The following is a 57,445-nucleotide window of genomic DNA, read 5'->3' as shown; positions in this document are numbered from 1 at the left end:
TTGCGGATGGATCTCACCGCGCTGATCCATCCGCCGGTCCTGCTCACCGGGCTCGTGGTGCTCGCGCTGGCCATCATCGGCAAGTTCGTCGGCGCGTACGCCGGCGCCCGGCTCAGCGGCTTGAACAAATGGGAAGGGCTCGCGCTCGGCGCGGGGCTGAACGCGCGGGGTGTCATCGAGATCGTGGTCGCCATGGTGGGGCTGCGGCTGGGCATTCTCAGCGTCGAGATCTACACGATCATCATCCTCGTCGCGATCGTCACTTCGCTGATGACACCGCCGATCCTGCGGTTCGCGATGAAGAGGGTGGAACAGACCGCCGAAGAGGAGGTGCGGGAGACCGAGCACCGGGCTTGGGCCGCGCAACCGGCGAAGAACGAGCAGGAACAGTCGCTCTAGTGTCCTGTCGGCCGGTTTTATCGAGCCGAAGGTCGAACGTGTCGTGGCGGGCGGAGTGTTCTGAAGGCCGCCTTTGGGACGTTGGATGTCTCAAGGGTGGCCTTCAGGACGTCGCTTCTGTCCAGGACCGGCCGGAGCATGGGTCTGACCAACGCCACGTCGCATGCGGTGAAAGTCCCCTGCGGCCACCCCGAGACCGAACTCAAGACGCGAACTGACGGCGCGGGACACCCTGCCCCGAAAGGGATTGGACGATCTGGACCGTTCCGCCGGACCGAAGTTACCTTTCCGTCAGGGCGCGGGGCGTAGGAAGCGAGATCATCGTTGGCACGCAAAGGGGATAGACGGCCATGACAAGGAGTCCTTCGACACTGCCGCGCCTCGCCGCGCCGGGTGCGGTGCGCCCCCGTGACGGCCAGGATCACGCGGACCGCGTCGCCTTGTCCGCCGCGACCACCGAGGGCGCGCACATGCGGACCGACGACGTCCGCGCGTGGATCGCCGAACGCCGTGAGGCCAATGTCTTCCACGTCGAACGCATCCCCTTCGCCGCGCTGGACGAGTGGGGATTCGAGGACGTGACCGGCAACATCGTGCACCGGAGCGGACGGTTCTTCACCATCGAAGGGCTGCACGTGGTCGAGGCCGACGGCCCGCACGGGGACGGCCCCTACCGCGAGTGGCAGCAGCCGGTCATCAAACAGGCCGAAGTCGGCATCCTCGGCATCCTGGGCAAGGAGTTCGACGGCGTCCTGCATTTTCTGATGCAGGCCAAGATGGAGCCGGGGAACCCCAACATGGTCCAGCTGTCGCCGACCGTGCAGGCCACCCGCAGCAACTACACCAAGGCGCATGGCGGCACGAACGTCAAGCTGATCGAGTACTTCGCCCCGCCGGACCCCGAGCGGGTCATCGTCGACGTGCTCCAGGCGGAGCAGGGATCGTGGTTCCTCCAGAAGTCCAATCGCAACATGATCGTCGAGACCACCGACGAAGTGCGGATGTGGGACGACTTCTGCTGGCTCACCCTCGGGCAGATCGCGGAGCTGATGCACGAGGACGAGACGATCAACATGAACGCCAGGAGCGTGCTCTCGTGCCTGCCGTACCACGACAAGGCTCCCGGCGCGCTGTTCTCCGACGTCCAGCTCCTGTCGTGGTTCACGAACGAGCGTTCGCGCCACGACGTGCGCGCCGCCCGCATCCCGCTCAAGGACGTGCGCGACTGGAAGCAGGGCGTCGAGGCGATCGAGCACGTGGACGGCCGCTACTTCAAGGTCCTCGCGGTCGCGGTGAAAGGGAGCAACCGAGAGAAGGTCACCTGGACCCAGCCGTTGATCGAATCCGTCGGGATGGGCCTCATCGCGTTCCTCATGCGTGACTTCGGCGGCGTTCCGCACGTTCTGGCGCACGCCCGCGCCGACGGCGGGTTCCTGGACACGGTCGAGCTGGCGCCGACCGTCCAGTGCACGCCCCAGAACTATCTGCATCTGCCCGCCGAGAAGTGGCCGCCCTTCCTCGACATGGTCCTCGGCGCCCCGCGATCGCGGATCCGGTACGAGGCGATCCATTCCGAAGAAGGCGGCCGTTTTCTCAGCGTCCGGGCGCGCTATCTCGCCATCGAGGCGGACGAGACGGTCGAGCCACCGCCCGGCTATGCCTGGGTCACTCCGGGGCAGCTCACCGCGCTCACCCGGCACGGACACTACGTCAACGTCGAGGCCCGTACGCTTCTCGCCTGCCTCAACGCCGCGGCGGCGCAGCCACGGGGCGGTGCCTGAGATGAAGACGATCACCGTCCTCGGCGCGTCGGGTTTCGTCGGCTCGGCCGTCGCGCGCGCGCTGGCGCGGCGGCCGATCCGGTTGCGTGCGGTGGCGCGCAGGCGGTTCACGCCCCCGGCCGGCCGGGCCGAGATCACCGCCGTCGCCGCCGATCTCACCGACCGCGCCTCGCTCGCCAGCGCGGTCGCGGGCTCGGACGCGGTCGTCCACCTGCTGCTGGGTGACGGCGGCTGGCGTGGCGCCGAGGGCGCCGAACGCGTGAACGTGGGCGTCCTCCGGGACTTCGTCGAGATCGTCGGCGGTGGCGACGGGCCGCCTCCGGTGGTGGTGTTCGCCGGGTCCACCTCGCAGGTCGGGGTGCCACCCCGGGAACCGCTCGACGGGACCGAACCGGACCACCCGGCGACTCCTTACGACGTGCAAAAACTCGAAGCGGAACAACTCCTCAAGAAGGCCACCGCCGACGGCCTGGTGCGCGGGATCAGCCTGCGGCTGCCGACGATCTTCGGCGAGACCGCGGCCGAGGGCGCGAACCACGACCGCGGTGTGGTGTCCACCATGGCGCGGCGGGCGCTCGAAGGCCTGCCGCTCACCATCTGGGGCGACGGCACGGTGCGACGCGACCTGGTTCACGTCGACGACGTCGCGTCGGCGTTCACGGCGGCACTGGACCATCCGGATTCCCTGGCGGGCGGGCACTGGCTGATCGGTGCAGGCCGGGGGGATCAGCTGGGCGAGGTCTTCCGGCTCGTCGCGAAGGAAATGTCCGAGCACACGGGGAAGAGTCCGGTCGAAGTGTCCTGTGTGGAGCCTCCGTCGCACGCGCCCGAGACGGACTTCCGGAGTATCACCATCGATTCCACGCCGTTTCGGGCGGTCACCGGCTGGCACCCGGAGATCTCACTGCCCGAGGGAGTGCGCCGCACCGTCGCCGCTTTGACGTCATCAGTTCAGGGAAGGGTTCACACATGACCACGCGCGTATGGGACTACCTCGCCGAATACGGTGCCGAGCGGACCGATCTGCTCGACGCGGTCGAGACGGTCTTCAACTCCGGGCAGCTCGTGCTCGGCGCGAGCCTGCGCGGCTTCGAGTCGGAATTCGCCGCGTACCACGGCGTCGGGCACTGTGTCGGTCTCGACAACGGGACGAACGCGATCAAGCTCGCCCTGCAGGCACTGGGCGTCGGGCCGGGCGACGAGGTGATCACCGTGTCCAACACCGCGGCCCCGACCGTGGTCGCCATCGACGGCACCGGGGCCACCCCGGTCTTCGTCGACGTCCGCGAGGAAGACTTCCTGATGGACACCGGCCTGGTCGAGGCCGCGATCACCGAACGCACCAAATGCCTGCTGCCCGTGCACCTGTACGGCCAGTGCGTGGACATGGCCCCGCTGAAGGCACTCGCCGCGAAGCACGGACTGTCCCTTTTGGAGGATTGTGCCCAGGCGCACGGGGCCCGGCAGAACGGGACGATCGCGGGGACGACCGGCGACGCGGCCGCGTTCTCCTTCTATCCCACCAAGGTGCTCGGCGCGTACGGCGACGGCGGCGCGGCCATCACCTCCGACGAAGCCGTGGAGCGGCGGCTGCGGCGGTTGCGCTACTACGGTATGGAGGAGCGTTACTACACGGTGGAAACGCCTGCCCACAACAGCCGCCTGGACGAGGTCCAGGCGGAGATCCTGCGGCGCAAGCTCAAGCGACTCGACGCGTACACGGCGGGCCGCCGGGCCGTCGCCGAGCGCTACGTCGAGGGCCTCGGCGACACCGGCCTGAAGCTTCCGAAGACCACTCCCGGCAACGAGCACGTGTACTACGTATACGTGGTGCGGCACCCGCGACGTGACGAGATCATCGAGCGCCTCAAGGCGTACGACATCCACCTGAACATCAGCTACCCGTGGCCGGTGCACACGATGACCGGGTTCGCCCACCTCGGCTACGAGAAGGGTTCCCTGCCGGTCACCGAGAAGCTGGCCACCGAGATCTTCTCGCTGCCGATGTATCCCGCGCTTTCCCCCGATCTGCAGGACAAGGTCGTCCACGCGGTCCGCGAAGTGCTGTCCAGCCTCTGATCACGCCGACCACGGGAGCACCTGTGCAAGCACGCAAACTCGCCGTCGAAGGCGCGATCGAGTTCACCCCCCGGGTCTTCCCCGACGATCGTGGCCTGTTCGTCTCGCCACTCCAGGAAGAGGCCTTCGCCGACGCGCACGGCGGCCCGCTCTTCCGGGTGGTGCAGACGAATCACAGCAGGTCCAAGCGCGGCGTGGTGCGGGGCGTCCACTACACCACGACGCCGCCGGGTACCGCGAAGTACGTCTACTGCGCGAGCGGTCAGGCGCTGGACATCGTGGTCGACCTCCGGGTCGGCTCGCCGACGTTCGGGAAGTGGGACGCGGTTCTGCTGGACCAGCGGGACCACCGCGCGATGTATTTCCCCGTGGGCGTCGGTCACGCGTTCGTGGCGCTCGAAGACGACACCGTCATGTGGTACCTGCTCTCCACGGCCTACGAACCGCGGAACGAACTCGCTCTCTCGGTCCTGGATCCCGCGCTCGGCCTGCCCGTCGACCCCGGCGTCGAACCGATTCTGTCCGAACGGGACCAGGTGGCGATCACGCTCGCCGAGGCGGAACGACGGGGACTGCTGCCGGAGTACGCCACCTGCGTGGAGATCGAACGGCGACTGTCCGAAGTCCCCCAGACCGCCTGAAGCCCACTGTCCGACTCCAGATCAGAGAAAGGTGAGATCGATGCCCGCTGCGCGTTTCAAGCAGCTGCTCCGGAGCAAATTGAGAACATGGGGATGGATGTATCGATGACTGCTCTAGCCGAAACCACCGCGGATCTTTCCGTCCACAATGGATTTACCGAGATCACTCGATTCGCCGGCGTGGGGACCGCGGTCTCCTCGGTGTCCTACTCGCAATCCGAACTCCTCGAAATCCTCGACATCGAGGATCCGAAGATCCGCTCTGTCTTCCTGAACAGCGCCATCGACCGGCGTTTCCTCACCCTGCCGCCGGAGGGGCCCGGCGGCGCACGCGCGGCCGAACCGCAGGGCGACCTCCTCGACAAGCACAAGAAGATCGCCGTCGACATGGGCTGCCGGGCGCTGGAAGCCTGCCTGAAGTCGGCGGGGGCGACGCTTTCGGATCTGCGTCACCTGTGCTGCGTCACCTCGACCGGTTTCCTGACGCCCGGTCTGAGCGCGCTGATCATCCGAGAGCTGGGCATCGACCCGCACTGCAGCCGTTCCGACATCGTGGGCATGGGCTGCAACGCCGGTCTCAACGCGCTCAACGTGGTCGCGGGCTGGTCCGCGGCGCACCCCGGCGAACTCGGCGTCGTCCTGTGCAGCGAGGCGTGTTCCGCCGCCTACGCGCTGGACGGCACGATGCGGACCGCGGTGGTCAACAGTCTTTTCGGCGACGGATCCGCGGCGCTCGCGCTCGTTTCCGGTGACGGGCGCGTGCCGGGTCCGCGCGTCCTGAAATTCGCCAGCTACATCATCACCGACGCCGTCGAAGCGATGCGCTACGACTGGGACCGTGAGCAGGACCGGTTCAGTTTCTTCCTCGATCCGCAGATCCCCTATGTGGTCGGCGCGCACGCCGAAATCGTCATCGACCGGCTCCTGTCCGGGACGGGTCTGCGCCGCAGCGACATCGGCCACTGGCTGGTGCATTCCGGCGGGAAGAAGGTGATCGACGCGGTCGTCGTCAACCTCGGCCTGAGCCGGTACGACGTCCGCCACACCACCGGTGTGCTCCGCGACTACGGGAACCTCTCCAGCGGCTCCTTTCTCTTCTCCTACGAGCGGCTCGCCGACGAAGACGTCGCCCGCCCGGGGGACTACGGCGTGCTCATGACCATGGGGCCTGGCTCCACAATCGAAATGGCGCTTATTCAATGGTGACGCGTAACGAAATCAAGGGTGAGCTCGTGCTGCGTTTCGACGGCTCCCGTCCGCTGTCCGCCGCGGCCGTCGAGGAGATCGACGCGCTCTGCGATCGTGCCGAGGACCACCGTGGACCGGGACCGGTCACCATCCACGTCACGGGCGCTCCGCCCGCCGACTGGGCGAAGGGGCTGGCGGTCGGTCTGGTGTCCAAATGGGAGCGGGTCGTGCGCCGGTTCGAGCGCCTCGGCAGGCTCACGGCCGTGGTGGCGTCGGGTGAATGCGCCGGTATGGCACTGGATCTCCTCCTCGCCGCCGACGTCCGGATCGCCGGGCCGGGGACCACGTTGCGGCTCGCCTGGGCGGGCGGCGGCACCTGGCCGGGGATGACCGTGTATCGGCTCACCAAGCAGGCAGGCGCGGCGGGCATCCGGCGTGCCGTGCTGCTCGGGACCCCGCTCGACACGGATCGCGCGCTCGCCCTCGACCTGATCGACGAGGTCTCCGAGGATCCGGCGAAGACACTGGCCGAACTCGACGCTGTCACGGACGGCGCCGAGACGGCGATCCGGCGTCAGCTGATCTTCGAAGCGGGCTCGACCACTTTCGAGGAGGCGCTCGGTTCCCACCTGGCCGCGGCCGACCGGGCCCTGCGGCGGGAAGCCAAGTCGTGACGAAGGACAGCGCGGCTCTCGCGCCAGGACTCGATCTCCGGGCCCTGGCGGGGGAGGCCCACCGGGTCGACGACGAGATCCGGGCGATGCGCGCGGCCTTCGTCGAGGCGCACGCGGAAGAGATCTACGCCGAACTCACCGACGGCCGGACGAGGTATCTGCGGATCGACGAACTCGTCCGGGCCGCCGCGCTCGCCTTTCCCGGCCTGGTGCCCTCGGAGGAGCAGATGGCGGCCGAGCGTTCGCGGCCGCAGGCGGAGAAGGAAGGGCGCGAGATCGACCAGGGCATCTTCCTGCGCGGGATCCTGCGCGCGCCGAAGGCCGGTCCGCATCTGCTCGACGCCATGCTCCGGCCCACCGCCAGGGCACAGCGGCTACTGCCCGAATTCCTCGAGACCGGTGTCGTGCGGATGGAGGCCGTCCGGCTGGAACGCCGTGACGGTGTCGCGCACCTGACCCTGTGCCGCGACGACTGCCTGAACGCCGAGGACGCCCAGCAGGTCGACGACATGGAGACCGCGGTCGACCTGGTGCTGCTCGACCCGTCCGTCCGGGTGGGACTGCTGCGGGGCGGGGTGATGAGCCATCCCCGCTATCTGGGGCGCCGGGTGTTCTGCGCGGGGATCAACCTCAAGAAGCTCAGCTCCGGCGACATCCCGCTGGTGGATTTCCTGCTGCGGCGGGAAACGGGCTACATCCAGAAGATCTTCCGAGGTCTGCTGACGGACGATTCCTGGCACTCCCGGTTCACGGACAAGCCCTGGATGGCGGCGGTGGACTCCTTCGCCATCGGTGGTGGGACACAGCTGCTGCTGGTCTTCGACCATGTGCTGGCGGCGTCCGACGCGTACCTCAGCCTGCCCGCGGCCAAGGAGGGGATCATCCCCGGGGTGTCCAACTTCCGGCTTTCCCGGATCGCCGGGCCGCGCGTGGCCCGGCAGGTGATCCTCGGCGGCCGCAAGCTCAAGGCGGACGAGCCGGACGCCCGGGCGATCGTCGACGAGGTCGTCCCGCCGGAGGAGATGGACGCGGCCATCGACAGCGCGCTCGCCCGGCTCGACGGGGAAGCCGTGGCGGCCAACCGGCGCATGGTGAACCTGGCCGAGGAACCACCGGAGGAGTTCCGGCGGTACCTGGCCGAATTCGCGCTGCAGCAGGCTTTGCGCATCTACGGCGCGGACGTGATCGGCAAGGTGGGCCGGTTCGCGGTGGGGTCGCGATGAGCGGGACCGGGGTCCGGTACGAGAAGAAGGACCACGTCGCCTACGTGACGATGGACCGGCCCGAAGTGCTGAACGCGATGGACCGGCGGATGCACGCGGAACTCGCCGAGATCTGGGACGACGTCGAAGCCGACGACGACGTCAGGGCGGTGGTCCTGACCGGTGCGGGGGATCGCGCGTTCTCCGTCGGGCAGGACCTCAAGGAACGCGCCCGGCTGACCGAGGAAGGCGTCGAGGCGTCGACGTTCGGCAGTAGCGGTCAGCCGGGTCATCCCCGGCTGACCGACCGGTTCACGCTGTCCAAACCGGTGGTCGCCCGCGTGCACGGCTACGCGCTGGGCGGTGGCTTCGAACTCGTGCTCGCGTGCGACATCGTCGTCGCCTCCGAGGAGGCGGTCTTCGGCTTGCCGGAGGTCCGGCTCGGGCTGATCGCCGGGGCGGGCGGGGTGTTCCGGTTGCCACGGCAGCTTCCGCAGAAAGTGGCGATGGGATATCTGCTGACCGGGCGCAGAATGGACGCGGCGACGGCGCTTCACCACGGCCTGGTCAACGAAGTCGTGCCGTTCGCCGAATTGGACCGGTGCGTCGCCGAATGGACGGACGACCTGGTGCGTGCCGCTCCGCTTTCGGTCCGTGCGATCAAGGAGGCCGCGCTGCGGTCGCTCGACCTCCCGCTCGAGGAAGCGTTCAAAACCTCGTATCCGTGGGAAGAACGGCGGCGGACGAGTGCGGACGCGAGCGAAGGCGCCCGTGCCTTCGCCGAGAAAAGGGACCCGATCTGGACCGGTCGCTGAATTCGCGGTAATCCGGTTGGACAGGGCTTTTCCCATTGTTTCGCGTGGCGGATGGTGGAAGATTCCCCGGGTAAGAGACTTCTTGCTCGAGTAAATGCCGGGCTTGCTTCTTCGTTCACCCGAGACCGTCGGCCGGGCCGGGGAATCCCGGCTTCCCGTACCCGGTGCCGGCAGAAACCCTGGATATCTGTGATGACAACCATCGCCACGGTCGAACTCGACAACCAGCGCATCGACCGCATGGTCCCGCTGGTCACGCCCGCCTTGCTGCACCACGAACTGCCGCTCAGCGCCACCGCGGCCGACACGGTGCGGCAAGGCCGGGAAAACGTCCTCCGCGTCCTCGACGGCACGGACGACAGGCTGCTCGTGATCGCCGGGCCCTGTTCCATCCACGATCCCGCCGCGGCACTCGAGTACGCCGACCGCCTCGCCGCCCTCGCCGGCCGGTTCGCCGACGATCTCCTGATCGTCATGCGCGTGTACTTCGAAAAGCCCCGTACGGTCGGCGGCTGGAAGGGGCTCATCAACGACCCGCACCTCGACGGCACCGGCGACGTCAATCACGGCCTGCGTATCGCGCGGGACCTGCTCCTCGAACTCGCCGAGGGCGGTCTGCCCGCCGCGTGCGAATGGCTGGACACCACCATCCCGGCGTACCTCGCCGACACCGTCTCGTGGGGCGCGATCGGCGCCCGCACCGTGGAAAGCCAGAACCACCGCATGCTGGCCAGCGGTCTATCCATGCCCGTCGGTTTCAAGAACCGCCGCGACGGCGATGTCACCGTCGCGGTCGACGCGATCCGTGCCGCCGAAGCACGGCACGTCGTCCCCGGCGTCGACCCCAGCGGCCTGCCCGCGATCCTGCACACCGCCGGCAATCCGGACTGTCACCTCGTCCTGCGCGGCGGCAACAGCGCGCCCAACCACAACCCGGCGTCCGTCCGCGCGGCGCTCACCACCCTGCAGAACGCCGGCCTGCCCCGCCGGGTGGTGATCGACGCCAGCCACGACAACAGCCGCAAGGACCATCTCCGGCAGGCCATCGTCGCCGAACAGATCGCCGAGCAGGTCAAGAACGGTCAGCGCGGCATCGTCGGTGTCATGCTCGAATCGAACCTCCAAGCCGGCCGTCAGGACCTCCATCCCGACCGGCCGCTCACCTACGGTCAGTCCATCACGGACGCCTGCATCGACATCGCCGCCACCCAGGAGGTCCTCCAGACCCTCGCCACGGCCACCGCCGCCCGCCGAGCCGGACTGCGGTGACTGGGACGCCCCTGCCGTACCCCGCTCACGCGTGCTTGAACACCGAACTCACGTGCTTGTACACCGATCACGTGAGTTCCGCCTCTGATCACGTGAGTTCCGGCTCTGATCACGCGAGATCGCTATCCGATCGCGTCGGCGCAGCCCATCGCCGCGTTCGGCGCGGCATCGCCCAGGGTGCGTTCGAGATGCGCTTCGCCCCAGACCCTGACTCCCTCGACCACCGGCAGAACCGTGGCACCGTAAGGAGTGAGCCGGTAGATGACCCGTGCCGGGACCGGCCCGGTCGCCACGCGTTCGACGAGTCCGTCGGCCTCGAGCTCGCGCAGCTGTTCGGCCAGCACCTTGGGCGTGATGGGGGCACCCCGGCGGCGGAGGCCGGCGAAATGGGACTCGCCGTGGGCGAGCCAGTACAGCAGAGTCAGTTTCCATTTCCCGCCGATCGCGGCGAACGCCGCGGCCATCGGACAGCCCGGCAGCGGGTTGGGACGGGGAAGGTTACCCAGAGGTGCCTTCTTGTCCATGGTCGTCCTCCGCTCGGATAGTCGGACCATGACCGTGCCATACAAACGAATCCTGACAGTGGGCCTTTCGGCCCTGATGCTGATCGCGACGGCGGCGTCGGGCGACGCGTCGACCTCGGGAACCGATCCCCAGCGGGCGTTCGACTGGGAGATCGGAACCTGGCGCTCCACGGTGCGGGTGCTCGCCGAGCCGCTTTCGGAATCCGCGGACCAGTGGCTCCAGTTCGCGGGCACCAGCACCGTCCGCCCGCTCATGGACCGGCGGGCGAACGCCCTCGAATTCGAGGTTTCGGGTCCGGACGGGCGTATCGACGCGCTCAACCTGCGGCTGTACGAACCGCAGGCGCAGCGGTGGAGCCTGACCTTCGTCAACATGCGCGACGGTCTGCTCACCCCGTCGGTCTACGGCGGGTTCCGCGACGGCGTCGGCGAGTTCCACGGCGACGACCAGCTCGGCGGCCGTCCGATCAAGGTGCGTTTCCTCGTCTTCCGCCAAGGCCCGGACGAAGCGAGGTTCGAGCAGGCGTTCTCGGCCGACGGCGGGGCGACCTGGGAAACGAACTGGGTCGCCGTGGATCGCCGAGTCCGCCGGTGAGGCGTCGGTACAGCGAGTCGTGAGTGTTGTGGGCCGTTGGAACCAACAGAGTTTCACGTACTTCCGGTGCTTACCTACTGGACCTGACCCGTCTTGGTGCCGCGGTGTGTCGGCCGCCGGGTTTGAGTGGTAGAGCCTTGATCAACGGAGGATTCGGGACGTTGAGTGTCCCGGATCCTCCGTTGATCATGGTCCGGGGACGGGGTCACCTCGCGTCATATGGTCAGCACCACTCACGACCACCGGCACCGGAGCAGGGCTTAACGTGCGAGGGGCCCGTTGCCGACAGCGTCGAGCAGAGCCAGCTCCTCCTCGCTCAACCGCAGGCCGCCCGCCGCGACGTTCTCCGCCAGATGCCCGGGATCGCCGGTCCCGGGGATGGCGAGAACGTGCGCGCCGCGGTGCAGCGTCCAGGCGAGCCGGATCTGCGCCGGGGTCGCGTCGTGCGCCGCGGCGACCTTCGCGACCTCGGCCTCGCCCGGAACGGTGCCGTGTGCGGCGGCGCCGGGAATCGAGGTCGTGACGGCGAAGAAGGGCACGAACGCGATGCCGAGCTCGCCGCACAGGTCGAGCAGCGCGTCGTCCTCGCGGTCGGTCAGGCCGTAGCGGTTCTGCACGCAGACCACGGGGGCGATCGACCTCGCTTCGGTCAGCTGGTCCGCCACGATGTTGGAGATGCCGAGGTGGCGGATCAGGCCCGCCTCGCGCAGCTCCGCCAGCGCGCCGAAATGTTCGGCCACCGAGCCGGGCTCTTTGCCCATCGCGGCGCCCCAGCGCAGATTGACGACGTCGAGGTGGTCGAGGCCGAGTTGGCGGATGTTCTCCTCGACCTGGCCGCGTAGCTGATCCGGCCGTGCGAAGGAGAACTCGCCGTCACGGGAACGGCCCGCGCCGACCTTCGTGGTGATCACGAGGTCTTCGGGGTAGGGCTGGAGCGCGGTGGCGATCAGCTCGTTCGCCGAGCGCCTGGGCGTGAAGTAGAACGAAGCCGTGTCGATGTGGTCGACGCCGAGCTCGATCGCGCGGCGCAGGACGGTGATCGCGTCCTCGCGGCTCTTGGGTTTCTCGTCCCAGGGCATCCCGGTCAGCCGCATCGCGCCGAGGCCGAGACGGTTGACGGTGAGGTCGCCGAGCCGCCAGGTGCCCGCGGCGGCGGCGTTGTCGTGAAGGTTCGTCATGGCCACCAGCGTCGTCACGAGCCTGCCCGTGGTCAGAAAATGGCAACAACCTGCCACCTGGTCGCGCGGTTGGGGCAGTATCGGTCTCATGCGGGCGAGTGATGCGGTGACGGTCGTGCGCGGCGAAGAGGAGCTGTTCCGCCGGGTCGGGCACCTGTTCTCGACCGTGACCGACATGGCGTGCGCCGCCAACGACCTCGCGACCTGGGTGGCCGAACGCAGGTCGGAGGAGCTCACCGCGGCCGCCGAGCGCCGGTCCGGCGAGGTCCGGATCCGCAAGATCTACCGGGCCGGTCTGCTGCTCGACCCGGGAGCCGCGCAGGAGCTGGCGAGGATCCGCGACCGGTTCGGCGCCCGGATCCGCGTCTCCACCGAGGACGTCAACGAGACGATCATCATGGACGGCAGGCTCGTCATCCTGGCCGGTGATCTCACCGCCGGACAACGCGGCTACAGCGTCATCACCCAGCCCGAAACCGTGCAGGGCGTGATGTCGCTGTTCGAGGCGGCCTGGCGATCGGCGACCGATCTCGCCGTCTTCGACGCGCAGGTGTCCGAGATCCGGCAGCTCGCCCCCGCGGTGCTGGACCTGCTCGGCAGCGGTGTCAAGGACGAAGCCGCCGCCCGGGCTCTCGGCCTCGGCGTGCGGACCTACCGGCGCCGGGTGGCCGAGCTGATGACCGCGCTGGGTGCCGAGTCCCGTTTCCAGGCGGGCGTCCGGGCGCGCGAGCTGGGCCTGGTCTAGCCCGGCGGTAAGCAGAGGTGGCGTGTCGCAAGCGGAAAGACGTTTTCCGCGGTCACATGTGCCCCCGCCCGGGTGAGAATCGGCTACTGAAAGTAGTGGCGGAGCCCGAAGAGCCGCCGACTTCCCGCTGTCCGTGGGTGTCAAGAGGGTAAGATCTTCCCGCCGAGGATGCCGGTGAAATCTTCCGGGTGACGTCCGGGAACCAACGCGCGCCCGGATGCGTCGGTGTACACGAACGGCGTCATCGCGTTTCGGGAAACGGTGCGCACGCGTGGGTGGGAACTCATAGGGTGCGCTGTAGAGCAATGTGGGTCAGGCAAGCACGGGCGCAGGCGCCGGGACTGGAAGGATCATTCATGACTCGCCGATTCGATCCAGAGCAGATCGCCGCATTGGCCAAGAAGGTCGGCGGGCTCAAGGACGGCTTCAGCGGGGCGGGCAAGGACCTGGGCGACGGCGATCCCGGCGGCGCGTTCGGCGATCTGAAGAACGCGGCCAGCACGGGTACCACGATGAAGGGGTTCCACCGCGGCGTGAACGCCGAACTGGCGGCCGCCGCGAAGCTGGTCGACGCCGCTTCGAACGCTCTGGCCAACGCCGCCCAGCGGATGCGGAACGACGAAGCCGCGGGTGTCCACACCCTGCGCGGCGGCGACCGCGAGCGGGATTGATCGGACTGAAGACGGGAACCAGGGGGATTTACCGATGACCACCGCGGAGCGGAATCCGAGCACGCTCGACGACCCGTCGCACGACCGTCCGAAGTCGTTGGACGCCATCGACAAACACGCCCAGCAGGCGCAGAAGCTCAATTCGAGGGCGGTCAACGACCAGGCTGCGAAGGTCGGCGGAGCGGCCACCAGGGCGAACGATCTCGGAGACGATCTCAAGCTCTTCCGTGACGACGTGCTGCGCGAATGGGAAGGCAAGGACGCCGACGCCGTCGCCGACCACCTCGAAAAGCTCGGCAAGGCCAGCTACAAGGTCAGCGACAAGGCCGAGGCGGCCAAGAACATCCTTCAGCGGGTGTCCGAGATCCTGGACGACGTCAAGAAGAAGGTCGCACAACTCGCCCAGGAAGCCAACGACAAGGACGCGGACAACCGCAAACTGATCGACGCCGCCCGGCGGCGGAAGAACAGCTCCGAAGACGACAACGAGATCGCCGCCGCCGCGTCGGACATCGAGCGGCTCCGGCAGCTCAACGAAAAAGACTCGAACGGCAAGAAGGACGAGATCGAACGCGCCCTCGACGAGGCCGAGAAGCAGATCGACGATCTCCTCAAGCCGCTCGGCCTGGAAATCGAAGGCGGTTTCCTCGAGCTGGTGCCCGCCGACGACGGCCAGACCACCGCGTCGAGCGTCAACGCCAAGCCGGTCAACTCCCACGTGAGCAGTACGCCCAGCTACGGCGGGGGAGACGGCGGCGGTGGAGGCGGAGGCGGCGGCGGTGGAGGTGTCGCCGGGGTGCCGGGCGACGGCAGGCCCGCCAAGCCGATCGACGCCCGGGGCGACAACCCGGCGAAGATCGCCGAGCAGTTCCTCGGCCGCAACGCCGGTGACCTCAAGCGCAGCGGCGAGCTGCCCGCCATGCAGTCGTGGGTGCCCAACAACGTCAACTGCGCGAACTTCGTTTCCGGCTGTCTCGAGGCGGCGGGCCTGATCGACAAGGGGCAAGCGAGCGCCTCGGTCGCCGGCCTGACGGCCAACCTCGAAGCGGACGGCTGGCGGTCTGTGCCGCTTTCCGAAGCGAAACCCGGCGACGTGGTGATCTCGAACAACGGCGGGCACGTCGTGTTGTACGCGGGCGATGGCCAGTTCATCGGCTCGAACAACATCAACCCCGACGGTTCGCAGAAGATCAGCATGGGCGGCGGTGGCGGCCTCGTGAAGATCCTCACCCCGCCGACCTGATCCGACAGAACGCCATAGCATCACCGGGCCGGCTGACGCGGTCGCTCGCGTCGCCGACCCGCCAGTGGGAGGTTGCTTGATGTACACCCCGTCCGCACGACCCTTCCCGCAGTCGCTGAACCCCGGCGACCCGGTCCGGGAAGCGGTACTCCAGGCCGCCACCGCCCGGCTCGACCAGGAGTTCGGCGATCGGGTCCAGGTGGCCGTGGAACAGCTCGACCGGCTCGGTCCCTGGGTTTTCCTGCACGGCACGATGCGCGGCACCGAAGCCGGTCGTCCGTACTACGCCGGCACCGTCTACGAGAACCGCCGGGCCGACGGCGTCATGTCCGACGTCTACGTCGCCCTGCTCAAGAAGAAGAGCGAAACGGGTGTCGACGACGACGCGCGGTCCTGGCGTGTGGCCGACTGCGCCATCGGACCGACCGATGTCGCCTGGCTGACCTGGCCGGACGAGCACGAAGTACCGCAGGAGCTTTTCGGCTTCTGAGCCGACCGGGCCTCGTGAGTGGTAAGGACGGTTCTAACCGTCCTTACCACTCACGAGGCCCGGGTTGCCTTCCCGCAACTGCTGGATCAGCTGGTCCTGACCGCACGGCAGGTTGCCGTCGCCCTCGTCGTCGATGGTGACCGATTCGCCCGGGCACAGGGTGGCCGCGCTGAACACCTCGCCGCCCTTCTGCAGCGGAAGCCGGTAGGTCGCGCCGTCGACCGGGTCGGCCTGGCCGTTGATCAGCTGGAAGCGGACCATCCGGAGATTGGCGTCGTACCCGGTGAACTGCACCCGCTGGGTGGAGTTCGGGAACTTGCGGTTCTGCTCGACGGGCGCCTTCCCCGCGCCCGAGGGCCTCGTCTCCAGCTGCAGGGAGCTGTTCGGTACGCCGCAGACCACCTCGGTGCCGGCTTCCGTCAGACGGGCGCAAGTCCACTTGCCCTGGACGTCGAGCACCCGCTCGCCGGGCCCTTCGGCCTGCGGCAGCTTGTCGTAGTACTCGGTGATCACGTTGTACGCCTCGGTGCAACCGGGCGTGGTGCCGTCGGTCGCGGCCACCGCGATCAGGTCCATCTTCGGCCGCCCGGGGGCGCCGACTTGGCCGCCGTGCTTGCTGCAGTTGACGTCGCCGTCGGACGACTCGGCGCCGGAACCTCCGGCGGCCGCTCCCTGACCGCCACCGGTCTGCGCCTGTTCTGCGGCCGCGTTCTTCACCGGGGAACCATTTCCGGCGACATTGTTCCCACTGCACGCGGAAAGAAGTGCGGTGACGGCGATCGCCCCGCCGACAATGGCGGTTTTGATCGTCTTCTTCGCGGTGAATTTCATTTCAGCGCCCCTCTCGCATCCATTGTTCGAAGCTTTGTCCGGAAGACGCCGGAAGCGGAATGGGGTTGCTTCGGAGAGCATGTGCGGCGCAGAGTTGCCCGAAGGTTCGAACCGCTGTGTCCGCGGGGGCATGACCTCGGCAGGCTTCGCAACCTCCCCGGCGTGGACCGCCGGGGAGGTCGCGAAGCGGGATTACGGGATGACGCGGTTGCGCAGGTTGTTCGGGTACGGGCCTTCGCCGTGGATGTTCAGCTCGTTGCTCACTTCGAAGCTGTAATACGGGTGCGAGCTGAAGTAGCTGTCCAGATTGGTGCCGCCGAAGCAGATCAGATCGGCGCCACCGGCCGCGTTGGGTCCGTTGCACAGGCTGAGCGTCGGGTATCGGAAGGAATCCACCGGCCGGAACCCGGCGCCGCCGGGACCGGGAACGGGCAGGTGCCCGATCAGCCCGCCGGGATCGCCCGGCCAGTTCGACTCGACGGGCTGCCGCCGCCCGTCGGCGAACAGCACGCCCTGGATGTTCCGTCCGGGCGGTTCGGTCTCCAGCACCGTGCCCGCGACGAGGGCGCCGAGGCTGAACCCGACGATGTACACCTTCGTTTCGAGGTCGCAGCCATAGGTGACATAGAGGTTGTAGAGCGCGGTCCGGAGATTGGCGACACCGGCGTCGACGTCGGCGTACAGATTGACGTCCCCGGCGCTGTTCGGATAAGGAATGCGCACCGGGTCGGCGCCGCCGGGCGCGAACGCCCGGTCCAGAAGTTTCTGTGCCCCGCCGTCCTGATATCCCGGCACGACGAACATGACCGGCCCGCACGGGCCGTCCGCGCGAGCGGGTGCCCCCTGCGCCGTTCCCGAACCGGCGATCGCGCCGGCCAGGGCGACGACGGACAGGACGGCGGTCGCGAGCAAACGCGCTCCGGCTTTTCTCATCGGTTTCTCCCCACTGTCGAATTCACCGGCTGAACGCTAATGAGGGCCGATGAAATACCGATGAAATGCGGGGGTTCACCTGGGGGATTACGGGCGCGGTACCCACTTTCGAGTGAATGCTACGACTCGGCTTTCGACTTGTGCTAACGAGCCGAAGCGGGGATTCCCGGTCAGCGGCGGCCGGCGGTCAGGATGACGAGGAATTGGCCGCCACCCGGTTCGACACCGGCGGTCACCGGCAATCCCGGAACCAGCCGGGAGAATCGGTCCACCAGCCAGTCCGCAGCCTCTTGGGCGTCCTGCCGGGTCGGGCAACGGGCCACCAATTCGCGGCCTCCCTTGCGCTCCAGGCGTCCGGCGACGGTGATCAGCGGCGCGGGTTCGACCACGTGCAGGCGGTCCGGCCAGGCGATGACCACCTTGACCGCACCCTTGCGGGTGTTGCATCCGCGGTGCGCGAGCCGCTCGGCGACCTTGGCCTTCCGGTCGGCGGTCCGGCTGTCGACACTGGGACCTCGCGGGTCGTTCACCGACATGTCCGGATCGACCGGTTCGTCGCAGACCCAGCACCGCCAGCCGTCGCGTTCGGCCACATCATCGAGAAGACTCACCCGATCAACCTAGCCTGCCACTCTGCGCGTTCGTGCAACGAGGCTTGACCGTTCGTTCACCGTATCCCCGTGAAGCCCGCGAAGTGCTGTGGCCGCAGGGCATCTTGGTCTGGTGGCGCCCTCCGCCAGGGGCGCGTGAAGGGGGAACTCGAAGGTCATGACGGGATTCAACGTCGTCACGGACGATCTCACCGCGCACGCGAGCCATCTCGACGCGCTGACCGATCGGCTGGGCACCGCGCTGTCGGCGGCGCGGACGGCCGCCATGTCGGACGATTGCTACGGTCTGCTCTGCTCGTTCATTCCTCCGGTGATCAATCCCATGGAGGAACAAGCGATCGATCTGCTCGAGTCGGCGCAGGAGGCGATGGGCGCCACGGCCGGGAACGTGCGTTCCACGACCGCCGCGTACGACGGACGCGACGACACCGCGGCCGAGCCGTTCAAAGGCCTTTTGGCCGGGGAAACCCTGAACTCGAGGGTGGGGCGGCAGCTGTGAGCGCACCCCGGACGGACGGGATCGCCGGGTTCAACGCGGATCCGGACCAGGCGCTCGCGCGGATCGAGCAGTGGGCGAGCGCCGCCTCGGCGAAAGCCGACAAGTACGAGGAATTCGCACGGCAGGCCGAAAACCTGCGGTTGAGCGCGAGCAGCCGCGGTGGCGAAGTGCGGGTGACGGTGCGTTCGGACGGCAATCTCACCGATGTGGAGTTCTCGCCGCGGGCTCGGACCGTCCCGCTGCCGGAGCTGTCGGCGATGGTCCTGTCGACCCTGCGCCAGGCCCAAGCCGGGATCGCGAACCAGGTCGGCGACGTGCTCGCCGAGCAACTCGGTGATCAGGACCCGGAGACCAGAACGCTCATGGTCGAAGAGCTGCGCTCGCGTTTTCCCGGCCAGGAAGCCGAGATCGCGCCACCGGAACCCGAAACGCCGAGTCCCGGTGAGGACGGCGAGAACTCGCCGTGGTGACTCTTCCCCTTGACCACTTTCGAGACGGAGCCTCGACGTGAGCAACCCCTTGGTCGCGACCCCGGCACCCACCAGCGCCGTCGCCGGTGCGCCGCTGCTGGAGTCCGCGACCGAACTGAATTCGGCGCTGCAGAGCGGGGATTGGGCGTCGGCCGCCATGGGCGCCGTCGGCGCCGGTCTCGACATGATCGGCGCGATCATGGACCCGTTCGGCACCATTCTCGCCAACGGCGTCGGCTGGCTGATGGAGCACATCGGGCCGCTGAAGGAAGCGCTCGACGCGCTGGCCGGCGATCCAGACCAGATCACCGCCCATGCCGAGACCTGGCAGAACGTGGCCGACGAACTGACCGCGATCAGCGGGGATCTCGACGCCGCGGTGAAAGCGGACACCACCCAGTGGGCCGGTGAAGCGGGCGACGCCTACCGGACGCGCGCCGCCGACATCGCGAATCTCCTCGGCGCCTCGCAGCAGGCCGCCGCCGGTGCCTCGTCCGGGGTCAAGGTCGGCGGCGAGGTGGTGGCCGCGGTTCGGGGATTGGTGCGCGACATCATCGCCGAACTCATCGGCAGGCTGATCAGCTGGGCGATCCAGGCGATGGCCTCACTCGGCATCGGGCTGGTCTGGGTGGTGCCGCAGGCGGTCCGCGCGATCGCGTCGACCGTCCAGAAGATCGCCACGATCACCACCAAGCTGGTCAAGGCGATGAGCAAGCTCAGCCCGCTGATCAAGCGTGCCGAGGACATCTTTTCGCAGGCGTCGAAGGCGCTGAAGAAGATCGACGGTGGCACCGTCCCCGCCGGTGGCAAGCCCGGTAAACCCGGTCCCGGCAAGGGCGGGCGGGCCGGAGGTCCCAACGGCGACCGGACCAGCGCTTCCGGAGCGGGCGGCTCGCGGGGATCCCACGGCCCTGGCTCGGGTGGTGGCCGCTCACGTGGCCTCGGCGACGACACCGGCGACGACGGCGGAGGCTGGAGCGAGGTACCGCCGAAGAAGAAACCCGGTGGCGGAAAGAAACCGGCCGGCGGGGGAGGGAACAGGCCGGGTGGCGGTGGCGGGAACAGGCCGCCGCGCCAGCCGTACCGGCCCCCGCCTGGTGGGCAGCCGGAGCCGGGCAACCGGCCCAAGATCTCCAACGACGTCCACGACCATGTGATCCACGGCAAACAGGAGAACGGGATGCCCACCGGCGGGCACGTGCACAAGGACGACGGGGGTGGGGTGCTCAACCCACGGACCGACGGCAGGAACCATCAGCCCAACGGCGTGTACACCCAGGATTCCGTGTACCTCTCCAACGACCCGGAAGGGAAGTACCGCAAGCAGCAGCCCAGTACCCTGTTCGCTCCCGGCGACAAACCGGCGGACGTGAAGGCGGGGGGCAACGCGGCGTGGAACAACGGCGCGCCGAGTCATGGCCTCAATCCCGACGGCACGTGGGCCGGGCACGCCAAGATCAACGGGAAATGGGTCAGGATCCAAGGCTTCTACGACACCGCGCCCGGCGGTGGCGTCACGTCGTACTTCCCCTCGAAGAACCAATATCTGTGAACCGGTCTTTCCCAGAGAAGTCAGGAGTGCTTGACCAGTGATGTTCGGAGTCGGTGAGGCGGTGATCTTCACCTTCGACGAGGACCGCCGCTTGCGGATCTCCGTGCCCGAGGAACACCTGCCGCTCGCGGCGTGGCTGCACACCGACGTGCAGCCGAACATCGCCGCGATCGACGGGCTCGCCGGGGTGCTCAAGCGTGCCGAGACGGAGCAGCGGACCTGGCTGGGCAACGGCTGTTCGCTCGACCTGATCAACGATCTCGTGCTGCTGGAAAGCCGTTATGGCCGGTGGCCTCGGCAGGTGGTGCCGCAGTCGTTCTTCTGGCCGGTGCTGGAAGGGCTGCGGAGCTTCCTGGTCACGACGGCGCAGGAGCCCGCGCTCCAGCGCCCGCCGGGTTATCCGGACGTGCGCCGGGCCGTCACCGAGGAGCGCGACCCGGGTTCCGGTCGGGTGTCCTATGTGGACTTCACCTATTTCCCGCCCACGTGGACCAAGGACGATGTCATCCGTGCCGCGGAAGGCGCGTGGCAGTCGCCGGAGCTGGTCCAGGACGAGAAAACCGGGGCGTGGTCGGGAAAATGGGGTGAGCTCGAACTCGCCGGATACTACGACCCGGCGACAGGAGAAGCCCTCACGTACTTCCCGGTGCTGTTCTGACGAGCGGACCCAGGCTGATGCCGAAGTCCGTGAAGGCCCCCTTGCCTACCCTGAAGGTCAATGCCAGGAACTTAAGGCCGGTGGGGCGGTCGCGTTTCAGGCATGTTCGCCCAGGTCGGGCGGTCCGACTCCAGTGGATACCGCCCGTTCAGGCGCTGATGGTTCGCCGACGAGGGTTGGTGGGGTCCGTGAAGGCCTCCTTGAGGGACTCTGAGTCCCTCAAGGAGGCCTTCACGGACTTGAGAATATTGGGCAAACGATGCCCAATCGGACAATTCAACGCAGTGGGCGTCCTTTATGGACGGTCGGAGAAACCTCAGGCACTGCCGCTTAAGTTCCTGGCATTGACTCTGAAGTTAGTGAAGGGGCCCTTCACGGCACCGCCTACTTCGTGCAGTGGGTTCCGGCTTCACCCCGGTACATCACGAAGCTGATCTTCACCGAGTAGAGGTGGATGATCACGCACTGATCGGGCGTGTACCCGTAAGCGGCCGCCCAGTCGTAGGCCTGCTGCAACGCCGTCCGCTTGGCCGACGCCGCCGTCTTCTCGACGGTCGTCCCGGTGGGCGCTGTTCTCCGGGCTTCCCTCGCTGTGGCTGGAGATCACCGACCTCGCGGCGCTGGATTTCCTGCCCCGCGCCTGCCGAACTCGCGGCGGCGCTGGTGATGCGAGAGGCCGGCCGGACCTGGCCGCACCCGCCGCCCGGGCTGGACGAGGCGCACCCCGGCATGCGGGGCGAAAGCGCCTGGCTGAGTGCTGTGTCGTCCGCGTTCACGCATTCCCCCGTAGTACGGGAGGTGCCGGCAACGCGCGGTGGCGGAAGCCGGGTGACGCGGTCAGGCCGCCTTTTCCGGCGAAGGCCGTGCCGACGGAAGACACACAGGACCGATACGGTTGGCGGGCCTGCTCGCCGAAGTCGTTGCCGTGCGCGGACTGATCTACCAGGGGGACGAATGGAAACGCTGGACGAGACCGTCGCGCGCATCATGGCGGGCGTGAACACCACGATCGCCGACGGCGACAGCATGTTCGCGGGCAACAACACCGAGCACTACTTCAGCGTGTCCAGGGACGCGTTGCGCGCGGTGCTCGCCGCGCTGCAGGTCACCGGACGGCCGGAACCCCGGCGGCTTCTGGATTTCGGGTGCGGTTATGGCCGGGTGCTGCGGTCGTTGCGCGCCGCCTTCCCGGCGACCGAGCTGATCGCTTGCGACATGGATCCGGTGGCGCTGGCCAGTTGCGCCGAGGCGTTCGGGGCGCGGGCGGTCATCGGCGCCCCGGACGTCGACGACATCGAGCAGGTCACCGATGTGGACCTGCTCTGGTGTGGTTCGGTGCTCACCCATCTCGATGCCCCGAATTGGGGTCCGCTGCTGCGTTACTTTTCGCGCGCGCTGGCTCCCGGCGGTATCGCGGTGGTCACCACGCACGGCCGCCGGATGGCGATGCGTGCCGAGGCGGGCAAGGACTACGGGCTGGACGCGCGGGCCACCGACCGCATGCTCGCCGCGTACAAGGCCTGCGGTTTCGGCTACAACGACTACGCGGGCAACGACGGGTACGGCATCTCGCTCAGCTCGCCCGGCTGGGCGGTGCAACGCGCGCTGGAGGCGCCCGACCTGCGCCTCGCCGGGTACGACGAGGCCGCGTGGGATCGCCATCAGGACGTGATGGTGCTGGTCAAGGACGCCAACGCGACGCTGAAGGCGGACCTATAGCGGAGGCTCGCGCAGCGCTGCGGGCGGCGGTGACTCCGCCGCGTAGACGGGTGAGAGCAGGCATGCCGGAGATCTCCTCGACGATATGATTGAATCGTTTATGCATCGAAATGCGAGGAGAGCTGGCTTGGAGGTGGAGTCGGTGGTCGTGCTCGCCGGACGTCTCGGGAAGGTCGACGGCGCATGAGCCGGCCTGCTCCGCTGTGGCTGTTCGGCGATCAGCTCGGGCCGCACTTCCACAGCACGCCGGAGAACCGGGACCGCGAGGTCCTGCTGATCCGCTCGGCCGCCGCCTTCGCGCGCCGCCCGTATCACCGGCAGAAGATCCATTTGGTCGAAGCCGGTATCCGCCGGCTCGCCGCGGATCTCGGCGACCGCGCCCGGATCATCGACGCCCCGACCTACTCGGAAGGCCTGCGCCGATTCCGGCGGCCTGTCGTGGTGCACGAACCCGGCTCGCACGCCGCCGAGGCCCTCGTGCGGCGCCTGCGGGGCCGAGGACTGGTCGTGGATGTGCTGCCGACCCCTGGTTTCGTGTTGTCCAAACAGGTCTTCTCGAGCTGGGCCGCGAACCGGCGGCGATTCCTGATGGAGGATTTCTACCGCGATCAGCGTCGTCGTTTCGGAGTGTTGCTCGAACCGGACGGTGGCCCGGTCGGAGGGAAGTGGAACTTCGATCACGAGAACCGCCGTCCCCCGCCGGGGCGATCGACCCTGCCGGTTCCCGCGCCCTATCTGCCCACCGAGGACGACGTCGATGAACAGGTCCGGGCGGACCTTGATCGAGCGGTACGGGACGGCGAGATCCATCCGGTCGGCGTGGACGGCCCGCGCCGGTTCGCGGTCAGTCAGGCCGAGGCCGAGCAGGCGTTGAGTCGCTTCCTGGACCATCGGCTGGCCACGTTCGGTCCGCACCAGGACGCCATGCTCAGCGCCGATTGGGCCATGTCACATGCGCTGCTTTCGGTGCCGTTGAATCTCGGGCTGCTCGACCCGGTCGACGTCATCCGCCAGGCCGAGCAACGATATCGATCCGGTGCGGCACCGTTGGCCAGTGTCGAAGGCTTCGTCAGGCAGATCCTCGGCTGGCGGGAATGGGTATGGCACCTCTACTGGCACAGGGGGCCGGACTATCTGAAGAACAACGAGCTCCGCGCCCATCAAAAGCTGCCTCGATGGTGGCGAGAGCTCGACGCCGACTCGGTCGAGGCGGCCTGCCTCCGCACTGCGCTCGCTGGAGTGCGAGACCGCGGCTACGCTCACCACATCGAGCGACTCATGGTGCTGGGAAATCACGCGCTGCAGCGCGGCTACGACCCGGCCGAGCTCACCGGGTGGTTCGCCACCGCGTTCGTTGACGGCTTTCCGTGGGTGATGCCGGCGAACGTCATCGGCATGAGCCAGTACGCCGACGGTGGTGTCGTCGCCACCAAGCCCTACGCGGCAGGCGGCGCTTACCTCAATCGCATGAGCGACCACTGCGGCGGATGCGCCTTCAACCCGAGGAAACGCGTGGGCCACGACGCCTGCCCCTTCACCGCCGGCTACTGGGCGTTCCTCGATCGCAACGCGCACCGCTTGCGAGGTAATCCACGGATGCGCCAACCGCTTGAGGGCCTGCGCAGGCTGGCCGACCTTCCTGACGTAGTGGCAAGGGAAAGCAGGCGAGACCGGTTCTGACGGCTGCAGGCGGAGCCGCCGGTGGGCGGTCGATGCGTGCTCACTCGGCGGCTCATCACGGCGCGCCGCAGGCGCCAGTCCTTGATCGCCGGTGGCGGGGACTGACAGATCGATGAACTGGGCTTGACCGCCGGGCCGGTGCGCCGGCACGACCATCCGGCGGGCCTGCTGGTCGGCCACATGCGTCCCGAGATCGCGACGGACCGCTGTGGGCGAGCGTGTCGACGAGGCGATCCCCGCCGCGTGACGCCCCTCTCAAACGCGGTGAGCTATGCCCAAGTCCGATGCAAATGCGATGCAAACACAGCTGTTGCCTGAAGTTTGCGCGATGATGCAGAGATCAGGCGATGCATTGGCGATGCAAGTGCTGGTAGCGCGAAGGCGAGCATGAGGTGTGGAAGGGGTTTCGATGAGTTCACTCACCACCCCGACGAAGGGGACGAACCCGGTCGAGAAGGCCGCGGGTGCTGGTGCGAAGTGGGCCGATGATCGGTATCACCTGGCCAAGGGTATGCGGCACCAGTTGAACAAGGTGTTCCCGACGCACTGGTCGTTCCTGCTCGGCGAGATCGCGCTGTACAGCTTCATCATCCTGCTGCTGTCGGGTGTCTATCTCACGCTGTTCTTCGACCCCTCCATGGAGGAGGTCGTTTACAACGGCAGTTACACCGGTCTGCAGGGTGTGGAGATGTCGCGGGCCTTCGCGACCACGCTGGACATCACGTTCGACGTCCGCGGTGGGTTGTTCGTGCGCCAGTTGCATCACTGGGCGGCGCTGATTTTCGTGGCGTCGATGATGGTGCACATGTTCCGGATCTTCTTCACCGGCGCGTTCCGGCGTCCGCGTGAGGCGAACTGGGTCATCGGTGCGCTGCTGCTGGTGCTGGGGATGTTCGAGGGCTTCTTCGGTTACTCGCTCCCGGATGATCTGCTCTCCGGTACCGGTATCCGCGCGACCCTGTCGGGCATCGTGCTGTCGGTGCCGGTGATGGGCACCTGGATCCACTGGGCGTTGTTCGGTGGGGAGTTCCCCGGCAACGAGATCATCCCGCGCCTGTACACGATTCACATCCTGCTGCTGCCGGGCATCATGCTCGGTCTGGTGGCCGCGCACCTCGCGCTGGTCTGGTACCAGAAGCACACGCAGTTCCCGGGTGTGCGGCGTAAGGAGACCAACGTCGTCGGTGTCCGCATCATGCCGGTGTTCGCGCTCAAGGGTGGTGCGTTCTTCGCGCTGGTCACCGGCATCATCGCGTTGATGTCGGGGCTGTTCCAGATCAACCCGATCTGGAACATCGGCCCGTACAACGCCGCGCAGGTTTCGGCGGGTTCGCAGCCGGACTGGTACATGGGCTGGGCCGACGGGCTTCTGCGGATCTGGCCGCCATGGGAGCTGTACCTCGGCGACCACACCGTGCCTCCCGTGTTTTTCGCGGGTGCTCTCGGGATCGCCATTCTGGTCACGCTCTTGGTGACCTACCCCTGGATCGAGCGGAAACTGTCCAAGGACACCGCGCACCACAACCTGCTGCAGCGTCCGCGCGACGTCCCGGTCCGGACCTCGCTGGGCGTCATGGCGATCGGCTTCTATGTCGTGTTGACGCTTTCGAGCTTCAACGACATCTTCGCCTACCAGTTCGATATTTCGCTGAACGCGTTGACCTGGGCGGGCCGGATCGGCCTGTTGCTGGTGCCTCCGGTGGCGTATGCGATCACCTACCGGATCTGCCTCGGTCTCCAGCGGGCCGACCGCGAGGTGCTGGAGCACGGCGTCGAAACCGGCATCATCAAGCGCCTGCCGCACGGTGAGTTCATCGAGATCCACCAGCCGCTCGGCCCGGTGGACGACCACGGCCACCCGATCCCGCTCGAGTACCAGGGCGCGTCGGTGCCGAAGAAGATGAACAAGCTCGGCTCGGCAGGCCGCCCCTTGGCCGGAACTCTGCTAAGGCCGGATCCCCTGGAGGAGACACGGGCTCTGGAGAACGGGCACATCGGGAGAGGCGCGGACCGATGACCGCGATTCCGCGCCCCGCACCGGGCGGGCGGGTCTTGGTCGCGGTCATCGGTACGTGCGCCGTCGGTGGGATGTTGTTGTCGGTCGCCGCGACGATGTCGACCGCGTCCTGGTTCGCGATCGACGATCCGTTCCTGCGACCGATGGTGGTCATCGTCCTGCCGATCGTGATCCACGGGATGCTTGCTCTGACCATTGTGGACAGTGGCCATCGCTCCAGAAGGCCGTCTGCCCTGGCGGTCGCATTCCTCTTCTGGGCCTATCTTGTCGCCGGCACGCTCTGGGCGGCTTCTCTGCACAGTCCGGGCAACAACGCGGTCTGGCTGATCTCGGTGCTGCAGAACTCGACCGGGCCACTTCTCCTGCACGCGTGGCGTGGATCCGCCGGCGGCCGATCGAGCGAATCCTGTCGAGAACTTCGGAGGCACGTATGGGATTGACATTCTCCAGTGTGGTGGACGCCGCACAAGACGAGGTGTTCGCCTGGCATGCCCGGCCGGGAGCGATCCAGCGGTTGACGCCACCATGGCAACCGATTCGCGTCGGCGCCGAAGCCGAGTCGCTGCGTGACGGGCGAGCCGAATTGGTCTTCCCAGGAGGCATCGTCTGGATCGCGGCCCACGACGGGTCCGAGTACACGCCTCCGTGCCAATTCGTCGACAGGCTCGACAGCCCCGTGCTGTCGGCTCTTCTTCGGTGGCGGCACACGCATCGCTTCGCCGCGGTCGGCGTGGACAGCACCCGGGTGACCGACATGGTCGACACTCCGGTGCCTGCCCCGTTCCTCCGGTCGATGTTCATCTATCGGCATCGGCAGCTCGCTGCCGACCTCGCCGCGCAGCGCCGGTATCGGTCCGATCCGCTGACCGTGGGGATGACCGGATCCGGTGGTCTGGTGGGAACCGCCCTGACCGCCTTCTTGACGACCGCGGGGCATCGCGTCGTCAAATTCGTGCGGCGCCCGATCTGTGGCCCGGGTGAACGCACCTGGGACCCGGCCGATCCCGCCGCCGATCTGCTCGATGGTGTGGACGTCGTGGTCCATCTGGCCGGAGAACCGATCGCCGGGCGGTTCACGGACCGGCACCGCCGGGCCGTCCGGGACAGCCGTGTCCACCCCACACGCGCGCTCGCCGAACTGGCCGCGCGTACCACGAACGGTCCCAGGGCGTTCATTTCCGCGTCGGCCATCGGGTTTTACGGAGCCGCGCATGCCGACGAGATCCAAACCGAGGCGAGCGCCCGCGGTGAGGGTTTCCTCGCGGACGTCGTCGCCGACTGGGAGGCGGCCGCGGCCCCCGCGTCGGCGGCCGGTATCCGTGTCGCCCATGTCCGTACCGGCTTGGTGCTCAGCCCGCGTGGTGGTGTACTGCGCCTGCAACACGCCTTGTTCGCCGCCGGTCTCGGTGGGCGGCTCGGCACGGGCAGGCAGTGGATGTCGTGGATCGGCCTCGACGATCTGACCGACATCTACACCCGCGTGATCACCGACGACACGATCGCGGGGCCGGTCAACGCGGTCGCGCCGGAGCCGGTCCGCAACGCCGACTACACGCGGGCACTCGGTCGTGTCCTGAAGCGGCCCACCCTGCTGCGGGTGCCCGAGGCCGGGCCTCGGCTGCTGCTCGGTCGTGACGGAGCTCGCGAACTCGCCTTGGCGAGTCACCACGTGCGACCCGAGCGCCTGATGGATCACGGGCATACCTTTCGTCATCCGAAAATCGCCGACGCGCTCGCCCATCTCTTCGGCACCAACACGACTACCACCGGCTCGATTGACCAGGAGGCAGTGACGTGACCACGGTTCATCGTCCTCGCGCTATTCCGGCTCCCTTGTCCTTGGCGGGCTTTCTCGTCGCCGTGGCAGCGGTGGCCGTGATCGGCGCCTTTTCCTCGGCTCAGGCCAAAACCGTCTACAGTGGATTCACCCTCCCTTCCTGGGCTCCGCCTCCGTGGTTGTTCGGTCCGGTGTGGACGGTCTTGTACCTCATGATCGCCGTGTCCGGGTGGTTGTTCTGGCGGGCGAAGAACGACGGGCGCGGGCTCGGCTGGTACGGGGCCGGCTTGCTGCTCAACGCGGCTTGGACTCCGTTGTTCTTCACCGCGGGTGCCTACACCGCCGCCTTGATCGACATCATCGCCCTCGATCTGGTCATAGTCTTGACCGTGGTGCTGTTCCGTCGCCGGTCCGCCCTCGCCGCGGCCTTGCAACTGCCCTATCTCGCCTGGACGCTGTTCGCGACCGCGCTCAACGCGGCGGTAGTCGTCCTCAACTGATCCGCAAGCGCGCCGGACCGCACCGCGACGTCGGTCCCCGGCTTCATTTCGGTCCGGACGTATCCACCGGTTTTACGAGGAAGTGATGTGTCATGGGGCAGAAGTCCCGTGCGGTGATCATCACCGCCGCCGCGCCGTCAGCGGATGAGCAGCTGGCATCACGACGCCGCAAGTACATCTTGATGATGTCCTGCCGAATCCCCTGCGTCGTCGTCGCCGGACTCACCGCCCACATCTGGTGGCTGGCGTTGGGCCTGCTGGCGCTGTCGATTCCCCTGCCCTGGATTGCCGTGCTCATCGCCAATGAAGCGCCTGTGCGGCGGCGGGACAGGTTCGCTCGTCACGTGCCGTCTGCCGAGCCGGCCCTCCTTCAGGCACCGAGGGCGTCCAGTGCGCCTGTGAACGATCCGGGCACCGGCTCGCCGACAGTGGGAAGTCCCGTCCATCCGGGGCCGGACGGACGCACTGGCATGCCGCCCGCGTGCAGGGCACGAAGCAGTGCGATATCGGCCGAGTGAGGGGTCATCGACCAGACCACGATCGAACGCGGCCGGAATCGCTCGTTGAGTACGCGCAGCACGTCGACGGAGACGAAGCCGCCGAGGTACATGGCGGACGCGCCGTCGTCCTGGAGCGCGGCACTGAGCATCTTTATCGGGAGTTCGTGCCGTTCGGCCGGACCGCTCAGGAAGAGCACGGGAGGTTTCCCGTCCGTGGCGGTCTTTCCTGGCCCTGTGTACCGGTCAAGCGCCGATGTGGCCGCGGTGGCCAGGGCCCATTCGGCCGCCATGACCTGTCCGTCACCGCGGCGATTCCAGCGATTGCCGAGGGATTTCAGCACAGGTGACACGACCTCGATCCACGTGGACGCGACACCGAGTGTGGCCAGCGAGTCGTCGAGGAGCCCGGCCAGCGTCGTCATGTCGAACATCTCGGTTGTTTCGATGAGCCGCTCGCTGCGTTCCATGGCGGTCACCTCCGCCGCGGAACGTGCGAGCACGAGTCGTGCCGCCTCCCGTGCGCTGGTTCCTTGTGCCTGGAGCGCGCGCATGCGGCGCAGGCGCCGGACGTCGTCGGGGGAATAACGGCGACGACCGTTCGCCTCGCGTTGTCCGGCGCCGATCCCGTAGCGCTGCTCCCACGTCCGGAGGGTCACCTGTGAAATGCCCAGTACCCGGGCGACCTCACTGGAACCGAGCAGCCGCGAGTCACCGTCAACGGCCAACTGGGCCTCCCCTCGTTCCGAGACCTCGTAGTTTAGCCAGCGACAGCTGTGTGGTTCACCTCGAACGGCCGGATCGTCCGAGGTGGACGGACTGACGGCCGAAGTGCCGGACCGTGTCCGGGCTGATCATGTGTTTCTCGATTCTTCGCGTGGAGGTACCGATCGATGACCGCGTCGCCCCTGGTGATCACGCTGACCGTCGACGAGGAAGCCCAGGAAGCGTGGGACGTGCTGCGCCGCACGTGGTTTCCGCGGCATCGTCTCAAAATCGGAGCGCATGTCACCCTGTTCCACGCGCTGCCGGGAGAACACCTCGACAGGGTCCTCGATGACTGCCTGAGAATCGCGTCGAGAACGCCGCGTTTCGAACTAAGTGTGCCCGGAGTTCGTTCGCTGGGGCGCGGGGTGGCGCTGGTGTTGAGTTCCCCGGAACTCCTGGCCATGCACGGAGAACTGCGGCAGCTGTGGCGGGAATGGTTGTCCCCGCAGGACGCTCAGCCGCTGAAACCGCACGTCACCATCCAGAACAAGGTCGACCACCGGACGGCTGCCGCCACGCTGGAAACCCTGCGATCCGACTTCGGACCGTCCACGGCCATGGCGACCGGACTGGCGGTGTGGCGCTACCTCGGTGGGCCTTGGGAGGCGCTCGCGCGGTGCTCCTTCGACCGAAGGGACTCGTGAGTGGTAAGGACGGTTCTAACCGTCCTTACCACTCACGAACCCGGCGAGGCGGTTCATCGATTCACTCTCCTACTTCGTTGCCGGATTTGCTTGCTGCGCACGGGACCGCGCTGGTTCGTCGGCTGTGCGGGCGGTGTTCGGCGCCATGGGAGAAGCTTGCCGACTCGCGGCCGTGCTGGGGCTTGTCCTGGCCGCGCAGGCGGGGGAGAGCCCGCTTGAGGGCGTCGATGAGGAGGTCGGCGAGGTCGTGGCTGAAGCCGTTGCGGACGACGATCCGCAGGACCGCGAGGTCTTCGCGATGCTTCGGGAAGGTGTAGGCGGGCACGAGCCAGCCTTGTTCGCGTAGCGCGGCCGAGACGTCGAAGACGGAGTAGCCGGTTTCGTCGTCGGCGAGGGTGAAGGCGAAGACCGGCAGCCGGCTGCCGTCGGTGATCAGCCGGAAGGCGCCGAGGTCGTCGATGCGGCGGGCGAGGTCGGTGGCGACGTCGCGGCAGTAATGCTGGATGCGGCGGTAGCCGTCGCGGCCCAGGCGCAGGAAGTTGTAGTACTGGGCGACGACCTGGGCGCCCGGGCGGGAGAAGTTGAGGGCGAACGTGGGCATTTCGCCGCCGAGGTAGTTGACGCGGAAGACCAGGTCGTCGGGCAGGGCGGCGGCGTCGCGCCAGACGACCCAGCCGACGCCGGGGTAGACGAGGCCGTACTTGTGGCCGGAGGTGTTGATCGAGGCGACCCGGGGGAGCCGGAAGTCCCATTCGAGGTCGGGGTCGCAGAAGGGGGCGATCATCGCACCGGAGGCGCCGTCGACGTGGACAGGGATGTCCCAGCCGTGTTCGTCGTGGAGCCGGTCGAGGGCGGCGCAGATGTCGGCGACGGGTTCGTAGCTGCCGTCGAAGGTGGAGCCCAGGATGGCGACGACGCAGATGGTGTTCTCGTCGCAGTGCCGGGCGGCTTCCTCGGCGGTGAGGTGGAACCGGTCGCCCTCCATGGGGACGAGGCGGGCTTCGACGTCCCAGTAGTTGGCGAACTTCTCCCAGCAGACCTGGACGTTGATGCCCATGACGATGTTCGGCCGGTCGGTGGGCAGGCCGGCGGCGCGGCGGCGGTGCTGCCAGCGGCGTTTGAGGGCGAGGCCGGCGAGCATGCAGGCTTCACTCGAGCCGGTGGTGGAGCAGCCGGTGGCGTTGCCGGGGTCTTCGGCGTGCCAGAGATCGGCGAGCATGTGGACGCAGCGCTGTTCGAGGTCGGCGGTGCGAGGGTACTCGTCCTTGTCGATCATGTTCTTGTCGAAGCACTCGGCCATGAGGTCGCGGGCCTTGGGCTCCATCCAGGTGGTGACGAAGGTGGCGAGGTTGAGCCGGGCGTTGCCGTCGAGCATCAGCTCGTCGTGCACGACCTGGTAGGCGGTGTCGTTGTCGAGTTCTCCGTCGGGGAGGCGGTCGCGGGGGACGGCGACGGGCTCGCGGGTGAAGACGGGGTTGACCGCGACGTCGGCGCGGCGCTGGTCTTGGGGATGGGACGGGTGGCTGAGCGGCATGGGGTCCTCCGGGGGTTACTGGCCTTGTTGAGACGCGGCCGCGTGGGCGCCGAGGTCGTCGAGGGTGAGCGGGTGCTTCGGCGGGTGGTCGAGGATGGTGCGACGGGTGACGACCTGGTCGGGGCCGGCATGCAGCAGCTGGCCGGCTTTGAGGTTGTGCCAGCCGGGGTCTTCGTCCATGCGTTCGCTGGCGACGACGACGGCGCGGTGGTGGGCCAAGGGGCCGGAGCGGGCGCGGATGCGGCCGGCGGCGCTGGCGTGTTCCAGGTGGCGATTGCCGTGCGTGCCGCCGGGAGAACGTTGCAGCACGTACAGGTCGTGGGTGTCGGGGTAGCGCAGCGCCCACAGCTCGGTCGGGGTGTTCAGGATGAGGTTGATCGCGTAGACCGGCAGGTGCTCGGCTGCCCACCGGGCGGCGGCGATGATGCCGGCGCCGACGTCGCCGTGGTGGGCGTCGGTCTCCTTCGTGACGAGGGCGAAGAACCGTTCGGAGTCGGTGTCGCCGTCGACGAGGTGCCGGTAGTCGCCGAGCCGTCGTTCCAGCGCGGGAAGGTCGCCGATGATGCCGTTGTGGGCGAAGAGGCGGTCGTGCTGCCGGAAGGGATGGGTGTTGGCCGGTTCGAGGCCGCCGGTGGAGGCGTAGCGGATGTGCGCGAGGAACGTCGCCGATTCGCACTGTTTGGCTTCATAAGCGAACTTTTTGTCTTCGTACGCCGCCAGCGGCTGCTTCCACACATGCGGTTCGCCGTCTCCGTCGAAGATGCCCAGGCCGGTTCCGTCGGGTTCGCGCCGGCTTTGCGCGGCGAGGCTGTCCGGTGCTTCGAGCAGCCAGAACGTGGCGTGCACCCGGTGTGGTGCGGCGGACAAACCGAACAGACGACACATCTCGTGCCCCCTTCCCACTCGCGGCTTTGTTGCGGATACCCCCGCCACGGTGCGCGAACCGTTCGTTGCTGTGTCAAACGCTTGTTCCGGCTGATCGAGTGGTTGTCCGCTTTCGCGGCGGGTAGTCCTCCGGAGTGAACGTGAAAGTCTTCATCCGCGAGTTCCCGGCCGTCCACCTCGCCATCGGGGTGATCGGCAACATCATCTTCTTCGTCGACCAGCAGTTATTGAGGAGTAGGGCAAACGCGGCGTGTCGTGGTGGCGGGCCTCGTGAGTGGTAAGGACGGTTAGAACCGTCCTTACCACTCACGAGCCCCACCACGGTCCGCCGCTCAGGTCGCCTGAAGTACGTGATGGCCCCCTTCATTGCGCTAGGCGCAATGAAGGGGGCCATCACGTACTGGCCGACCACCTGGGCCGGCCATGCGCCCCGCCACCGCCCACGTCGCGAAAGCCACCTTCGGGACATCCAACGTCGCGAAGGTGGCTTTCGTGACACGCCCCGACACCACGCCACGTTTGCCTTAACCCTCAATAGTTGCGGGGGTGGTCGTCGTCGTGATCTATTGGTCAGTTTCGGTGAACTATTTATCTGCAGCGGTCCACGCGGGGTGATCTGTCGGCTACGGTGATCGGTGCGGCTGATCTGTTGAGCCGATCACGGGCTGATCGGTCGCGCTGATCGAACTGGTGTTGAGGGCGGGCGCGAGGGGACACGAGCAGCCATGACACAGCCAGAAAGACAGGTCGATCCGTGGTTGGCGGGTGTGGATGTCGCCATCGTGGAGCAGGGGCGTGATTATGAGAGAACCGTCGACCATGGGGCGGCCTCACTCGCTGCGGGCGCGGCGGCGGGCGGCTACACGCTGGATCCGGTTGAGGCTCGAGACATGCTCAAGCAGGCTGCCCATGAGTTGGACAGGTTGTACGCGCTCAAGCATCATGCGGAAACACTCAAGAGTGTGCAACCACCGGCATCGGATCCCGCGAGCAGAACGTACAACGCTCGGTTGGTGAACGGTGCGAATGGCGCTTTTGAGCACGGGTTGGCGCAGATCGATAAAGAGATTGCGTATCTTGAACAGCTGAAAGCGAAGATCAAAGAGGCTTTCGCCAAAATTAACGGGCGTGAGGCTACCGCCGAGGACGAGATACGGAGGGTCGGCGGCCAGTCGCTCACTCCGACGTCTCAGTCGGGTACGACGGGGTACTTTTGATGCGCCGGGATGTGCTCGTGACCGTCGCGACGGTCGCAGTTGTCGCGGGCGTGGTGGCCGCGTGCACGGGAAAGGCGTCCGATGGCACGGCGTCGCCCACATCGATTGCGTCCACGGGTGCGGCGCCATCGTCCTCGCCATCGGGTTTGCCGTACGCGGGAGCGCCGAAAGTGACCAATCCCTTGCCGGCGTCGGTGCTTGCTGGCGATCCCTGCAAGGAGGCTCTCACAGCGGCGCAAACGGGTTTTCTTCTGGGCGCACCGTTGGACGTGTTCAACGACACCACTCCGGGGGTCGGCCGGGCGTGTTCGTGGTCGAATCCGGAGAGTGGATCCCGGATCTTGATCACCTATGACACCACCACCGGTCAGGGGTTGAGCAAGGTGTACCAGAACACTCGGCCGAAGTCGGGTGTGTGGAAGCCGCTGGCCAGCGTTGAGGGTTTTCCCGGTGTAGGGCATGCCGGGAATCCAGGTCAGGAACCGCCGGCCGATTTCTGCCAGGTTTCCGTCGGACTCGCCGACGATCTCGCGTTCGACGTCTCGGCTGTTGTCGGCCAGGCAAAGCGAGGCGTTGTTGATCCGTGTGATGCCGCGGGGAAGGCGGCGGAGGCCGTGGTGACCACGTTGAAGGCGAAGGCGGCGTAGCGATGTTTCCGTTTGACCAGCTCGGGACCGCCGCGAAGGCGTTACTGCATGAGGCGAACGAGGCCGGCACCGCGATCGTGGACACTGTCCGGGACGGCGTCGAGTGGGCGCGGGATGTGCTCAGCGGGAACGTGGGCACTCAGGCGCAGCTGATGCCGATACCTGAGGTTGTGCAGCAGATGGCTCAAGGGTCGCCCGACAGTTGGAACGCCAACGCCACCACGGCGCGGGCTGTCGCCGATCGGCACGCGGAGATCTCGAACAATCTCGTGTCGATGCTGAACAATCTGGAACCGGCGTGGACGGGTCGTGCCGCCGAAGCCGCCCGTGGTAACACTCGGCAGTTCACAGAGGTGATGGATTCCGCGCGGGAGGTGTTCACCGACAACAGCGGCAACGTGTCCGACTCGGCGGGTAGTTTCGTGCGGGCGAAGCACTCTTTCGAGCCGATGGGCGCACCGCCGGACAAAGGGTTCTACGATGTGGTGACACCGTGGACAACCGATACCGAAGCCGCGATCGACGCCTACAACAAGGCAGGCCGCCACAATATCGCCGTCTACGACGACTACGCGGCCCAGCTGGACGGGCAAGGTTCGAGTTTACGTGTGGACTACGGGATCTTTCCTTATCGACACGCTGGAGCATTCTCCTCGGACGACTCGACACCCGTGCGGGGTTTCGGTGCACGTAGTGAGAGCGGCGAGGATCATCCGGTGCACTCAAATGGGAATCCGGACATGCCGACGGCGGGTGGTGCGCCTGCGCCTGAGGTGGTCGCTGGTCCTGGTGGGCATATCGACTCTGCACCGGTGACCGGTCCTGGTTCAGCGAATACGCCTGCCGCCGGCAGGGTCCGGCTTGGCGGTGATGAGATCACTGCCGCGAGTTACCACTCCCTCGATCCGCGTGCCACTGTGCCGCCACCGAATGCCGCTGCACCAGGGGTTTCGGGTCCCAGCGGGAGCAATGGCCCTACCGCGGGGGGAGTGAACCTGGTCGGCGGTGCGGGGGGTCTCGGTAGTGCCGGCCGGATTGGTGGTGCCGGGAAGGTGGGCAACGTCGGAGGGGCGGCGGGCGCCGGTCGCCACAGCGGCGCGCGTGGCCTCGCCGAGGAATCAGGACGCGGTGGCGCCGGCACCGGTCGCGGCGCGGGTAGCCGCCTGACCAGTGGGCCTGCCGGGATGGCTCCGGTGGCAGGGCGCGGAGCGAAAGACGAGGACAGGGAACGCACACGCAAGTACGTGCAGGACGAGAGCTTGTTCCCGAGAGCGGACACCAACGACGTAGACCCGACCACGGGATTGCCGCCGGTGCCGCCGACGATCGGCGCGTAATCCCTCACCGATCCCCACCCGACCGCGGGGTTTCCTGTCCGGTTGTTCATGTCGGAGTGTGTCTATCGTGGCTGTCGTCGACCGTCCCATCGTTGTCCCGAAAATGCTGTTCCTGTCCGCGTGGGACATGATCGACGTCAGCGACGGCTTGCCTCCGGCGTTCGGCACGAACCTGCATTATTGGAGCACCGGCGAAGCCCGTCGCGCACTGGAGGACCGGGCACTCGCGAGCCTGGCGGCAGTGGGGCTCGCGCGTAACGGACGGCTCAATCCCCTATGGCGCGACACCGTGACCGCGCTGGGGCAGGCGGACCGCGAGTGGTACGCGTTCTGCAACTTCGCTGACGGGCGCGCCTGCTCGATCCTGATCGCCTCCCGCAGCGGGGATGCGTTGCGGGTCGTCGTTGATGACGAGGTGGTCGCCCTCGCCCCGATTGAGGATCGATGGCATGCCACCGCACTTGTGCAGACGCTGCCGGAGGTGCCGGGCGCGCCGGTGCGGGCAGTGCGCATGACACAGGCCTTCTACGATGACCCCGAACACGACCGAGTCGATCCGTTGGCTGAGCCAGTGGACACACGAGACCGCGACCACCTCCAGGACGTTCTCGCCCGGCCACGGAAGGCCGTGCATCAGATCTACACCGCTCACCGCGCGGACGGACAGCGAGAACGCAGCTCGCCTATCACCGCGATCGACCTCGCCGACCAGGGCGGGCGAATCATGACATATCTGGGCGAAAATGGTGACGTGGTGATGATGCCCGGCACCGGCCACCACTTAGTGGAGACGATCAACAACACCATGAACAGCCTCGGCGGAAAGAAAGCCGGTTAGTGGTGGCCGGTACCGGCTGTGATGTGCGTGACCGCCTGGCGTCTCGCGCGACACTCGCCCAGAAATGGCAGTGTCAGGTCATGGTTGCCGCAGCGCCGAAGAGAACCCGATACCGCCGCTCGGCAAGGAACTCCGGGAGACGCTGATCGACGCCGTGGCGAGCCGCGCGGCGCGGGAAGACGACGAGTTCGGCGCCCTCGTCGGAACTGCGCCGCCTGCACGGGCATCCAGCGCATCCCGCACAGCTTCCGCCACCACAGTGCTCGGCCTCGCCCGAGCGTGCGGACTGTCCGCCGACATTTTCCCGGCATCGTCGACGATCTCACTGCCGCACCGTCCACATCGGACAATGTCGCTCGCCGGTCAGACCCCGACGATCTGCGCGTGCTGGTGGACCGTCTGCGGCGTGAGAATCATGACCTGCGCGCGCAACTCGATCTCGCCTACACGCAGATCCAATATCCCGCACTCTTCAACGAGAAACTGCGTCTTCACTCGGCCCTGGCAGTTCTTGGGATTCCCCCCGGCCGGGGCGCGGCACTGACCGTGACCGGGCTTCTCCGTCTCGGTGTAAGCCGCGTCGGGGTCGTGTTCCGTCCGTCCGGAGACGGTGTTTTCAGGAGGTTTTCGGTGTCGCGCGTGCGCCGTGGTGCACGTATCGTTCCCCGCTGGGAAGTGCGTAGAACGTGACGGGTGTCCATCGGTGAGTTGCGGGCGCTCGGAAGACGAAGAGTGAATCGGTTATGGGGACCAAGGTGTATTCGTGGACCGGTTGTGGGGTCAGGTCTGCCATCGGTCCGGTGATGATGTGACGCATGCACAGGTTCTCGTCCTTTTCGAAGATCTCGATCCGGGTAGCGGAGCGTTCGTAGGTTCCGAGGTGGTGCCGGGTATCGACGTTCGGTGGGACGTCGGCGGGTGCCGGCTGTACGGGAAGGGTGACATCGACGAGGTCGGCGAAGATCTCCCGGTAAAGGTCCGCGTAAAGGTCTCCTACGTTGCCGCCGTTGGTGAGCAGTACGACCGCGAGGCCTTGGTCGGGCAGGATGCGGAGGTAGGAGTTCTGTCCGATGGTGCCGCCGTCGTGCCCGAGCAGTCGTTGCCCGTCCCAGGCGAACCGGATCCAGCCCAGTCCCCAGGAATCGCCGAGTACGTGGACGTCCGGGAGGGTGGTTTGTTCCCGGGCCATCTCGGCTGTCGCTTCCTCGGACAGGAGCCGGGTGCAGTCGGCGGCGAGGCCGCCGGTGAGGTGGAGCCGGGCGAAGGCCAGCACGTCGGCGGCGGTCGAGTTGATCAGCCCGGCCGGTCCTGCCGAGCGGGGCAGCCCCCATACCGGTGCGGGCCGCGGGGTGCCTGTCTTGTCGGGTAGGTGTCCCATGGCGACGCGGAATCGCAGGGCCTCCTCCGGGAGGGTTCCGGTGTGGGTGAGCCCGAGCGGGGTGAAGAGCTTGTCGCGCAGGGCGGTGTCCCAGGTCGTGCCGGTCAGCTTCTCGATCACCCGGCCGGCCAGTCCGAATCCTGAGTTGCAGTAGGAGAATGTCGCGCCGAGCGGGTGATTCTGCGCGGCGTTGGCGAGGCCGGCGACGTAGCGTTCCAGGCAGTCTGCGCCTCGGCCGGTATCGGTGAAGACATCGCCGTCGATGCCACTGGTGTGGGTGAGAAGGTGCCGCATCGTCACCTTCCTGGTGACGACCGGGTCGGCCAGCTTCAGTTCGGGCAGGACCTCGACGACAGGGGAGTCCAGGTCCAGCAGGCCTTCGTCGACCAGTCGCATCACCACTGTCGCGGTCCAGACCTTGGTGATCGACCCGATCTGGAAGACCGAGTCGTCGGTGACCTCGACCCCCGTGGCGGAATTGAGCACCCCGTGCCGTGCCAGGACGACCTCATCGGCGCCTTCGCTCAGCCGCAGGATGCCCAGCGTGGCACCCGGCACTCGATGCCGGGTGGCCAGATCGGTGAGCCGTCGCTGCCAGTGCGACTTGTCGATGACGGTATTCAAGGTGACAACCTCCGTTTCCGTGCCCGGTGATGGAAAGCGTGTATTCGGGGCGCTGCCCGTTTCAGGCGAGAATGGATCAGTTGGTATTCACTCGCAGATTAGTCCTCGCGGCAGCGTGCTCGGTTCGTTCAATTCGACGAAGTGGATCGGTCGATCTCGTGCCCGGATACGAACCCTCGTCCCTCGTGCGTGAGATGGTCGGGACTGCCTTGGGTGGGACTTCGGCATGTTCGTACCGGGTGCCGCTTCTGCGTGCGGTTGCGCACCGAAGCCCGGTTCGGTCTACTCCCTCCGGAGTTACTCGATCTTGAGATCGTCGAGGCAGCAGGAAGCGGGATTCCCCAGGTGAAGCCGAGAAGCTGTGGTTCCTGTTCCGGGAGGATGCGATCACCCGGCCGGATGATCCGGCGTGTGCGCTGCCCTGGTGAACGTGTTCCATTGTGGACGGGGTGGGGTTAACCCCACCCCGAGTGGGCAGCTGGTGTCATCGCCTCGGGCCGGTGGACGGCTTAAGGTTCAGCTATCCGGAATTGGAGCCGGTACACGCGGCAGGAAATCGATCCCCGCGTCAGAAAGTTCACCATTTCGGGGCGCCGTGAACGGTGCTCGAACAAGGAGGAAACAATGCGTTCGTCAGGTCGAACACGACGGCGTGGGATCGTGGCCGCATTGACAGGTGTCTGTCTTCTGCTGCCCGCGGCGGCGCACGCCGACGACCGCACGACCTCGCTCCCGGACGCTGAGATGAGCACCGTTCTGGACCGGCTGACCATCCCGGATCTGCAGCGGGCCATGGACATCCGGCTGCTGAGTTCCGAGCGGCTCACCCGCGGCTACCTCGATCGCATCAACGCTGTGAACCCGCGTCTGAACGCGGTGGTGCAGACGAATCCGGACGCGCTCGCTCTCGCGCGCCAGAGTGACAGCCGCCGTCGCGCCCATCAGGCGCGGGGGCCGCTGGAAGGTATTCCGATCCTGCTGAAGGAGAACATCGACACCGCGGACCGGCAAACCACCACCGCGGGTTCGACCGCGTTGCGCACGGCGAAGCCGGCCAAGGACGCGTTCCTGGTTCAGCGCCTGCGTGATGCGGGCGCGGTCATCCTCGGCAAGGCGAACATGTCCGAGTGGGCCAACTTCTACGGCTCCAGGCAGATCCCGGGCTGGAGCGCCGTCGGTGGGCAGACCCGCAACCCCTACGTCCTCGACCGGAGCCCGTGCGGTTCGTCCAGCGGTTCCGCCGCCGCGGCGGCGGCCGGGCTGGCGACCGTGACGATCGGTACGGAGACCGACTCCTCGATCGTGTGCCCGTCCGCCGCGACGTCGACGGTCGGCGTGAAGACCACGCTGGGGGTGGTCAGCCGCGGCGGTGTCGTGCCGATCACGAACCAGCACGACACTCCCGGCCCCATCGCCCGCACGGTGACCGACGCGGCGCTGACCCTCGCGGTGATGGCGGGAGCCGACGCGACGGATCCGGCCACGGCACCGGTGGCGGGCGCCCTGCCCACCGACCACCGCACCATGCTCGATCGCGATTCGTTGCGCGGCAAGCGGATCGGTGTGTGGCGCAAGGGGCACGAGGGAATCGACCGCGATGTCGACCGGGTCTTCGAATCCGCTGTTCAGCGGCTCCGTGCGCTGGGAGCGACCGTCGTCGAAGGGGCGGATGTCCCCGACGTCATCGGAATGGTCCAGCCGCACTTGCTGCCCGCCGTGCTGACCGAGTTCAAGCACGACCTCAACGGCTATCTCGCGGCGACCCCGGGCGGGCACCCCAAGAACCTCACCGACCTCATCGCCTACAACAAGAAGTACGCCGCGATCGAATTGCCGGGCTTCGAGCAAGACCTGCTCGAGATGGCCGACAAGACCGACGGAGACCTGAACGACCCGGTGTACCGCGCCCACCGGGCGGCCGCGACCGGACAGGCCCGGGACTCCATCGACGCCGTCGTGAAGAAGTACCGTCTCGACGCGATCGTGACGGCCACCGACCTGCCCGCCCCACCCATCTTCGGAGGCGGCGGTAGCCCCTTCGTCAGCAGCACCCGCAGCACGTCGACAGCCGGGTATCCCCACATCACCGTTCCGGGTGGCTTCGCCCGGACGGGGCTGCCGATCGGCGTCTCCTTCCTCGGCACCCGCCTCACCGACGCGTCCCTGCTCGGTTACGCCTACGCCTACGAACAGGCCACCCACGCCCGGAAGGCACCGCACTACCTGCCCACCGCACGCTGACATCACGGCCTGACCACATCCGGCACCGCAGTACCGGATGTGGTCAGGCCTTCGCGCGTGACTCCGGCACAGCGAGGTCGTCGGCATCGAAGAGCTGGTCGATGAGCCCGCCCAGGTGTGTCCAATGCCCACTGGAGAGGGCCGCGGCGCCGTCGGCGTCTCCGGCGGCGCACAGGCGAAGAAGCTCCTCGTGGTGGGCGAGGGTGTCGTGGCCGCCGAGCAATGTCGAGAACTTGCGGTGGAGGATTCGGTGGATCTGCGGGTGCAGCTGATCGATGACCCGGCGCAGGACGGCGTTTCCGGCAGCGTCGATCAGCACACCGTGGAAGGCGTCGTCCGCCGTGAAAGCGGAGGCGACGTCCTGCCGGCCGACAGCACGAGCGAACCGGTCGTTGGCTCGCCGCATGCGACCGATGTCGTTCGCGGCCAAGCGGGGAACCCCGGTCCGGACAGCGAGCTCGTCCAAGGTACGGAGCACGGCCAGAGTGGCCGCGACATCCTGGCGATCAAGTGTGGTGATGCGGGTGTAGACACCGGGTTTGGCCTCGACGAGGCCGGTGTCGGCCAGCCGGGTCAAAGCCTCGCGGACCGGCGTGCGGCTGAGCCCAAGGCGCTGGGCGAGGTCACCGTCCTTGATTCGCTCGCCGGGCGCGAGATCACCGCTGATGATCGCGTCCTTGAGACGTTCGTAGGCCGCGTCACTCAGCCGCTGTCTCTCCAGCGGTACTTCGTCCCATCGTGACATTCTGCGTCCAGTATATCGCGCCTCGGCTCACTCGCCCTCGCTGACAGGTGCAAGGCGACGAGTGTTCGCACGAGAACCTGGACCGGGTCGATCAACGGAACCAGAAGGTCCCGCGAGTCCAGGCCGAGCGGCACTTCGCTGCAGCCTGCGATGACCGCCTGCGCGCCGCGACCGACGAGGCGACGCGCCGCCGTGCGCAGCAGCTGCGAGCTGGTCTCGCCGGCTTTGATCGACCGGATCGCGGCCATCACCTCATCGGCTTGCGATACCGGGTCCGGTTCCAGCACTGAGATCCCGGCGTCGGTCAGCCAGCCGTCGTAGAGCTTCGTACGCAGCGTGCCTGTCGTGGCGAGCAACCCGACCCGCCGTACCGACGGATGATGACGTGCCAGGTATCGACCGGTTCGCTCGGTCATGTGCACGAGTGGAACACCCGCCTCCTCGGCCACGGCGGGCAGGAAGGCGTGCGCGGTGTTGCAGGGAACGGCGATGACGTCCGACCCGGCCGCGGCGAGCACGCGGGCGCCGCGGAGCAACCACGGCGTCGGGTCGGTGCCACCCTCGAGCAAGGCCCGGCTGCGATCGGGCACCGTGGGATCGCACCACAGCAGCACGCGCAGATGGTCTTGATCCGTCGTCGCCGGTGTCTCCCGGACCAGCCTCGTGTAGAAATCGGCCGTGGCCGCCGGGCCCATGCCGCCGAGCACACCGACGAGGGGGCCGGCGGACCTGAGGTGAGCGGGATCGTCCTCGGGTCGCCCCGGATCGTCGCCCGGCATCTGCGGGATCACCTCCGCTCGTGATCGACAGCTGCAATATATTGCATGTTGCATGACGGAAACAGGCGGCCGTCGTTTCCGCTCGAAAAGAGGCATCACGGCCACGGCCCCCAAGGACGGAGGTAGCGCTGGCTATACCCCGGTTCGGGCAGAGAACGGGATTACGCGCGTCGAGGTCGCCTTTAGGTTCGATCCCGTGAGCAATGAGAACGATCGCGGGCAGGCGCACCCGGGAACGAGCGCCGGACATCGCGACCCTGCGCGGTGGTGGGCATGCCCGGCCGTCGCGCCACCGAGGAGCAGTCCCGGACCCTCGCGCCGGGCAAGGCGGGACTCGCCACCGACGATGCGGTAGCCGGTACCCAGTTCGGCATCCTGTGCAACGACACGCCCTGGAACCGCGACCGCGCTCGGTTGGCCGCAGAGGGCGAGCGTCTCGGCAGGGTCTATCCCTTCGCGGGCCACTGCCAGCTCGGCGCGCCCTGCACCTTCTGGAACCGCCCGGCCGTACGGCTCAAGACCCCCACCGGGCACGGTGTACCGCTGGTGCTGATGGTCCAGTCCGGACACGACCCGGCCACCCCGCTCGAAGGGAAAGTCCCGCCACGCGATGTCGCCTGTGCCGGAACGCCGCTGCCGGACCCCGCCGCACCGGCCGGCTCACCGAGGGCAGCCAGACGGCCGACGACTCGACGGCCCTTCACCGGTTCGCGGGCTGACGCCACCGGCCCCGGCCACTGTCCGGCGACACGAAACCGGCCGGCTTTTTTGGTTGTCCACAACGGACAGGCACTGACGCCGGCCGCATACCGTCGATCTCACCACCCACGACAGGAAGGCGACCGATGGCGGACTCGTTCCCTGAACTGCAGGCTCTGCTCGACGAGACGGCGGGCAAAGCCGGCGTGCCCGGCGCCGCGGTCGGCATCCATCACGGCGGCCAGGACACCGTCCTGACCACGGGGTCGACCTCGGTGGAGGGAGGTCAAGCGGTCGACGAGAACACCCTCTTCATGATCGGGTCGACGACGAAGACCTTCACCGCCGCTCTGCTGATGACCTTGGTGGAAGAGGGAACACTGGACCTGGACACGCCGGTCGTGGACTACCTGCCCGAGCTCGAACTCGCCGACCCGGCCGCGCGGGAGCGCGTCACCGCCCGCCACCTGCTGACCCACACCGGCGGATTCCTCGGCGATCGGGACATCGAGACCGGCTGGGGAGACGACGCCCTCGCCGCCGCGGTCCGGCAGTTCGGCGAACTCCCGCAGACCTTCCGGCCCGGGAGCACGTTTTCCTACAGCAACACCGGATTCCTGCTCGCGGGTCACCTTGCCGAGGTCCTCACGCGAACCCCCTACGAAGACCTGGTGCGAACGCGGATCCTCGAACCGCTCGCCATGAATGAGTCCTTCTTCCTGCCGTGGGAGGTGCTCCTCCGCCCGCACGCTGTCGGGCACACGGTCACGGACGGGAGTCCCGCGGTGTCCCGGTCGCTGGGCATCAACCGGGCCGGGAACCCGGCGGGTGGACTGTGGTCCTCGGCCCGCGATCAGCTTCGCTGGGCGCGGTTCTTCCTCTCGGGCGACACGAGCGGATCGCGGCCCGTCAGCGACGCGGGACGGACCGCGCTGATCCAGCCGCAGCGACCGGCGGCCCTGGCGTTTGAAGAAGTCGGGCTGTCGTGGCTGCGCACCCGGCACGGCGACACCGGCCTGGTCCGCCACGGCGGCAACGTCAGCTTTCTGCAGGTGTCGGAGTTCGTGATGATCCCGGAGCGGGAATTCGCCGTCACGGTGCTGACGAACAGTGGAGGCGGCGGGGCCTTGGGCACCGCGGTCCTGCACTGGGCGACCGAGCACATCGCGAACTTGGCTCCTCCTGCGCCGCGGCAAGTCATCGACGCTCCGGCGAGCCGTCTGGCCGACTACACCGGGCGGTTCGAAACCGGCGATCTCGCCATCGACATCACCCTGTCCGGTGACGTGCTGCAAGCGCAGATGGTGGTCCCCGAGGACGCGGGAGTGGCCGCGCCCCCGCCCTTCGAGATCGCGTTCGTCGACGACGACGTCTTCGCCCGGGCGGCGGACACCCGCCACCGCAGCGGACGGTTCCTCCGGAACGAGCACGGCCAGGTCACGCTGGTGGAGATGGGCGGACGCACCGCGGTGCGTGATACCCGGCCGGTCGTGTGATCGCAGGAAGCGTCAATGACTGTTTCGCTGTCGTCTGTTCGAGACGGTGCTCGACGGTGTCCCTCATCGGGGCCGAACGGTGTGGAGATTGTCATGGCGTGGGTTGGGCAGACGGGGCAGGCCTCGTGGCGGGTTCGGGTTCCGCCGGGCTGATGGGTCGGTTGGGTCATCACCTGCCGAACCGGGTGATCGAGGTCTACTCGCACGTGGCGTCTGAAGTGGAGACGAGGTCGCTCGCGGATCTGCGACGTCGTTGGCACAAGGCCACTCGCAGTCCCCACCCTGAGGGGCCGTGGCAGAAGGCGCCGGTGACTACCCGGTCGCGGACCGCTGCGCAAACGTAAGCGGCCCGGTTTCTGCTGCTCCCGTCGCCGCTGGCAGGAGGAACAACGAGAGCGCCGGTCAAAGTGGATCGCCCAAGATCGACCCGGACACGAAGAAACCCCCCCGACCTGCCGGAACGGCGTGATCGAAGGGGTTCTACGAGAGAGTGGAGCTAAGGGGACTCGAACCCCTGACCCCCTCACTGCCAGTGAGGTGCGCTACCAGCTGCGCCATAGCCCCGGAGCGGTTTTGTTCTCCGCATCTCGTGTGTCCATACATTACACCGCCCGTGCGGGCCGTTCACGCGGGGGTCACTCTATGCGGCCTTGGCCGGTCGAAGTGGCGCTGACCTGCATCTTTGAGGCTTATTTTTAGCCGTGTATTGACTCCGCGTGTGACCGCCGTTACGTTTTCGACCATCGTGACGCCGAGGTCCCCGCCCGCTACGCCGCGTCTCCACTGGGCTCCGCCTCAGCTCGCCCTGCCCGAATGACGCGGAGGAGGTCCCGATGAGGGCCAGAGCAGTCCTGATAGCCCTGTTTTCCCTGGTCGGAGCACTGTTGGTGGTGACTCCGGCGGCGCAGGCGGCCATCGTTCCCGACACTTGGTACACGGTGACGACCACCGGCGGGAAATGCGTGGACGCGCGCGCCGCCGGAACGGCGAACGGGACGGTCGTCCAGCAGTACGTCTGCAACCAGACCTTTTCCCAGCAGTGGCAGTTCCAGCCCACCTCGGGCGGCTATTACCGGGTCAACACCCGCAACAACCCGGCGCAGGTGTGGGACGTCGCCGAGGTGTCGACGGCCGACGGCGGGCTGATCCATCTGTGGGCCTACGGCGGCGGGAACAACCAGCAGTGGCAGCCGGTCGAGGAATCAGGTGGGGCATATCACTTCGTGAGTCGCAACAGCGGCAAGTGCCTGGACATCCCCGGTCTTTCGACCCAGGACAGCACCCAGCTCCAGCAGTACGCCTGCAACGGCACCGGCGCCCAGTCCTTCCGGCTCACCCCGGTCTCCGGCACCGCGAACCCCGACCTCGGGCCGAACGTGCTCGTGTTCGACCCCGGTATGTCGCAGTCGGCGATCCAGTCCCAGGTCGACAGCGTGTTCTCGCAGCAGGAGACCAGCCAGTTCGGCCCGAACCGGAAGGCACTGCTGTTCAAACCGGGCTCGTACAACGTCGACGTCAACGTCGGCTTCTACACGCAGGTGCTCGGGCTCGGCCTTTCCCCCGACAACGTGACGATCAACGGCGCGGTGCACGCGGAGGCCGACTGGTTCCAGGGCAACGCGACACAGAACTTCTGGCGTGGCGCGGAAAACCTGTCCGTGAACCCCAACGGCGGCACCGACCGCTGGGCCGTTTCACAGGCCGCGCCGTACCGCCGCATGCATGTCCGCGGCAACCTGCAGCTCGACGACGGCGGCTGGTCCAGCGGCGGGTGGATGTCCGACGTGAAGGTCGACGGTCAGGTCCGGTCCGGCTCGCAGCAGCAGTGGATCTCGCGCAACTCGCAGTTCGGGAGCTGGAGCGGCTCCAACTGGAACATGGTGTTCGCCGGCGTCGGCGGCGCGCCGTCGACCAGTTTCCCCAATCCGCCGTACACCACGGTGAACACGACGCCGGTCGTGCGGGAGAAGCCGTTCCTGTACGCCGACAACGCGGGCGCGTACCAGGTCTTCGTGCCTTCCAAGCGCACCAACGCCTCCGGCATCACCTGGGGCGCGGGCCAGCCGGGGTCGTCGCTGCCGATCAGCCGGTTCTTCATCGCGAAGCCCGGTACGACGGCATCGCAGATCAACGCGGCCCTCGCCGAAGGCAAGGACCTCCTGATCACCCCGGGCGTCTACCACCTCGACGAGACGCTCCGAGTCACCCGGCCGGACACCGTCGTGCTCGGACTCGGCCTGGCGACGCTGATCCCGGACAACGGCATCACCGCGATGACGGTGGCCGACGTCGACGGCGTGAAGGTGGCGGGCGTGCTGATCGACGCGGGCACCACGAACTCGAACACGCTCATGGAGGTCGGCCCGGCGAACTCGGCGCAGGACCACTCGGCCAACCCGACTTCGTTGCACGACGTGTTCTTCCGCATCGGCGGGGCCGGCGTCGGCAAGGCCACCAACAGCCTGGTGGTCAACAGCGACGACGTCATCGGTGACCACCTGTGGATCTGGCGCGCCGACCACGGCAGCGGGGTCGGGTGGAACACCAACACCGCCGACACCGGCCTGATCGTCAACGGCGACGACGTCACGATGTACGGCCTGTTCGTCGAGCACTACCAGAAGTACCAGACGATCTGGACCGGCGAGCGCGGCCGGACGTACTTCTACCAGAACGAAATGCCTTACGACCCACCGAATCAGGCCGCCTGGATGAACGGATCGACGCGGGGTTACGCGGCGTACAAGGTGGCGAACTCGGTGACGAACCACGAGGCGTACGGGCTCGGCAGCTACTGCTACTTCAACGTGAATCCGAGTGTGGTGGCTGATCGCGCGATCGAGGTGCCGAGCAACCCGAACGTCCGGTTCCGCAGCATGGTCGCCGTCTCCCTCGGCGGGAACGGGACCATCAGCCGGGTGATCAATGACCGCGGCGGACCCGCGAACTCGGGATCGAACGTGGCCAACCTGGTCGCCTACCCCTGATGACCCCGGTGCGCGCCGTGATGGCGGTCGCGGCGCGCACCGGCCCTTTCACCTGGACCGAAAAGCCACGCCCGAACGGGTGGTGTGCCGCGCGGTCTTCCTCCGGCGCTTCGATACTGGGTTCCCCGTCCGCGTAGAGAGGGAGCCGGAGAATGCCTCTCGTCGGTCTCACCGTCGTCGAACCCCGCCTGGCCTGGCCGCTCGCGGCCGTGCGCGGGGTTTTCGCCATCCTGTTCGGCGTACTCGCGCTCATCTGGCCCGGCGCCACCGTCCTGGCCCTCGCGATCATCTACGGTGTTTACGCGATCATCGACGGCATCGGTGGCCTGATCCAGGCCTTCCGGCCGGGCGACGCCGCTCATCGCGCCGCCTACGGAGTCCTCGGCGCGTTCGGGATCATCGCCGGTGTCCTCGTCCTGATCTGGCCGGGGATCACGGTGCTCGTGCTGGCCCTCCTGGTCGGCTTCTGGGCGATCTTCACCGGCATCGTCGAGATCGTCGCGGCGATCCGGCTGCGCAAGCAGATCGAGGGCGAGGCGTTCCTCATCGCGGCGGGCGCGCTTTCGCTGATCGCGGGCATCGTGATCGTGTTCAATCCGATCGCCGGCGCGTACGGGATCGCGCTCCTCGTGGGGATCTACGCCCTGCTGTACGGCGTGATGCTGCTCATACTGGCCTTCCGTCTGCGCAAACTCACCCAAGCCTGAAAGCCTGTCGCAAGTGGACCCGGGCTCCGGCGTGGCGCAGGTTCGACAGGCTCGGTGAGCCTTCCACCGCGGTCGCGACGGCGAAGCGGTGGCCTTCGCGGGCGGCCGCGGTCAGGCCGTGGAGGAGCAGTCGCGCCTGCGCGCCTTTGCCGCGATGCGGCCGTGGCGTGGCGGATCCGCCGAGGACGACGCCAGGCCCGTGCGAACTCAGTGCCGCGGCGGAGATCGGCACCCCGTCCTCGACCAGCAGCGACCGCCGGATCCGCGGGACGGCGTGCTCGGCCGCCACGAACGCGGCCACGGCATCGCCGCTTTCGTACCCCTCGAGCAGGATGCGGAGGAAGACGTCGATGTCGGGCGAGTCGTCGACGTCCGCGTCCGGCGCCGCGAGTTCGGTGAGCGCAAGGATCGCGATCGGGCGGACACCGGCGGGCACGAGACCGGCGTCGCGGGGGATCAAGCCCGGCGGCAGCACGAGCGTGGGCGGATCGCCGTCCCAGCACGACGCCCCGGCGAGCCGGACGGCTTGCGGCAGGTTCTCCTCGGTGACCCCGGAGATCGTGCGCAGGAACCGCAGTTCCGGCGCCGTGGCCAGGACCGCCAGCAGACCGTCCTCGCGCCAGGCGGCGAAACGACCGGCAAGCCCCGCCGCCGTGGCCGCCTCACACGCGATGGCGGCACGGGCGTGAATCACTTCTTCGGCTTCGGTCAGCACGACCCGAACGTAATAGGGCTTAGGCTGATCCGGTGAGCCAGCCGATCCTGTTGACCGTCGACGACGATCCCGCCGTGTCCCGTTCGGTCGCCCGCGACCTGCGCAGAAGGTACGGCAAGGACTATCGGATCATCCGTGCGGATTCCGGTGCCGACGCCCTCGAAGCGCTGCGCGAGATCAAGCTGCGCGGCGACGCCGTGGCCGCGATCCTCGCCGACTACCGGATGCCGCAGATGGACGGCATCGTCTTCCTCGAGAAGGCGATGGACCTGTTCCCGAACGCCCGCCGCGCGCTGCTGACCGCCTACGCCGACACCGACGCCGCGATCCAGGCGATCAACGTCGTCGACGTCGACCATTACCTCCTCAAGCCGTGGGACCCGCCGGAGGAGAAGCTCTACCCGGTCGTCGACGCGCTGGTGGAGACCTGGCGCGCGGTGGGGGAGCGGCCGGTCGACGAGATCAAGCTCATCGGCCACCGGTACTCCTCGCGGTCGTTCCACCTGCGCGACTTCCTGGCGCGCAACGCCGTGCCGTACCGCTGGTACTCCGTCGACGACGACGAGGGCCGCCGGATCCTCGACGCGGCGGACGCGGCGCCGCAGGACATCCCGGTGCTGGTCACACCCGACGGCACGGTGCTGCGCCAGCCGTCCGGCCCGGAACTCGCCGACGCCGTCGGCCTGTCCACCCGCCCCACGCAGGAGTTCTACGACCTGATCGTGATCGGCGGCGGGCCCGCCGGGCTCGGGGCGGCGGTGTACGGCGCGTCCGAGGGGCTGCGCACCGTCATCGTCGAGCGCAAGGCGACCGGCGGGCAGGCGGGCACCAGCTCCCGGATCGAGAACTACCTCGGCTTCCCGGACGGCGTTTCCGGCGCGCAGCTCACCGATCGCGCGCGGCGGCAGGCCCTCAAGTTCGGCGCCGAGGTGCTCACCGCCCGCGACGTCGTGGGCCTGGAGGCACGCGGTTCCGCGCGAGTGGTCATGTTCGGCGACGGGACCGAGATCTCCGCGCATTCCGTGGTGCTGGCCAGCGGCGTCACCTACCGGGCGCTGGAGGCTCCCGGTGTCGCCGAGCTCGCAGGCCGCGGCGTGTACTACGGCTCGGCCGCGACCGAGGCGCCCGAGTGCAAGGGCGAGCACGTCTACATCGTCGGCGGCGCGAACTCGGCCGGTCAGGCGGCGGTGTTCTTCTCCAAACACGCCGCCGACGTCACCATCCTCGTCCGCGGCCAGTCGCTCGAAGCGTCGATGTCGCACTACCTGATCGAGCAGATCGCCGGGATCGGGAACATCCACGTCCGCACCCGGACCACGGTGGTCGAGGCGCACGGCGACGATCACCTCGAACGGCTGACCCTGTGCGAGAACGGCGGCGCGACCGAGACCGTGCCCACGGGTCACCTCTTCATCTTCATCGGCGCGGCGCCGCGCACGGACTGGCTCGGTACGGAGATCCAGCGCGACGACCACGGTTTCGTGCGGACCGGCCCCGATCTGCTCACCGACGGCGGCCCGCCGCCCGGCTGGCCGCTGGACCGCGATCCGCACTACCTCGAGTCGTCCATCCCGGGCGTGTTCGTGGCGGGCGACGTCCGGGCGGCGTCGGTGAAGCGCGTCGCGTCGGCCGTCGGCGAAGGCGCCATGGCGGTCACCCTGGTTCACCGGTATTTGGAGGAACAGTGAGCGTTCTGCCCAGGGAGGAACTGCGCGGGCTCTTCCTCTTCGAGCACCTCAGCGAGGAACAGCTCGACTGGATCGACGAGCACGCCGTACTGGAGCGGTACACCGGCGGCACCACGGTCATGCGCGAGGGCGAACCGGCCACCTGCTTCTACCTCCTGCTCTCAGGCGCGCTGCGGATGACGCGACTCGTCGGCGGCACCGAGGTCGAGACGATCCGGTCCGATCAGCGCGGCGCCTACTGCGGTGCGACGCAGTTCTTCGTGCACCAGGAGACCGAACACACCTACGGCGCTTCGGTGCACGCGGTCAGTGACCTCACCTTCCTGACCCTGCCCGCGGCCGAGTTCGCCACCGAGTTCCGCCGCTGGTTCCCGATGGCTACGCATCTGCTGGAGGGGATGTATCTCGGCTGGCGCAACAGCGACACCGTCATCGGTTCGCGACGGCGGCTGCTGGCGCTCGGTGAGCTTTCCGCCGGGCTGACCCACGAGCTCAACAACCCGGCGGCCGCAGCCGTCCGCGCGACGGCGTCGCTGCGGGAGCGGGTCGCCGGGATGCGGCACAAACTCGCGATGCTGGCGAAGAAGAACGTCGACCCGACGCTGCTGGAGCAGTTGCTCGACATCCAGGAACAGCTGGTCAAACAGGTCGCCTCGGCGCCGAAGCTGACCGCGATGCAGCAGGCCGACCGCGAGGACGAGATCGGTGACTGGTTCGACGACCACGGGATCGACCAGGGCTGGGACCTCGCCGACATCTACGTCCGCGCCGGCCTGACCGTGCCGGACCTGGACCGGCTGCTCGACTCGGTCGGGGAGACCTTCCTCGACGGCGCCGTCCGCTGGCTGGCGTACGCGCTCGAGACCGAGATGCTGATGGGCGAGATCGAGGATTCGACGACCCGGATCTCGGTGCTGGTCGGCAAGGCCAAGCAGTACTCCCAGATGGACCGCGCCCCGCACCAGTGGATCGACGTCCACGAAGGACTCGACTCGACCCTCGTCATGCTGGCGGGCAAGACCGCGCCGGGGATCCGCGTCGTGAAGGAGTACGACCACACGGTCCCGAGGATCCCGGCGTACGCGGGTGAGCTGAACCAGGTGTGGACGAACATCATCGACAACGCGCTCGGCGCCATGGGGGCCGAAGGGACACTTACCCTGCGGACGTCCAGAGTGGACGATCACGTGCACGTCGAGATCGGCGACACCGGGCCCGGTATCCCGGCGGAGGTGCGGCAGCGGATCTTCGAGCCGTTCTTCACCACGAAACCGGTGGGGCAGGGGACCGGCCTCGGCCTGGACATCTCCTGGCGCATCGTCGTCGAACGGCATCAGGGCGACCTTCGGGTCGATTCGGAGCCCGGTGCCACGCGGTTCACCGTGTGCCTGCCGGTCTCGGAGCAGTCCGTGATCTGATTTTCCTTCTGCCCCAACGTTTCGCCGGAAACCGGCGACGTCTTCCGTTCGTCGATCGTTCACTTCGAAATGGCTCGCCCGCGCGTCGAAAGAGTCGAACACCGCGCGGGGTACGGATCCGACCACGGTTCGCGAGGTCATCGGCTCGTTGGTGGGCAAGGTGGCCGCGCGGGCGCAGCGGATCCCGGAGTCCTCTGTGGACGGTCTGCGGCGGATCGCCGAGGTGCTCGACGACCTGCTTTCGCGGCCGGAGCAGTGGGCGGCGAACCCGGACGTCCAGCATGCCGTCACCCGGTTGGCGCGAACGGATCTGCCGCTGTCGGTGGAGACCTACTTGAATCTGCCGTGGTGGTTCGCCGCCGAACGGGGGGCAAACTGTGAGCCGAGCGCGGCGAATCGGCTTAGTCGTCCCGATCAGTGGTAAGCGAAAACAGTCTGCCGGTCATTCTGCATGGGCAAGCCGGATTTCTCGTGGTGGACTGCATGAGGCCGATCCGGTCGTGGTCGGTATTCCGTCTTCCTCAGGGAGTTCAGACGTGCGCAAGTACAGACTCGGGGCGGCCTTCCTGGCCGCGGTAGTGGTGTGCCTCGCCGGTGGTGTCCCGGCGAGTGCCGAACAGCGCGACGATCACTGCGTCGCCGACACGGCCACCGGAGTGATCCGGTGCTTCGACAGCGTCGGCGAATCCCTCGCCGCGGCGTCGGCCGGAGAAGTAGGCGCCTCCGCGACCGTGATCAGCGTGCTGTACGAACACGCGAACTTCGGCGGCGCGAGCGTCGCCGTCACCGGGTCGCCGTGCGTCGAGGGGACCAACCAGACCATCGGCTTCCTCGGCGGCTGGAACGACAAGATCTCCTCGTTCCAGACCTTCCACAACTGCTACATCACGATGTACGCGGACGCCGAATACCAGGGCGACACCCAGGAGTGGTACGCCAACGACAGCGGCAACTACGGGTCGAACATGAACGACCGCGGCAGTTCGGTGGTGTATTCGCGCGGGCCGTCCCGCGCCGAACTGCTCAAGGACTGCGGCCGCGCCACCAAGGATTGCAACGCCCATGTCGACCAGCGCGGCCAGGACTTCTACGGCAGCTGGGGCCGCGTCGACACGGTGTACAACTGCAGCGCCAACAAGATCACCCAGGTGATCGGCAAACGCGACACCCGCAGCGGGAAGAACACGGTGTCGAACGAGATCAGCGTGAGCGCGGGCTTCGAGTTCCTCGTCGACTGGTCGGTCGCGTACAAGCGCACCTGGGGCCAGGAATGGGGCTGGGAGACCAGCGAGAGCGTCGAGACCCGGATCGAGGTCAACCCGGGTTACTGGGCCGGCCTGGACCGCTCACCGGTGATGCGGGTGGCCGGCGGCTCGTACGACATGTGGTACGACAAGCGCAAATGGGGCCACCACCAGTGGTACGTCTGGAACTTCAGTGGTGAGGGCCCGGCGCCCGGTGTCGTGGGCCAGACCAGGACGGTCGGCAAGAAGATGACTTCGGACGAGAAGAAGAAGGTGTGCGGGAAGTCGGCCGGTCTCGTGCGGTCGTCCGCCGGAACGCAGGCGGAAACGGCTGCCGCCACGGCCGCGAAGCCTGCCGCGACCGCGGTGCGCGTCGCGCAGGGACCGCTGCACAGCTGACCCGATGATGGCCCTCGTCACCGCGGCGAGGGCCATCGCCGGTCAACGTCCGCCGAGTCGTGGCAGGGTCAGCGTGGTCACCGCGGTCGTCACCCAGCCGAGCAGGTCGCCGAGCGGGATGGTGGACAGCCGTTCCGGCCATTCCTCCGCCAGCGCTTGCAGGACAAGGTGACCGTCGTGCGCCTCGACCGCGGTGAGCCGGATCCCTTGCGGGAGTTCCGGCAAGGGCAGCACGATCGGCCTGAGGCGGGACGGCGGGCCGAACCGGCGACGTCCGATGTGGACGGACATCGGCCGGAGGACTACGGCGTCTCCCTCCACAGTGGACTCCAGGGCGAGATGTCCCCAGAGAGGCCGCCTTTTCCAGCGGACATGGAAATGCCCGTCGTCGCCGGGGGCCACGATGAGGCTCGGCCGGACCTCGGCCACACGCGCCTGCAGGACTTCGGGGGACACCCGGATCGCCATCTTCACCTGTTCGGGGATGGCGGCCGGGGACGGGAGTGAGCGGAGGCGGACGTTCGACGCCAGGACGGTGATGCGTTCCAGCGGGGTTTCCGGCCAGTCGACGTTCTCCACGACGATGCGGACGTCGCCGACCTTGCCGGTGGCGGCCAGGCTGAGGCTGTCGGCCTGGTAGTCGAGGCCGGTCAGGGTGAGCCCCACGTCGTGCCCGTCCACCTTGGCCGTCAGCCGCCGTCCGACCAGCTGTTCGGTCACGGTCTTCAGTATCGCGGCCGGGGTGACGGGCACGTTCGGCAGCAGCGCCCGCCCGGCGGCGGCCAGGCCGAACAGCTCGGGAAGCGGGTTCAGGTCGAACCATCTGCCGTCGCTCATCCGTCCAGTGTCGCCGAACGGGACGCCGATCGCCGCCGCAGGGGGTCAGCGGGCCGCGAAACGGGCGATCACACCCGCCACGATCACCCAGAACGCCGCGGCCAGACCGTAGTCGAGGATGACCGCGAGATTCGGGTCACTCACCGGGAAGAGGCCCGGCCAGAACAACGCCAGCGGCTTGGCCAGCGCCTGGATGAAGATGAAGAAACCGTTGCCCGCGTTGGCTCCCGCGAGCACCATCACCATGTACAGCAGCTCGATGAAAGCGAACAGCGCGCCGATGCCGGTGATGACGCGCACGGCGGTGTTGCTCCTACTGGTGGTTCGCCATCTGGACATGCCGGGAAAGTTCCCGGATTCCGCCGTGGCAAACGCTTCAACGACCAAGTTGAGCCGATCGGCCGTACCCCGCGTACTGCCCGGAGACGGCCTGTGACGGAGCGGAATGCCGGCTGGGAACGTCTCATGGCGAAGTACCAGCCAGGGCGCGAGTGGATGCTCGACCTGATCGCACCTGCGGGCATTGGGTGCCGGGCCGGCCGACGAGCCCGCCGTGGCCTGGCGGAATGGTGATCAGGCCGCCGTAGTGGCCTTCAGGCCCCGCTGAACGGCGCCGTGCTCTCCCGCAGCACGACCCGCCCCCGGGCCTTCTCGACCCGGGCCCGGCCGGCGCGTTCCGGCAGCATCGTCAGTTCCAGCGCCCGTTCGCCGAGATCCTCCAGCGGGAGCGCCACGGTGGTGAGCGGCGGGGTCAGGTCGCGGATCGTCGGGATGTCGTCGAATCCGGCGAGCGAGATGTCACCGGGCACGCCGATCCCGTGCTCGCGCAACGCGGCGAGCGCGCCCGCGGCCATGACGTCGGTCGAAGCGAAGACGCAGGTGACGCGCAGACCTCGGCGGATGAGCCGCTGAGCGGCCTCGTAACCGCCGTCGCGGGTGAAGGGGCCTTCGACGATGTCCTCGCGTTCCACTGTGACACCCGCCTCGGCGAGGGCTTCGAGGAAACCGCCGACCCGGTCGACGACCGTGGTGAGCAGCGGAGGCCCGGACAGCACGGCGAACCGGCGATGCCCGAGACCGAGCAGGGCCCGCGCCAGGTCGGCGGCGCCTTCCCGGTTCTCCGGCAGGACCGCGTCGGCCCGCAGGCCGCGGTGCCTGCTGAGTACGGCGACCCGTCCGCCGGTCGCGCGGTAGCGGTCCAGTTCCCGGCGCAGGCCTTCCTGACGCTGTCGGTCCTCGAAGCCGGAACCGATCAGGAGCATCGCCCGCACACGGTGTCCGCGCATCATCGAGGTGTAGGCGACCTCACGGTCCGGGTCGTGGAACGTGCTGCCGAGGACGACCTGGAGGTCGTGTCGGTTCGCCGCGCGCATCACCCCGCGCGCGATGCCGGCGAAGTACGGGTCGCCGACGTCGTGGCAGATCACCCCGACCGTCCGGCTGGACGAACGGGCCAGCGCCTGCGCGTGCGCGTTGGGGGAATAGGCCAGCCGTTCGGCCGCCCGCACGACACGATCGCGCAGTGCCGCGCCGACGCTCGCGGTGCCGTTGAGCACCCTGGACGCGGTCGCGAGCGAGACCCCGGCCGCCTTCGCGACGTCGCCGAGGGTGTTCTGGGTCTGTCGGACCATTCGTGCTCCCCCTCGGCTCCTGTGGCGGGCGATTCTACGATATGCCGGAAAGCGCTTTCAGAAGGCGCTTTCGCCCGGAGGGTCACTTGTGCGGTGACTGCTCGGTCAATCGTCGAGCGGTGCGCCTCGCCACTGCCAGCCGGCGCGAGAAGGGCGGCCGGGGAGCTCCGCGCGGTCCGTCGCCCACAGCAACACCGTCCAGGGATCGAGGTCGGCGGCGTCCACCTCCGGGAACATCCGCGCGAGCACTCGAGAACAGACGTCACGTGGCGGATCGAGGGTGACGTCGAGCCCCCTGGCCATGTCCTCGCCGTGGACCAGGACTTCGACGCAGCCCATCCCGGCGAAACCTTCGAGGTCGGCGCGGCCGCTCGGGTGGTACGCGCGGACGTCCGGGGCCATCGTGCGGAGCGTGGCACCCAGGATTCCGCCGCCGACCGTGATGAACTCCAGCATTTCCGACGGAGTCGCGGCCTGGTCGGCGACGGATTCGAAGCAGACGAAACGCGGTGTCGACGGCCGTGCGATCAGCAATCCCGCGTAGGAGATGAGGCAGTCGCCGAGGTGCTCGGCCGTTCGCCAGGCGTTCAGCTCGCCGGTGCCCGGCGCCGCCGACCAGTCACGGCCCGATGCCTGGCGCAGTCCGCCGACCACACTCGTGATCGCGGCGTCGAGGTCGCCGGGGGTGACTGTCATCGTGGCATCAGCTCAAAGGTGTGGGAAACGCGACCGGACCGCGGCGGCCGTTC

General features: G+C 67.8%; 53 protein-coding genes, 1 tRNA gene and 2 pseudogenes (1 of these 56 only partly in view). 39 read left to right on the top strand and 17 right to left on the bottom strand.

Annotated elements, in window-relative coordinates; genetic code table 11:
• From H074_RS31505 to H074_RS31460, 10 genes are all read left to right on the top strand, one after another.
• Positions 1-399, top strand: partial view of a cation:proton antiporter gene (locus H074_RS31505; RefSeq protein WP_007034132.1) — the 3' end only. Its footprint begins 951 nt before the window's first position; only the last 399 of its 1,350 coding nucleotides appear in the window; the start codon falls outside the window, past its left edge; its stop codon occupies positions 397-399.
• Positions 400-749: 350 nt separating this feature from the next.
• Complete coding sequence (locus H074_RS31500) at positions 750-2,180, top strand: NDP-hexose 2,3-dehydratase family protein (protein WP_007034131.1); 1,431 nt, start codon at positions 750-752, stop codon at positions 2,178-2,180.
• Position 2,181: 1 nt separating this feature from the next.
• Positions 2,182-3,153, top strand: a complete 972-nt coding sequence (locus tag H074_RS31495) for an NAD-dependent epimerase/dehydratase family protein (RefSeq protein WP_007034130.1) — start codon at positions 2,182-2,184, stop codon at positions 3,151-3,153.
• A complete protein-coding gene (locus H074_RS31490; protein WP_007034129.1) occupies positions 3,150-4,259 on the top strand; it encodes a DegT/DnrJ/EryC1/StrS family aminotransferase in 1,110 nt (369 codons plus the stop codon). Before H074_RS31495 ends, H074_RS31490 begins: the two co-directional genes overlap by 4 nt.
• A gap of 23 nt (positions 4,260-4,282) precedes the next feature.
• Positions 4,283-4,900, top strand: coding sequence for a dTDP-4-dehydrorhamnose 3,5-epimerase family protein (locus H074_RS31485; protein ID WP_007034128.1), 618 nt, complete (start codon positions 4,283-4,285; stop codon positions 4,898-4,900).
• A 105-nt stretch (positions 4,901-5,005) separates the two neighbouring features.
• Positions 5,006-6,106 carry a 3,5-dihydroxyphenylacetyl-CoA synthase DpgA gene (gene dpgA, locus H074_RS31480; RefSeq protein ID WP_039923742.1) on the top strand — a complete coding sequence of 367 codons (1,101 nt, stop codon included), beginning with the start codon at positions 5,006-5,008 and terminating at the stop codon, positions 6,104-6,106.
• 26 nt (positions 6,107-6,132) lie between these two features.
• Positions 6,133-6,762, top strand: a complete 630-nt coding sequence (gene dpgB, locus H074_RS31475) for an enoyl-CoA-hydratase DpgB (RefSeq protein ID WP_235096918.1) — start codon at positions 6,133-6,135, stop codon at positions 6,760-6,762.
• Positions 6,759-7,985 carry a (3,5-dihydroxyphenyl)acetyl-CoA 1,2-dioxygenase DpgC gene (dpgC, locus tag H074_RS31470; protein ID WP_007034125.1) on the top strand — a complete coding sequence of 409 codons (1,227 nt, stop codon included), beginning with the start codon at positions 6,759-6,761 and terminating at the stop codon, positions 7,983-7,985. The genes dpgB and dpgC overlap by 4 nt, the downstream gene beginning before the upstream one ends.
• Positions 7,982-8,779 carry an enoyl-CoA-hydratase DpgD gene (dpgD, locus tag H074_RS31465; protein ID WP_007034124.1) on the top strand — a complete coding sequence of 266 codons (798 nt, stop codon included), beginning with the start codon at positions 7,982-7,984 and terminating at the stop codon, positions 8,777-8,779. Before dpgC ends, dpgD begins: the two co-directional genes overlap by 4 nt.
• 192 nt (positions 8,780-8,971) lie before the next feature.
• Positions 8,972-10,048, top strand: coding sequence for a 3-deoxy-7-phosphoheptulonate synthase (locus tag H074_RS31460; RefSeq protein ID WP_007034123.1), 1,077 nt, complete (start codon positions 8,972-8,974; stop codon positions 10,046-10,048).
• Positions 10,049-10,170: 122 nt separating this feature from the next.
• Here H074_RS31460 and H074_RS31455 read toward each other — a convergent pair whose 3' ends face one another.
• Positions 10,171-10,572: a winged helix-turn-helix transcriptional regulator gene (locus H074_RS31455; protein ID WP_007034122.1), complete on the bottom strand. Its 402-nt coding sequence runs from the start codon at positions 10,570-10,572 to the stop codon at positions 10,171-10,173.
• A 28-nt stretch (positions 10,573-10,600) separates the two neighbouring features.
• Between H074_RS31455 and H074_RS31450 the strand changes: the two genes are divergently transcribed.
• Complete coding sequence (locus tag H074_RS31450) at positions 10,601-11,167, top strand: hypothetical protein (RefSeq protein ID WP_235096917.1); 567 nt, start codon at positions 10,601-10,603, stop codon at positions 11,165-11,167.
• A 260-nt stretch (positions 11,168-11,427) separates the two neighbouring features.
• Here H074_RS31450 and H074_RS31445 read toward each other — a convergent pair whose 3' ends face one another.
• Positions 11,428-12,345 carry an oxidoreductase gene (locus H074_RS31445; protein ID WP_007034120.1) on the bottom strand — a complete coding sequence of 306 codons (918 nt, stop codon included), beginning with the start codon at positions 12,343-12,345 and terminating at the stop codon, positions 11,428-11,430.
• A gap of 88 nt (positions 12,346-12,433) precedes the next feature.
• On the opposite strand from H074_RS31445, the gene H074_RS31440 reads away from it, so the two are divergent.
• The 4 genes from H074_RS31440 (at position 12,434) to H074_RS31425 (ending at position 15,494) form a co-directional block, all read left to right on the top strand.
• Positions 12,434-13,090 carry a response regulator transcription factor gene (locus H074_RS31440; protein WP_039923829.1) on the top strand — a complete coding sequence of 219 codons (657 nt, stop codon included), beginning with the start codon at positions 12,434-12,436 and terminating at the stop codon, positions 13,088-13,090.
• Positions 13,091-13,446: 356 nt separating this feature from the next.
• On the top strand, positions 13,447-13,761 hold the full coding sequence (locus tag H074_RS31435) for a hypothetical protein (RefSeq protein ID WP_007034118.1): 315 nt from the start codon (positions 13,447-13,449) through the stop codon (positions 13,759-13,761).
• 34 nt (positions 13,762-13,795) lie between these two features.
• Positions 13,796-15,004 (top strand): NlpC/P60 family protein, encoded by a 1,209-nt coding sequence (locus H074_RS31430; protein ID WP_007034117.1) that lies wholly within the window; start codon positions 13,796-13,798, stop codon positions 15,002-15,004.
• A 79-nt stretch (positions 15,005-15,083) separates the two neighbouring features.
• Positions 15,084-15,494, top strand: coding sequence for a hypothetical protein (locus tag H074_RS31425; RefSeq protein ID WP_007034116.1), 411 nt, complete (start codon positions 15,084-15,086; stop codon positions 15,492-15,494).
• Positions 15,495-15,527: 33 nt separating this feature from the next.
• On the opposite strand, the gene H074_RS31420 is transcribed toward H074_RS31425, so the two are convergent.
• The 3 genes from H074_RS31420 to H074_RS31410 all read right to left on the bottom strand — a co-directional run bounded on the left by H074_RS31420 (position 15,528) and on the right by H074_RS31410 (position 17,869).
• The gene (locus tag H074_RS31420) at positions 15,528-16,325 is read right to left on the bottom strand and encodes a hypothetical protein (protein ID WP_007034115.1); all 798 of its coding nucleotides are present in this window, start codon (positions 16,323-16,325) and stop codon (positions 15,528-15,530) included.
• 192 nt (positions 16,326-16,517) lie between these two features.
• Positions 16,518-17,258 carry a hypothetical protein gene (locus H074_RS31415; RefSeq protein WP_039923741.1) on the bottom strand — a complete coding sequence of 247 codons (741 nt, stop codon included), beginning with the start codon at positions 17,256-17,258 and terminating at the stop codon, positions 16,518-16,520.
• A gap of 170 nt (positions 17,259-17,428) precedes the next feature.
• Positions 17,429-17,869 carry a hypothetical protein gene (locus tag H074_RS31410; protein WP_039923740.1) on the bottom strand — a complete coding sequence of 147 codons (441 nt, stop codon included), beginning with the start codon at positions 17,867-17,869 and terminating at the stop codon, positions 17,429-17,431.
• Between the two features lie 157 nt (positions 17,870-18,026).
• Here H074_RS31410 and H074_RS31405 point away from each other — a divergent pair, with 157 nt between their 5' ends.
• From H074_RS31405 to H074_RS39630, 11 genes and pseudogenes are all read left to right on the top strand, one after another.
• Positions 18,027-18,368, top strand: coding sequence for a type VII secretion target (locus H074_RS31405; RefSeq protein WP_007034112.1), 342 nt, complete (start codon positions 18,027-18,029; stop codon positions 18,366-18,368).
• Positions 18,365-18,838, top strand: coding sequence for a YbaB/EbfC family nucleoid-associated protein (locus H074_RS31400; protein ID WP_007034111.1), 474 nt, complete (start codon positions 18,365-18,367; stop codon positions 18,836-18,838). Before H074_RS31405 ends, H074_RS31400 begins: the two co-directional genes overlap by 4 nt.
• A 37-nt stretch (positions 18,839-18,875) precedes the next feature.
• Positions 18,876-20,390 (top strand): EndoU domain-containing protein, encoded by a 1,515-nt coding sequence (locus tag H074_RS31395; RefSeq protein WP_007034110.1) that lies wholly within the window; start codon positions 18,876-18,878, stop codon positions 20,388-20,390.
• 40 nt (positions 20,391-20,430) lie between these two features.
• A complete protein-coding gene (locus tag H074_RS31390) occupies positions 20,431-21,048 on the top strand; it encodes a hypothetical protein (RefSeq protein WP_039923736.1) in 618 nt (205 codons plus the stop codon).
• Between the two features lie 954 nt (positions 21,049-22,002).
• Positions 22,003-22,767, top strand: coding sequence for a class I SAM-dependent methyltransferase (locus H074_RS31380; RefSeq protein ID WP_007034108.1), 765 nt, complete (start codon positions 22,003-22,005; stop codon positions 22,765-22,767).
• Positions 22,768-22,950: 183 nt separating this feature from the next.
• Positions 22,951-24,447: a cryptochrome/photolyase family protein gene (locus tag H074_RS31375; protein ID WP_007034107.1), complete on the top strand. Its 1,497-nt coding sequence runs from the start codon at positions 22,951-22,953 to the stop codon at positions 24,445-24,447.
• Between the two features lie 409 nt (positions 24,448-24,856).
• Positions 24,857-26,464 carry a cytochrome bc1 complex cytochrome b subunit gene (qcrB, locus tag H074_RS31370; RefSeq protein WP_007034106.1) on the top strand — a complete coding sequence of 536 codons (1,608 nt, stop codon included), beginning with the start codon at positions 24,857-24,859 and terminating at the stop codon, positions 26,462-26,464.
• Positions 26,461-26,904, top strand: coding sequence for a hypothetical protein (locus H074_RS31365; RefSeq protein ID WP_007034105.1), 444 nt, complete (start codon positions 26,461-26,463; stop codon positions 26,902-26,904). Before qcrB ends, H074_RS31365 begins: the two co-directional genes overlap by 4 nt.
• Positions 26,895-28,262, top strand: coding sequence for a TIGR01777 family oxidoreductase (locus H074_RS31360; RefSeq protein ID WP_007034104.1), 1,368 nt, complete (start codon positions 26,895-26,897; stop codon positions 28,260-28,262). Before H074_RS31365 ends, H074_RS31360 begins: the two co-directional genes overlap by 10 nt.
• Entirely contained in the window at positions 28,259-28,741 is a 483-nt protein-coding gene (locus H074_RS31355; RefSeq protein WP_051072042.1) for a TspO/MBR family protein, read from the top strand. Before H074_RS31360 ends, H074_RS31355 begins: the two co-directional genes overlap by 4 nt.
• A 92-nt stretch (positions 28,742-28,833) precedes the next feature.
• Positions 28,834-29,004 (top strand): annotated as a pseudogene (locus H074_RS39630) (DUF3099 domain-containing protein); the annotation flags it as partial.
• 107 nt (positions 29,005-29,111) lie between these two features.
• Here the strand turns inward: H074_RS39630 and H074_RS31345 are convergent.
• The gene (locus tag H074_RS31345; RefSeq protein ID WP_007034101.1) at positions 29,112-29,966 is read right to left on the bottom strand and encodes a MerR family transcriptional regulator; all 855 of its coding nucleotides are present in this window, start codon (positions 29,964-29,966) and stop codon (positions 29,112-29,114) included.
• 165 nt (positions 29,967-30,131) lie between these two features.
• On the opposite strand from H074_RS31345, the gene H074_RS31340 reads away from it, so the two are divergent.
• A complete protein-coding gene (locus tag H074_RS31340; RefSeq protein WP_007034100.1) occupies positions 30,132-30,650 on the top strand; it encodes a 2'-5' RNA ligase family protein in 519 nt (172 codons plus the stop codon).
• A 61-nt stretch (positions 30,651-30,711) separates the two neighbouring features.
• On the opposite strand, the gene gad is transcribed toward H074_RS31340, so the two are convergent.
• Both gad and H074_RS31330 read right to left on the bottom strand, forming a co-directional pair.
• Positions 30,712-32,184: a glutamate decarboxylase gene (gene gad, locus H074_RS31335; RefSeq protein ID WP_007034099.1), complete on the bottom strand. Its 1,473-nt coding sequence runs from the start codon at positions 32,182-32,184 to the stop codon at positions 30,712-30,714.
• A gap of 15 nt (positions 32,185-32,199) precedes the next feature.
• The gene (locus H074_RS31330) at positions 32,200-33,069 is read right to left on the bottom strand and encodes a class II glutamine amidotransferase (RefSeq protein WP_007034098.1); all 870 of its coding nucleotides are present in this window, start codon (positions 33,067-33,069) and stop codon (positions 32,200-32,202) included.
• Between the two features lie 725 nt (positions 33,070-33,794).
• On the opposite strand from H074_RS31330, the gene H074_RS31325 reads away from it, so the two are divergent.
• The 4 genes from H074_RS31325 (at position 33,795) to H074_RS31310 (ending at position 37,108) form a co-directional block, all read left to right on the top strand.
• Complete coding sequence (locus H074_RS31325) at positions 33,795-34,286, top strand: hypothetical protein (protein WP_051072041.1); 492 nt, start codon at positions 33,795-33,797, stop codon at positions 34,284-34,286.
• A 17-nt stretch (positions 34,287-34,303) separates the two neighbouring features.
• On the top strand, positions 34,304-34,933 hold the full coding sequence (locus tag H074_RS31320; RefSeq protein WP_161630706.1) for a DUF3558 domain-containing protein: 630 nt from the start codon (positions 34,304-34,306) through the stop codon (positions 34,931-34,933).
• Between the two features lie 2 nt (positions 34,934-34,935).
• On the top strand, positions 34,936-36,270 hold the full coding sequence (locus H074_RS40420) for a WXG100 family type VII secretion target (protein ID WP_039923734.1): 1,335 nt from the start codon (positions 34,936-34,938) through the stop codon (positions 36,268-36,270).
• Positions 36,271-36,337: 67 nt separating this feature from the next.
• Positions 36,338-37,108 (top strand): ESX secretion-associated protein EspG, encoded by a 771-nt coding sequence (locus H074_RS31310; protein ID WP_007034094.1) that lies wholly within the window; start codon positions 36,338-36,340, stop codon positions 37,106-37,108.
• A gap of 616 nt (positions 37,109-37,724) precedes the next feature.
• Here H074_RS31310 and H074_RS31305 read toward each other — a convergent pair.
• A pseudogene (locus H074_RS31305) lies at positions 37,725-39,098 on the bottom strand (serine hydrolase domain-containing protein); the annotation flags it as partial.
• Between the two features lie 672 nt (positions 39,099-39,770).
• Here H074_RS31305 and H074_RS31300 point away from each other — a divergent pair.
• A complete protein-coding gene (locus H074_RS31300) occupies positions 39,771-41,351 on the top strand; it encodes an amidase (protein ID WP_007034092.1) in 1,581 nt (526 codons plus the stop codon).
• Positions 41,352-41,394: 43 nt separating this feature from the next.
• Here H074_RS31300 and H074_RS31295 read toward each other — a convergent pair whose 3' ends face one another.
• Positions 41,395-42,096, bottom strand: a complete 702-nt coding sequence (locus tag H074_RS31295) for a GntR family transcriptional regulator (protein ID WP_007034091.1) — start codon at positions 42,094-42,096, stop codon at positions 41,395-41,397.
• Positions 42,054-42,875, bottom strand: coding sequence for a cysteate racemase (gene cuyB / locus H074_RS31290; RefSeq protein WP_051072049.1), 822 nt, complete (start codon positions 42,873-42,875; stop codon positions 42,054-42,056). The genes H074_RS31295 and cuyB overlap by 43 nt, the downstream gene beginning before the upstream one ends.
• An 845-nt stretch (positions 42,876-43,720) precedes the next feature.
• Here cuyB and H074_RS31285 point away from each other — a divergent pair.
• Positions 43,721-45,070, top strand: coding sequence for a serine hydrolase (locus H074_RS31285; protein WP_007034089.1), 1,350 nt, complete (start codon positions 43,721-43,723; stop codon positions 45,068-45,070).
• A 491-nt stretch (positions 45,071-45,561) separates the two neighbouring features.
• Here H074_RS31285 and H074_RS31280 read toward each other — a convergent pair.
• Positions 45,562-45,634 (bottom strand) — tRNA-Ala (locus tag H074_RS31280).
• Between the two features lie 269 nt (positions 45,635-45,903).
• On the opposite strand from H074_RS31280, the gene H074_RS31275 reads away from it, so the two are divergent.
• Together H074_RS31275 and H074_RS31270 are read left to right on the top strand one after the other, a co-directional pair.
• A complete protein-coding gene (locus H074_RS31275; RefSeq protein ID WP_039923728.1) occupies positions 45,904-48,057 on the top strand; it encodes an RICIN domain-containing protein in 2,154 nt (717 codons plus the stop codon).
• Positions 48,058-48,209: 152 nt separating this feature from the next.
• Positions 48,210-48,764: an HdeD family acid-resistance protein gene (locus tag H074_RS31270; protein WP_007034087.1), complete on the top strand. Its 555-nt coding sequence runs from the start codon at positions 48,210-48,212 to the stop codon at positions 48,762-48,764.
• On the opposite strand, the gene H074_RS31265 is transcribed toward H074_RS31270, so the two are convergent.
• Entirely contained in the window at positions 48,751-49,479 is a 729-nt protein-coding gene (locus tag H074_RS31265; RefSeq protein ID WP_007034086.1) for a hypothetical protein, read from the bottom strand. The two genes, H074_RS31270 and H074_RS31265, sit on opposite strands and share 14 nt — an antisense overlap.
• A 32-nt stretch (positions 49,480-49,511) precedes the next feature.
• On the opposite strand from H074_RS31265, the gene H074_RS31260 reads away from it, so the two are divergent.
• From H074_RS31260 to H074_RS31245, 4 genes are all read left to right on the top strand, one after another.
• Positions 49,512-51,167 carry an NAD(P)/FAD-dependent oxidoreductase gene (locus H074_RS31260; protein ID WP_007034085.1) on the top strand — a complete coding sequence of 552 codons (1,656 nt, stop codon included), beginning with the start codon at positions 49,512-49,514 and terminating at the stop codon, positions 51,165-51,167.
• Entirely contained in the window at positions 51,164-52,585 is a 1,422-nt protein-coding gene (locus H074_RS31255) for an ATP-binding protein (RefSeq protein WP_007034084.1), read from the top strand. Before H074_RS31260 ends, H074_RS31255 begins: the two co-directional genes overlap by 4 nt.
• Before the next feature lie 151 nt (positions 52,586-52,736).
• Positions 52,737-53,009 (top strand): hypothetical protein, encoded by a 273-nt coding sequence (locus tag H074_RS31250; protein ID WP_007034083.1) that lies wholly within the window; start codon positions 52,737-52,739, stop codon positions 53,007-53,009.
• Between the two features lie 112 nt (positions 53,010-53,121).
• Entirely contained in the window at positions 53,122-54,228 is a 1,107-nt protein-coding gene (locus H074_RS31245; RefSeq protein WP_007034082.1) for a peptidase inhibitor family I36 protein, read from the top strand.
• Between the two features lie 42 nt (positions 54,229-54,270).
• Here H074_RS31245 and H074_RS31240 read toward each other — a convergent pair whose 3' ends face one another.
• From H074_RS31240 to H074_RS31225, 4 genes are all read right to left on the bottom strand, one after another.
• The gene (locus H074_RS31240) at positions 54,271-55,065 is read right to left on the bottom strand and encodes an LmeA family phospholipid-binding protein (RefSeq protein WP_007034081.1); all 795 of its coding nucleotides are present in this window, start codon (positions 55,063-55,065) and stop codon (positions 54,271-54,273) included.
• A gap of 45 nt (positions 55,066-55,110) precedes the next feature.
• On the bottom strand, positions 55,111-55,365 hold the full coding sequence (locus H074_RS31235) for a hypothetical protein (protein WP_007034080.1): 255 nt from the start codon (positions 55,363-55,365) through the stop codon (positions 55,111-55,113).
• Between the two features lie 293 nt (positions 55,366-55,658).
• Positions 55,659-56,696 carry a LacI family DNA-binding transcriptional regulator gene (locus H074_RS31230; RefSeq protein ID WP_007034079.1) on the bottom strand — a complete coding sequence of 346 codons (1,038 nt, stop codon included), beginning with the start codon at positions 56,694-56,696 and terminating at the stop codon, positions 55,659-55,661.
• A 105-nt stretch (positions 56,697-56,801) separates the two neighbouring features.
• On the bottom strand, positions 56,802-57,392 hold the full coding sequence (locus tag H074_RS31225; RefSeq protein WP_007034078.1) for a maleylpyruvate isomerase mycothiol-dependent enzyme family protein: 591 nt from the start codon (positions 57,390-57,392) through the stop codon (positions 56,802-56,804).
• Positions 57,393-57,445: the final 53 nt, after the last annotated feature.

Origin of the sequence: Amycolatopsis decaplanina DSM 44594, assembly GCF_000342005.1 — a bacterium.
GTDB classification, from domain to species: Bacteria; Actinomycetota; Actinomycetes; order Mycobacteriales; family Pseudonocardiaceae; genus Amycolatopsis; species Amycolatopsis decaplanina.
This window is presented reverse-complemented; position numbering and strand designations above follow the sequence as displayed.

Excerpts from the sequence above, each read along its gene's own strand:
- H074_RS31500 (WP_007034131.1), top strand. The coding sequence starts at position 750 with ATGACAAGGAGTCCTTCGACACTGCCGCGCCTCGCCGCGCCGGGTGCG.
- H074_RS31495 (WP_007034130.1), top strand. The coding sequence starts at position 2,182 with ATGAAGACGATCACCGTCCTCGGCGCGTCGGGTTTCGTCGGCTCGGCC.
- H074_RS31490 (WP_007034129.1), top strand. The coding sequence starts at position 3,150 with ATGACCACGCGCGTATGGGACTACCTCGCCGAATACGGTGCCGAGCGG.
- dpgA (WP_039923742.1), top strand. The coding sequence starts at position 5,006 with ATGACTGCTCTAGCCGAAACCACCGCGGATCTTTCCGTCCACAATGGA.
- dpgD (WP_007034124.1), top strand. The coding sequence starts at position 7,982 with ATGAGCGGGACCGGGGTCCGGTACGAGAAGAAGGACCACGTCGCCTAC.
- H074_RS31460 (WP_007034123.1), top strand. The coding sequence starts at position 8,972 with ATGACAACCATCGCCACGGTCGAACTCGACAACCAGCGCATCGACCGC.
- H074_RS31455 (WP_007034122.1), bottom strand. The coding sequence starts at position 10,572 with ATGGACAAGAAGGCACCTCTGGGTAACCTTCCCCGTCCCAACCCGCTG.
- H074_RS31450 (WP_235096917.1), top strand. The coding sequence starts at position 10,601 with ATGACCGTGCCATACAAACGAATCCTGACAGTGGGCCTTTCGGCCCTG.
- H074_RS31445 (WP_007034120.1), bottom strand. The coding sequence starts at position 12,345 with ATGACGAACCTTCACGACAACGCCGCCGCCGCGGGCACCTGGCGGCTC.
- H074_RS31440 (WP_039923829.1), top strand. The coding sequence starts at position 12,434 with ATGCGGGCGAGTGATGCGGTGACGGTCGTGCGCGGCGAAGAGGAGCTG.
- H074_RS31435 (WP_007034118.1), top strand. The coding sequence starts at position 13,447 with ATGACTCGCCGATTCGATCCAGAGCAGATCGCCGCATTGGCCAAGAAG.
- H074_RS31430 (WP_007034117.1), top strand. The coding sequence starts at position 13,796 with ATGACCACCGCGGAGCGGAATCCGAGCACGCTCGACGACCCGTCGCAC.
- H074_RS31425 (WP_007034116.1), top strand. The coding sequence starts at position 15,084 with ATGTACACCCCGTCCGCACGACCCTTCCCGCAGTCGCTGAACCCCGGC.
- H074_RS31420 (WP_007034115.1), bottom strand. The coding sequence starts at position 16,325 with ATGAAATTCACCGCGAAGAAGACGATCAAAACCGCCATTGTCGGCGGG.
- H074_RS31415 (WP_039923741.1), bottom strand. The coding sequence starts at position 17,258 with ATGAGAAAAGCCGGAGCGCGTTTGCTCGCGACCGCCGTCCTGTCCGTC.
- H074_RS31405 (WP_007034112.1), top strand. The coding sequence starts at position 18,027 with ATGACGGGATTCAACGTCGTCACGGACGATCTCACCGCGCACGCGAGC.
- H074_RS31390 (WP_039923736.1), top strand. The coding sequence starts at position 20,431 with ATGTTCGGAGTCGGTGAGGCGGTGATCTTCACCTTCGACGAGGACCGC.
- H074_RS31380 (WP_007034108.1), top strand. The coding sequence starts at position 22,003 with ATGGAAACGCTGGACGAGACCGTCGCGCGCATCATGGCGGGCGTGAAC.
- H074_RS31375 (WP_007034107.1), top strand. The coding sequence starts at position 22,951 with ATGAGCCGGCCTGCTCCGCTGTGGCTGTTCGGCGATCAGCTCGGGCCG.
- qcrB (WP_007034106.1), top strand. The coding sequence starts at position 24,857 with ATGAGTTCACTCACCACCCCGACGAAGGGGACGAACCCGGTCGAGAAG.
- H074_RS31365 (WP_007034105.1), top strand. The coding sequence starts at position 26,461 with ATGACCGCGATTCCGCGCCCCGCACCGGGCGGGCGGGTCTTGGTCGCG.
- H074_RS31360 (WP_007034104.1), top strand. The coding sequence starts at position 26,895 with ATGGGATTGACATTCTCCAGTGTGGTGGACGCCGCACAAGACGAGGTG.
- H074_RS31340 (WP_007034100.1), top strand. The coding sequence starts at position 30,132 with ATGACCGCGTCGCCCCTGGTGATCACGCTGACCGTCGACGAGGAAGCC.
- gad (WP_007034099.1), bottom strand. The coding sequence starts at position 32,184 with ATGCCGCTCAGCCACCCGTCCCATCCCCAAGACCAGCGCCGCGCCGAC.
- H074_RS31330 (WP_007034098.1), bottom strand. The coding sequence starts at position 33,069 with ATGTGTCGTCTGTTCGGTTTGTCCGCCGCACCACACCGGGTGCACGCC.
- H074_RS31325 (WP_051072041.1), top strand. The coding sequence starts at position 33,795 with ATGACACAGCCAGAAAGACAGGTCGATCCGTGGTTGGCGGGTGTGGAT.
- H074_RS40420 (WP_039923734.1), top strand. The coding sequence starts at position 34,936 with ATGTTTCCGTTTGACCAGCTCGGGACCGCCGCGAAGGCGTTACTGCAT.
- H074_RS31295 (WP_007034091.1), bottom strand. The coding sequence starts at position 42,096 with ATGTCACGATGGGACGAAGTACCGCTGGAGAGACAGCGGCTGAGTGAC.
- cuyB (WP_051072049.1), bottom strand. The coding sequence starts at position 42,875 with ATGCCGGGCGACGATCCGGGGCGACCCGAGGACGATCCCGCTCACCTC.
- H074_RS31285 (WP_007034089.1), top strand. The coding sequence starts at position 43,721 with ATGGCGGACTCGTTCCCTGAACTGCAGGCTCTGCTCGACGAGACGGCG.
- H074_RS31275 (WP_039923728.1), top strand. The coding sequence starts at position 45,904 with ATGAGGGCCAGAGCAGTCCTGATAGCCCTGTTTTCCCTGGTCGGAGCA.
- H074_RS31270 (WP_007034087.1), top strand. The coding sequence starts at position 48,210 with ATGCCTCTCGTCGGTCTCACCGTCGTCGAACCCCGCCTGGCCTGGCCG.
- H074_RS31240 (WP_007034081.1), bottom strand. The coding sequence starts at position 55,065 with ATGAGCGACGGCAGATGGTTCGACCTGAACCCGCTTCCCGAGCTGTTC.
- H074_RS31230 (WP_007034079.1), bottom strand. The coding sequence starts at position 56,696 with ATGGTCCGACAGACCCAGAACACCCTCGGCGACGTCGCGAAGGCGGCC.
- H074_RS31225 (WP_007034078.1), bottom strand. The coding sequence starts at position 57,392 with ATGACAGTCACCCCCGGCGACCTCGACGCCGCGATCACGAGTGTGGTC.